General features: G+C 44.1%; 50 protein-coding genes (2 of these 50 running past the window's edge). 11 read left to right on the top strand and 39 right to left on the bottom strand.

The genetic code is table 11. The features are described 5' to 3' along the window. The 7 genes from BMW86_RS12030 to BMW86_RS12000 form a co-directional block, all read right to left on the bottom strand. Positions 1-1,885 carry the 5' portion of an SLBB domain-containing protein gene (locus tag BMW86_RS12030; RefSeq protein ID WP_089782009.1) on the bottom strand. Its footprint begins 626 nt before the window's first position, so the window shows 1,885 of its 2,511 coding nt (coding positions 1-1,885); the start codon lies at positions 1,883-1,885; its stop codon lies off the left edge, out of view. A 240-nt stretch (positions 1,886-2,125) separates the two neighbouring features. After that, entirely contained in the window at positions 2,126-3,328 is a 1,203-nt protein-coding gene (locus tag BMW86_RS12025) for a sterol desaturase family protein (RefSeq protein WP_177189233.1), read from the bottom strand. Positions 3,329-3,494: 166 nt separating this feature from the next. After that, positions 3,495-4,562 carry an AAA family ATPase gene (locus BMW86_RS12020; protein WP_089782008.1) on the bottom strand — a complete coding sequence of 356 codons (1,068 nt, stop codon included), beginning with the start codon at positions 4,560-4,562 and terminating at the stop codon, positions 3,495-3,497. A 677-nt stretch (positions 4,563-5,239) separates the two neighbouring features. Then, entirely contained in the window at positions 5,240-5,839 is a 600-nt protein-coding gene (locus BMW86_RS12015; RefSeq protein ID WP_089782007.1) for a DinB family protein, read from the bottom strand. A 544-nt stretch (positions 5,840-6,383) separates the two neighbouring features. Beyond that, positions 6,384-7,466 (bottom strand): PA0069 family radical SAM protein, encoded by a 1,083-nt coding sequence (locus tag BMW86_RS12010; RefSeq protein ID WP_089782006.1) that lies wholly within the window; start codon positions 7,464-7,466, stop codon positions 6,384-6,386. Positions 7,467-7,514: 48 nt separating this feature from the next. Next, positions 7,515-9,296 carry a MutS-related protein gene (locus tag BMW86_RS12005; protein ID WP_089782005.1) on the bottom strand — a complete coding sequence of 594 codons (1,782 nt, stop codon included), beginning with the start codon at positions 9,294-9,296 and terminating at the stop codon, positions 7,515-7,517. A gap of 55 nt (positions 9,297-9,351) precedes the next feature. Further along, on the bottom strand, positions 9,352-10,782 hold the full coding sequence (locus tag BMW86_RS12000; RefSeq protein ID WP_089782004.1) for a glycoside hydrolase family 125 protein: 1,431 nt from the start codon (positions 10,780-10,782) through the stop codon (positions 9,352-9,354). Between the two features lie 140 nt (positions 10,783-10,922). On the opposite strand from BMW86_RS12000, the gene BMW86_RS11995 reads away from it, so the two are divergent. From BMW86_RS11995 to BMW86_RS11985, 3 genes are all read left to right on the top strand, one after another. Then, positions 10,923-14,225, top strand: coding sequence for a methylmalonyl-CoA mutase family protein (locus BMW86_RS11995; protein ID WP_089782003.1), 3,303 nt, complete (start codon positions 10,923-10,925; stop codon positions 14,223-14,225). A gap of 583 nt (positions 14,226-14,808) precedes the next feature. After that, on the top strand, positions 14,809-16,914 hold the full coding sequence (gene ligA / locus BMW86_RS11990; protein ID WP_089782002.1) for an NAD-dependent DNA ligase LigA: 2,106 nt from the start codon (positions 14,809-14,811) through the stop codon (positions 16,912-16,914). Between the two features lie 5 nt (positions 16,915-16,919). After that, a complete protein-coding gene (locus BMW86_RS11985; RefSeq protein ID WP_089782001.1) occupies positions 16,920-17,360 on the top strand; it encodes a nucleoside deaminase in 441 nt (146 codons plus the stop codon). Positions 17,361-17,477: 117 nt separating this feature from the next. On the opposite strand, the gene BMW86_RS11980 is transcribed toward BMW86_RS11985, so the two are convergent. The 3 genes from BMW86_RS11980 to BMW86_RS11970 all read right to left on the bottom strand — a co-directional run bounded on the left by BMW86_RS11980 (position 17,478) and on the right by BMW86_RS11970 (position 19,621). After that, positions 17,478-18,407, bottom strand: a complete 930-nt coding sequence (locus tag BMW86_RS11980) for an SPFH domain-containing protein (protein ID WP_089782000.1) — start codon at positions 18,405-18,407, stop codon at positions 17,478-17,480. A 141-nt stretch (positions 18,408-18,548) separates the two neighbouring features. Continuing rightward, complete coding sequence (locus BMW86_RS11975) at positions 18,549-18,758, bottom strand: hypothetical protein (RefSeq protein ID WP_089781999.1); 210 nt, start codon at positions 18,756-18,758, stop codon at positions 18,549-18,551. Positions 18,759-18,916: 158 nt separating this feature from the next. Beyond that, positions 18,917-19,621 carry a helix-turn-helix transcriptional regulator gene (locus BMW86_RS11970; RefSeq protein WP_089781998.1) on the bottom strand — a complete coding sequence of 235 codons (705 nt, stop codon included), beginning with the start codon at positions 19,619-19,621 and terminating at the stop codon, positions 18,917-18,919. A gap of 265 nt (positions 19,622-19,886) precedes the next feature. Here BMW86_RS11970 and BMW86_RS11965 point away from each other — a divergent pair, with 265 nt between their 5' ends. Continuing rightward, positions 19,887-20,492, top strand: coding sequence for a superoxide dismutase (locus tag BMW86_RS11965; protein ID WP_089781997.1), 606 nt, complete (start codon positions 19,887-19,889; stop codon positions 20,490-20,492). A 70-nt stretch (positions 20,493-20,562) separates the two neighbouring features. On the opposite strand, the gene BMW86_RS11960 is transcribed toward BMW86_RS11965, so the two are convergent. The 23 genes from BMW86_RS11960 to BMW86_RS11850 all read right to left on the bottom strand — a co-directional run bounded on the left by BMW86_RS11960 (position 20,563) and on the right by BMW86_RS11850 (position 41,961). Then, positions 20,563-21,360: a 3-keto-disaccharide hydrolase gene (locus tag BMW86_RS11960; protein WP_255372906.1), complete on the bottom strand. Its 798-nt coding sequence runs from the start codon at positions 21,358-21,360 to the stop codon at positions 20,563-20,565. 11 nt (positions 21,361-21,371) lie between these two features. Continuing rightward, on the bottom strand, positions 21,372-22,754 hold the full coding sequence (locus BMW86_RS11955) for a Gfo/Idh/MocA family protein (protein WP_089781996.1): 1,383 nt from the start codon (positions 22,752-22,754) through the stop codon (positions 21,372-21,374). 138 nt (positions 22,755-22,892) lie between these two features. Then, the gene (locus tag BMW86_RS11950; RefSeq protein WP_089781995.1) at positions 22,893-24,560 is read right to left on the bottom strand and encodes a S41 family peptidase; all 1,668 of its coding nucleotides are present in this window, start codon (positions 24,558-24,560) and stop codon (positions 22,893-22,895) included. Between the two features lie 64 nt (positions 24,561-24,624). Then, positions 24,625-24,843: a membrane protein insertion efficiency factor YidD gene (yidD, locus tag BMW86_RS11945; RefSeq protein ID WP_157302902.1), complete on the bottom strand. Its 219-nt coding sequence runs from the start codon at positions 24,841-24,843 to the stop codon at positions 24,625-24,627. Then, positions 24,840-25,256 (bottom strand): ribonuclease P protein component, encoded by a 417-nt coding sequence (locus BMW86_RS11940; RefSeq protein ID WP_089781993.1) that lies wholly within the window; start codon positions 25,254-25,256, stop codon positions 24,840-24,842. The genes yidD and BMW86_RS11940 overlap by 4 nt, the downstream gene beginning before the upstream one ends. A gap of 102 nt (positions 25,257-25,358) precedes the next feature. Next, positions 25,359-25,514: a 50S ribosomal protein L34 gene (gene rpmH, locus BMW86_RS11935; RefSeq protein ID WP_012788729.1), complete on the bottom strand. Its 156-nt coding sequence runs from the start codon at positions 25,512-25,514 to the stop codon at positions 25,359-25,361. A 178-nt stretch (positions 25,515-25,692) separates the two neighbouring features. After that, positions 25,693-26,202: an OmpH/Skp family outer membrane protein gene (locus tag BMW86_RS11930; protein ID WP_089781992.1), complete on the bottom strand. Its 510-nt coding sequence runs from the start codon at positions 26,200-26,202 to the stop codon at positions 25,693-25,695. A gap of 61 nt (positions 26,203-26,263) precedes the next feature. Continuing rightward, positions 26,264-26,779 (bottom strand): OmpH/Skp family outer membrane protein, encoded by a 516-nt coding sequence (locus BMW86_RS11925; RefSeq protein ID WP_089781991.1) that lies wholly within the window; start codon positions 26,777-26,779, stop codon positions 26,264-26,266. Between the two features lie 64 nt (positions 26,780-26,843). Next, positions 26,844-29,570, bottom strand: a complete 2,727-nt coding sequence (locus tag BMW86_RS11920) for a BamA/OMP85 family outer membrane protein (RefSeq protein WP_089781990.1) — start codon at positions 29,568-29,570, stop codon at positions 26,844-26,846. Then, the gene (locus BMW86_RS11915; RefSeq protein ID WP_177189232.1) at positions 29,551-30,312 is read right to left on the bottom strand and encodes an isoprenyl transferase; all 762 of its coding nucleotides are present in this window, start codon (positions 30,310-30,312) and stop codon (positions 29,551-29,553) included. Before BMW86_RS11915 ends, BMW86_RS11920 begins: the two co-directional genes overlap by 20 nt. Before the next feature lie 231 nt (positions 30,313-30,543). After that, positions 30,544-31,395: a type IX secretion system protein PorG gene (locus BMW86_RS11910; protein ID WP_089781989.1), complete on the bottom strand. Its 852-nt coding sequence runs from the start codon at positions 31,393-31,395 to the stop codon at positions 30,544-30,546. A gap of 189 nt (positions 31,396-31,584) precedes the next feature. Then, positions 31,585-32,472 (bottom strand): NAD kinase, encoded by an 888-nt coding sequence (locus BMW86_RS11905; RefSeq protein ID WP_089781988.1) that lies wholly within the window; start codon positions 32,470-32,472, stop codon positions 31,585-31,587. Between the two features lie 18 nt (positions 32,473-32,490). Then, positions 32,491-33,903 carry a BamA/TamA family outer membrane protein gene (locus BMW86_RS11900; RefSeq protein WP_089781987.1) on the bottom strand — a complete coding sequence of 471 codons (1,413 nt, stop codon included), beginning with the start codon at positions 33,901-33,903 and terminating at the stop codon, positions 32,491-32,493. An 85-nt stretch (positions 33,904-33,988) separates the two neighbouring features. Further along, positions 33,989-34,651, bottom strand: coding sequence for a CBS domain-containing protein (locus tag BMW86_RS11895; protein WP_089781986.1), 663 nt, complete (start codon positions 34,649-34,651; stop codon positions 33,989-33,991). 192 nt (positions 34,652-34,843) lie between these two features. Further along, positions 34,844-35,608: an alpha/beta fold hydrolase gene (locus tag BMW86_RS11890; protein WP_089781985.1), complete on the bottom strand. Its 765-nt coding sequence runs from the start codon at positions 35,606-35,608 to the stop codon at positions 34,844-34,846. 71 nt (positions 35,609-35,679) lie between these two features. Next, on the bottom strand, positions 35,680-36,222 hold the full coding sequence (locus tag BMW86_RS11885; protein ID WP_089781984.1) for a CvpA family protein: 543 nt from the start codon (positions 36,220-36,222) through the stop codon (positions 35,680-35,682). 40 nt (positions 36,223-36,262) lie between these two features. Further along, positions 36,263-36,715, bottom strand: coding sequence for a GatB/YqeY domain-containing protein (locus BMW86_RS11880; RefSeq protein WP_089781983.1), 453 nt, complete (start codon positions 36,713-36,715; stop codon positions 36,263-36,265). Positions 36,716-36,749: 34 nt separating this feature from the next. Continuing rightward, positions 36,750-37,100, bottom strand: a complete 351-nt coding sequence (gldC, locus tag BMW86_RS11875; protein WP_089781982.1) for a gliding motility protein GldC — start codon at positions 37,098-37,100, stop codon at positions 36,750-36,752. A gap of 86 nt (positions 37,101-37,186) precedes the next feature. Next, complete coding sequence (locus BMW86_RS11870) at positions 37,187-38,281, bottom strand: glycosyltransferase (RefSeq protein WP_089781981.1); 1,095 nt, start codon at positions 38,279-38,281, stop codon at positions 37,187-37,189. A gap of 174 nt (positions 38,282-38,455) precedes the next feature. Continuing rightward, positions 38,456-38,884 (bottom strand): hypothetical protein, encoded by a 429-nt coding sequence (locus BMW86_RS11865; RefSeq protein WP_089781980.1) that lies wholly within the window; start codon positions 38,882-38,884, stop codon positions 38,456-38,458. Positions 38,885-38,940: 56 nt separating this feature from the next. Then, entirely contained in the window at positions 38,941-40,005 is a 1,065-nt protein-coding gene (locus BMW86_RS11860) for an ABC transporter permease (protein WP_089781979.1), read from the bottom strand. Positions 40,006-40,008: 3 nt separating this feature from the next. Then, positions 40,009-41,151, bottom strand: a complete 1,143-nt coding sequence (locus tag BMW86_RS11855; protein ID WP_089781978.1) for a glycosyltransferase — start codon at positions 41,149-41,151, stop codon at positions 40,009-40,011. Between the two features lie 6 nt (positions 41,152-41,157). Further along, positions 41,158-41,961: an alpha/beta fold hydrolase gene (locus tag BMW86_RS11850; RefSeq protein WP_089781977.1), complete on the bottom strand. Its 804-nt coding sequence runs from the start codon at positions 41,959-41,961 to the stop codon at positions 41,158-41,160. Positions 41,962-42,032: 71 nt separating this feature from the next. Here BMW86_RS11850 and BMW86_RS11845 point away from each other — a divergent pair, with 71 nt between their 5' ends. From BMW86_RS11845 to BMW86_RS11825, 5 genes are all read left to right on the top strand, one after another. Further along, on the top strand, positions 42,033-43,826 hold the full coding sequence (locus BMW86_RS11845) for an acyl-CoA dehydrogenase family protein (RefSeq protein WP_089781976.1): 1,794 nt from the start codon (positions 42,033-42,035) through the stop codon (positions 43,824-43,826). An 82-nt stretch (positions 43,827-43,908) separates the two neighbouring features. Beyond that, complete coding sequence (locus BMW86_RS11840; RefSeq protein WP_089781975.1) at positions 43,909-45,642, top strand: N-acetylmuramoyl-L-alanine amidase; 1,734 nt, start codon at positions 43,909-43,911, stop codon at positions 45,640-45,642. Positions 45,643-45,727: 85 nt separating this feature from the next. Continuing rightward, positions 45,728-48,160, top strand: a complete 2,433-nt coding sequence (locus BMW86_RS11835) for a TonB-dependent receptor (protein ID WP_218149135.1) — start codon at positions 45,728-45,730, stop codon at positions 48,158-48,160. A gap of 245 nt (positions 48,161-48,405) precedes the next feature. Further along, complete coding sequence (locus tag BMW86_RS11830) at positions 48,406-48,753, top strand: carboxymuconolactone decarboxylase family protein (protein ID WP_089781974.1); 348 nt, start codon at positions 48,406-48,408, stop codon at positions 48,751-48,753. Between the two features lie 85 nt (positions 48,754-48,838). Then, entirely contained in the window at positions 48,839-49,873 is a 1,035-nt protein-coding gene (locus tag BMW86_RS11825; RefSeq protein ID WP_089781973.1) for a 2-oxoacid:ferredoxin oxidoreductase subunit beta, read from the top strand. A gap of 76 nt (positions 49,874-49,949) precedes the next feature. Here BMW86_RS11825 and BMW86_RS11820 read toward each other — a convergent pair whose 3' ends face one another. Both BMW86_RS11820 and BMW86_RS11815 read right to left on the bottom strand, forming a co-directional pair. Beyond that, complete coding sequence (locus BMW86_RS11820; protein ID WP_089781972.1) at positions 49,950-50,588, bottom strand: LysE family translocator; 639 nt, start codon at positions 50,586-50,588, stop codon at positions 49,950-49,952. A gap of 99 nt (positions 50,589-50,687) precedes the next feature. Further along, the gene (locus BMW86_RS11815) at positions 50,688-52,220 is read right to left on the bottom strand and encodes a GH3 family acyl-acid amido synthetase (RefSeq protein WP_089781971.1); all 1,533 of its coding nucleotides are present in this window, start codon (positions 52,218-52,220) and stop codon (positions 50,688-50,690) included. 163 nt (positions 52,221-52,383) lie between these two features. Here BMW86_RS11815 and BMW86_RS11810 point away from each other — a divergent pair, with 163 nt between their 5' ends. Both BMW86_RS11810 and thiL read left to right on the top strand, forming a co-directional pair. Then, a complete protein-coding gene (locus tag BMW86_RS11810) occupies positions 52,384-53,157 on the top strand; it encodes an inositol monophosphatase family protein (RefSeq protein WP_177189231.1) in 774 nt (257 codons plus the stop codon). Between the two features lie 5 nt (positions 53,158-53,162). Then, complete coding sequence (gene thiL / locus BMW86_RS11805; RefSeq protein WP_089781969.1) at positions 53,163-54,197, top strand: thiamine-phosphate kinase; 1,035 nt, start codon at positions 53,163-53,165, stop codon at positions 54,195-54,197. Between the two features lie 54 nt (positions 54,198-54,251). Here thiL and BMW86_RS11800 read toward each other — a convergent pair whose 3' ends face one another. The 4 genes from BMW86_RS11800 to BMW86_RS11785 all read right to left on the bottom strand — a co-directional run. Beyond that, entirely contained in the window at positions 54,252-55,925 is a 1,674-nt protein-coding gene (locus tag BMW86_RS11800) for an ArnT family glycosyltransferase (RefSeq protein WP_089781968.1), read from the bottom strand. A gap of 63 nt (positions 55,926-55,988) precedes the next feature. Further along, positions 55,989-57,089, bottom strand: a complete 1,101-nt coding sequence (gene nagA, locus BMW86_RS11795; protein WP_089781967.1) for an N-acetylglucosamine-6-phosphate deacetylase — start codon at positions 57,087-57,089, stop codon at positions 55,989-55,991. 24 nt (positions 57,090-57,113) lie between these two features. Beyond that, positions 57,114-57,497 carry an SMU1112c/YaeR family gloxylase I-like metalloprotein gene (locus tag BMW86_RS11790; RefSeq protein WP_089781966.1) on the bottom strand — a complete coding sequence of 128 codons (384 nt, stop codon included), beginning with the start codon at positions 57,495-57,497 and terminating at the stop codon, positions 57,114-57,116. After that, positions 57,497-57,671: the 3' portion of an amidohydrolase gene (locus BMW86_RS11785; protein WP_089781965.1), read on the bottom strand. Its footprint extends 620 nt past the window's final position; only the last 175 of its 795 coding nucleotides appear in the window; the start codon falls outside the window, past its right edge; its stop codon occupies positions 57,497-57,499. The genes BMW86_RS11790 and BMW86_RS11785 overlap by 1 nt, the downstream gene beginning before the upstream one ends.

The raw sequence follows: 57,671 nt of genomic DNA, 5'->3' as shown, positions 1-57,671 counted from the left end.
TCTTCTCCTTCTTTGTATTAATTGCATATGAACCGGGATATACTACTTCTCCGTCAATCTGAATATTTGCCTGTTCATTGTAAGCCGGAGATTTACGGATCATTACTTCATCAAATGGTTGTAATGAATATGCCCCGGCTGCAGTACCGGACAAATCAGCATTGATATCAAACTGCTGCGTAATAGCCATACGTACATCTGTAGAATCATAAACACCGCCCGTACGGATACGGCGGGATATTTCTACATGTTTCAGACTGGCCGCATCTTTTAATCCACCCGCCAGTAATATCAGGTCTTCCAGCTGCATGCTGTCTCCGTAAATAAAATACCCCGGCATATTCACCTCTCCCACAATCTTCACCTGGTATTCCTCACGCAGATTGAGCTTGGAAAATATCATCACACTATCCTCACGTTGTAAAAGGATCTGCTGCTTGCCACTCAATATATCCTGTACATTGAAACTGATAATAGAAGGCGTGTAATCTGCCTGCAAACGACGGATCATACCACGGGATAATGCAGCAACTTCCTGTACTCCATCCGCTTTTTTTATCAGGTCACCTACCGTCATTCCCTCTTCCAACGCATATTCTCCCGGGTGAAATACAGCACCCGAAACAGTAACACGGTTGGTATAACGGGCAAGTATAGAATCTACATAAAATTTGTCTCCTGATTTTAACTGGAAAGATGCCACCTTATCTGCCGGCACATCCACCACTTCCCTCGACTTATTATTTACACGTAATGCCCTGATGATATCTTTAAAGGAATTATCGGTATATCCTCCTGCAAAATCAATGATGTTCTGTAATGTCTCATTTTCTTTCGCTTCAAATATAGCCGGACGTTTTACCTCTCCCGAAAGCTCTACCCTCATTTTATAAGGATTCACCTTCACGATATCCTGATCCTGTAATACCACATTATTGCTCAGATCGCCGCGGATCAGGAAATCGTATAAATCGAAAGTTGCTACCGGCTGACCATTCCTGATTACCTGTATATTACGGAATGAGCCATTTTCGTTAGGGCCACCAGACACATACAGTGCATTTGCCACCGTTGCAAGAGATGGTACTGTGTAAGTACCCGGCTTCATGATCTCTCCAATCAGCAATACACGGATGCTACGAATGTTTCCCAGCGATATCTGTACAGATGTATTGCCCGTTTTTATACTGGAGTAAATAGTACTTAACTGTTTGGTAATACGGATACGGGCATCTTCGATAGTCAGTCCGTTCACATATACCGGTCCCAGGTTAGGGATACGCACATATCCATCCGGGCTCACCTTTAAACGGTGCTGTACCTCTGAATATCCATAAACATCTATCTGTAATTCGTCGTTGGCGGCAAGATGGTAGTTAGCCGGAGTGGCCATACGCAGGTTAGGCTCAAATGTAAGGTTCTTGTTACTGAACAGTTCTGTACCAAAAATCCGCTGCCGCTTCAGTTCCTTTTCAAACGCCTCCCTGTCCTTGAATCTCCTGTACCTTTCCTCATAACGATGTATTGAATCCTGTTCATTATCAGCATCATCTGAATTATATTGTCTGCCAACAGAATCCGGGTCCTCAGAACCGTTATTATCTCCTCCCAGTGTCTTATCCAGGTTCAATAGCTTTATCCTTTCCTTCAGTTTGGCCACTTCTGTACTGGAAATACCTTTCTGCGCAGCGTACTGATCAATCTGAGAATAAGAAACATTATTCTTTTTCATTTGCGCAACCAGCTGGCGAATCTGATCGTCAGTCAGATTGTCAATTTTAACTTGACTCATCTGATCCTTAGACATAGAAGAAGGAATCTGTGCCTTTAGACTAAAGCAAACGGCCAACAATAACAACTGCAACAGTAATATTTTCTTCAACATGAATTATCGGATAATAAACTATTCGGATTAAAAAAACATTCTTCAATACCTTATTCAACTATTGATTAGCCCGATTTAGAGTAAATCAGCTGCAAATCTATTAAAAATAACATATAAATATTAACTTGATGGAAATCAGTGTAATAATTCCACACAGCATTTTATTGTCTCCCGGCAAGTCCGGGAGACAATAAGAACAGTTAAATCTCGAAAAGTTTAAATATACAGAGAAAGAAAGCACTAATTAGCCCTGCCATACAGCAGACGCAGGTAACCCCTCTCCAGGTTAGACCTGTAAAGGAAGAAGGGCAGTTGAACAACAGCAAATGCCAGTAACAGAACAGAATACGGCCAGCAGTAAAACAACGCAATAAAAGCAATCAGCAACCGGGCATACTCCAGGTGAAATACCCAACGTCTTTGCTCCAGTATGGCCCCACTGTTCACAAGTGTCAGTAATATCACCAGCGTTATACATATTTGTGCAAAAATTGGAATATAATTCTCAAACAACAGGAAAAAGAAGAGTACCATAATAATCACCCCCACCTGCCATGCTACATAATGCTGCAGCCTGTCCGTGTTACCGGCTTTCCTGCGGTTCTTTGATAAGAAACGTTCCTCCAGTTTCGGACGGATAGCAGGGTCTACATAATCCGGCCTGCCAAATATTACCTTCAGCTTAGCCCTGAAACCTTTAGTTTGTTTTACAGTATATAATATTTCAAGGATAAAATGAAAGTGCTGCCATAAAAAGCTATGACTGTCCAGCGGTTTGGTCAGCCCATACTCCGGCTCCTCATCCTCCACTGTAAAAGTCCCAAACAGCTTGTCCCATATGATAAGCACATCCCCATAGTTCTGGTCCAGGTACTTCTCATTCGATGCGTGATGCACCCTGTGATGAGAAGGTGTTACGAAAATATATTCCAGGAAACCCAGTTTCCCTATAGTACGCGTATGTATGAAAAACGGGTACAACCCATGTACCAGCTGTACACTCACGATCATAGCCGCCGGAAAACCGATCACCGGTAATACCGACCAGAAAGCCATCCGGAAAAATGCCTGGAAAACCGTGATCCTGGCAGACACCGTATAGTTGAAGTCCTCACTCTGGTGATGCACCACATGCGCCGCCCACAAAAGGTTCACCTCATGTGCCAGCCGGTGGTACCAGTACCAGATAAAATCTGTTAAAATCAGGAGAGCAATCCACAGCAGCACACTCGATTTGATATCAAAAATGGCAAAATGCTGGTGGATATAGTCGTAAATAAAATAGAAGAGACCTATTGTAAAAGTATCCAGCAGACGTTCCGCAATACCAATATTGATATTGCTCACAGAATTACTGAAGCCGAAATAATTCTTTCCGGTTTTACGCGCAACCAGGTATTCTATGCCCATCAACCCCAGAAACAGTGGAATGGCCCATGCCATGTGATTTAAATGCACAATTGTAAGTTTCGAATTACGGGTAATAGCTTTATAGCCCTGTACAGCCACAAAGCAATAATCGAAACAATATTACACAATTAAATTAAATAGTCCACTATTTGAGTAGACTATTTAATTTCCCTGTAAAAAGGTCATTGATAATGAGATACTATGATCGCAGGCCAGCCCTGAAACCGATGGGGATTTCTACCTTTTCAAAGGAAGGTTCATGCTGATTCATAATTTCTGCGATGGTCATCGGCTGATGGATCAGGGTACTGAAACCTTGTTTTCCGGACAATGACTGTGCCTTGGATACAGATAACTTGCCAAACTCGTACTTGGCAATCAGCCTTCCCTTACGCATTAATGCACTGTCTACCTGAGACAAATCACTGTTAAATGTACATACTACCTGTACGTTCATACAGTCTGCCAGCAACCCGTCCGATAAATTCAGCAGGTTGGACACAGAAGAGTTACCCGTAGTTTTCCTGTCCATAATGATGTTCTCCGCATCTTCAATCACCAGGATGGTATTGGGATTATCTATTAACAGGTCTATAAAGTCCGGTTGCATGATATTACCCGCTACTGCAGGCGACAGGAACAATACACGTTTCTTCAGCCTTCCTATCAGATAGCGCAGGTAAGTCGTTTTGCCAGATCCGGGAATCCCGTGCAGCAGCACAATCCCTTTATCATCATTGGTATTCAGTCGCTTAAAGATCAACTGATCAATCGCCATGAAATCATCTTCATAATAAAGGCTCAGATCAAGCTTTGTCTTTTTGAACTCCATGCTTTTCAGTACCAACCCCTTATCTCCCATTGTAATGAGATTGATCTCGTACTGTTTACGTTTCTCCCTTTGCCGGTACTTACGCACCAGTGTAGTCACATCTTTAATAAAGGCATCTGCTTTCCCATTGTGCAGGATCTCGCAGTAATCTTCTCCAAACTCGGCCATGCAGCCGTTGTTCAATACTATCAGCGCAATGTCATGTTTGTATTCCTTGTCTTTACTACCGATTTCCTCACGCTGGTAAACACCCACTATACTGTCTGCATAGGCGGTTTTAAAGGCCACCATGGATTTCTCACCATTAATAGTATATATGAAGCTGATATTAGGTACCGCATTAAAGTAATACAGGTAAAAAGCTTTGCTGTCCAGCAATCCGTTCCCGAAAATATGTTCCCCTGATATCTCCTTTTGCTGTAAAATATTATCCATTTCAGTTTTAAATAAATGATCAATGTTGTTTGATGGGTAATCATATACCGGTACGCCTCAGGCGCCCGGTAATGATTACGGGGTTAATTGCAAACTAAGACAAAAACAATATCATCTTAAAATAAATTCGGCAGGGTAAGATTACCCCGCCGGGTAAATACAGATTCTACTTACTACTCAATATTTTTATAAAAAAACCCGGTCTGCTTTTAAACGGACCGGGTTATATAACGCTAACGAATATATTATGTTAGTGCATATCCTGTCCTTTTAGCATTGAAAATTTCAATACTATCACAGCCATTACGGTATATGTTTCCTGGTATTCCTGTCATTCAGTACTAAATGAAAAAAGCCCCGGAAACTGGTTCCGGGGCTCGTTATATATAAAGTTAATTATCTCATATAAAACTATAACATGCCCGGAACCTACGACCGCAACCCTTTGCAAAGGATGCCGGCGCTGTGTTCATATGTGTGTTTGACATTAGCATGTTATAAATTGATTTGTTAAGGCCACAAAGATAAATTGATTATTACAATTTTAACAAATATTTCGCATATTTATTTTTACGCGGCTATAAAAACAATATGCCGGTAACATACAGTTACCGGCATCACAATTACATTATACCACAGAGGCATTAACAACAAAGGATATAAAATGGTCGACCCGCTTATATAAGTAACATGCTTTCTGCATCTGATTCGGCTCTCTCTGCCTCTGCACCTGCGTACTCGTTTGCCAGTCTTTGCATCTGACGGATATGCCTTTCAATATGCTTTGTAAGAAAATAGATATACTGATAGATATCCAGTTTACCCAAATGGTTTACAGACATATTGGTTTGCACCAGGAAGCCTTCTCCGTTTTTAAGTAAACTAAGATTATACATAGATTGAGCAAACTGTTGTTTCAGTAAAACTCTGATATCACGCATATCCTGTAACCCGCTGGGCTCAAGATGTTCAGGCCTGATCCATCCAAAGGAACGGCTTCCTATCACATCAATTTTACTGAATGTTTCCTGGTAATTACCGGGAATAATAATCGAGTTACTGGTACTCTTACGGTCCAGCGCACGACGTGTACTTTTGTTTACTATCAGCAACAGGAAATAGTTTGTCAGGCTGATATGTTCCAGCACTTCACGGATATTCCATTGTCCGGCATCCGGTTTAAAATGCAACAGATCAGGTTCTTTTTCAAACCAGGTGTCCAACTCCCTGAAGTTGGTTAGCAAAGCCTCTCTTACAACATTAATTACGTTTCTCATGGTCTGTCTGTTTGGGGTTATGTCCCTACCTGATCCACTTTCTGTACGGGCAGCGCATAACGTATTATAGAATTATTATTGCCATTTTCATCATCCGGATCTTTCAAATAAAAAACCCGGCTCCTTGTAACGGACCGGGTTTGTATCACATAAGTTAATTATGATTTTACATACCATGTCCATTAGGCTTCTTAAAGGTGAAGCCATCCTTTCGCATCATCACCGCCGATAGTTTCCGGCAGTGTATACACATTACAGTTATCAAATTCGTTTCTTGCTCAATCATCATTTCGGCGCTTACAAAGCAAAAGGTCCCGCAATTCCTGCGGGACCTTTGTTTTATCATTTGGTAACTTTTATCGTTAGCATTTGGTGCAACATACCCGCAATTCACCACTGACCTGCTTTTGTGTACAGGACATCGCTGAAATTGTATTTTTTGGATTGCGTTTCATTCTTTTTATTGCTACACAAAGATATTTTTTATTTTTTTTATTTACACATATTTCTTAATAAATTTTTTCTATTTGCGTATAGTCCGCAATCAGAACAACCGCAGTTGAATCTGTGGACGCTGGAATAACTCAGTATTGAATTCAAAACGCTCCTGATTAAGACCATACTTCTTCGTATGAATCTTAAACTGCTGCTTTATCAGGTCCGCAATATTCCCTTCCCCTCTCATTCTTCTCCCTGCAACACTGTCATTGACCTGTCCTCCATGCATACTCTCAATCAGGTGCCATACCTTATCAGCCCTGTCCGGGAAATTCTTATACAGCCAGTCATTAAAGATGATCTTCACCGCATCGTTCAGCCGTACCACAGTATACCCTGCAAACTTAGCCCCGTTCGCCGCCGCCGTTTCCAGTAACCCCGGCATCTCATGATCATTCAGCCCCGGTATCATAGGCGCTGTCATAACCCCCACCGGTATACCCAGTTCACTCAACTCCTTCACGATCTTAAACCGTTGCTGCGCAGTAGTCGTACGTGGCTCCATCTTCAAACGCAGGTCCTCCTGCTGTGTAGTAACAGATACATACACACAAACCAGGTTTTGCGCTGCCAGTTGCTGCAGAATGTACTTATCCCGCAATACCAGTGAATTCTTTGTAATGATACCTATAGGCTGTTTGTATTCCAGCGCTATTTCCAGCAGTTGTCGGGTAATGAACATTTTCCGCTCCAGCGGCTGATAACAATCCGTATTACCGGACAATGATATAGGCTTGGGTACCCAGTTCTTATTATCAAGGAATTTACGCAACAACTCAGGAGCATTCTTCTTTACAACGATCTTACGCTCAAAATCCAGTCCGGCACTCATTCCCCAGAACTGGTGGGCATTCCGCGCATAACAGTAAATACAGCCATGCTCGCAGCCCTGGTAAGGATTCATAGAATACCACATGCCCACATCCGCACTATCCACTTTATTGACCAGGGTCTTCGCATGCTCCTCTATCACCTGCGTTGGCACATCCGCCTGCCACCACTCATCAATCCCCTCTACATGTTCCTGTGCATACTCCTCTTTCAGGTATCTGTTCTTAGGATTCAACTGGGCTCCACGCCCCTTGTAATAAGGGTTCTCCGGAACCCCTTCCTGAAAAGGCAAGGTCATAGCTAATATTTTTAGTAAAAATACTAAATATATTAGCTAATTACCAAATTAGATAATCTGCATTTTCTGCATCAGGAAAGTAGCATTCTTATTCCTGGCCACCCCTTCCCTGATCCGGTAATCAAAAAACAGCTGATCTTCCCGTATTGTGCTTTCAAAACAATAGTTGCTGATCTTCTGCGGATGCGTCTCTTCCAGATGACCCAGCTCCAGGTCATGTGTAGCGATCATCCCCAGACAATGATATTGTAAAAAGTGTTCTATCAGTTTGCGGGAACCCGATAACTTATCCTCAGAATTAGTCCCTTTTAAGATCTCATCCAGCAGAATAAATACCCTCTCCCCCGTTTTCAGCACTTCCACTATCTGTTGTAACCGTAATAACTCTGCCTGGAAATAAGACGTATGCTTTGCAATGGAATCTTTAATACGCATTGATGTCATAATCCTCATAGGACTACATGCAAACGATTCTGCACACACCGGCATACCACTCAGCGCCAGTAACAGGTTACTGCCCACACTACGCAGGAAAGTACTCTTACCGCTCATATTAGACCCCGTAATGATCAGGAAATGCTGCGGATCACCTATACGGATATCATTCCGCACACAATCCTCTGCGGGAATCAACGGATGCCCTACTCCCTTTGCTACCAGTTGCCCTGTATGCTCATTTACCTGCGGGTAAATATATTCCGGATGATTAAACGCAAAAGTGGCCATACTGTTCAGCGCTTCCATTCTCGCTATTACATCCATCCAGCCCGGCACTTCATTCTGGTAACGGGCCTTCCAGCGTTCTATGGCAAAAACACAATGCAGATCATATAATATAAAAGAGTTCAGGAACACCCCCACTATCAGGTTCATACGCTGGTCCAGCGCATTACAGATACGGGCCAGCCGCTGTAACGCTACACTGGCAGAAGCTGCCTTTTCTTTATGTTCAGTGAGCAGATACGCGCCCTCAATTTCTTCTTCATTTATGAGCTTCAGCAATAAAGCAAACTTGCTGAAAATCTTCTCCTTATTGGAGATAAGCTGATGCTGCGCATTCACCTTTTTCACATTACTTCCCAGTATCACCCAGTTAATACAAAGGAAAATACTGATAGGGTAATATTCATTCGAGATGAAATAATATACTACAGAAACTATCAGCAAAGCCGGACTTACCCAGCGTACAATATTCAGCCATTTTTTCCCCAGGAATTCCAGTGGTAACTGCAACCACTTATACAAAGAAGATATATCCCCCGGCTTCTCCTTTGCCAGCATGGATTGTGCTGTCAGCAACTGCCGGAACTTAATCCTTGGTACCAGCTTGTGAATAGCTTCCTGTGTACGTACAATATCATTCACTTCCTTTAACGGTTCCTGCAGACAGTCTGCCAGTTTACGGCTCCCCATCAGCGTTCCCGTACGATTCATATGAGAATAAAGGGAGGACTGCCCGAATACATCCAGGTCCCCTGTATATGAATGCTGCTCATTTGAATATGCTTCCCCGTCCTGGAAACCAGACTGCCCCGTAGTAGCCAGCCTCCACTCCTTTTCATTCAGCTCCTGTAATGTCTTTGATAAAGTAAGATGGTCCTGCATGGCCTGGTATCTCCCCAGGATATACATAAATGCTACGGCCAGTAATACGATCGGTAATAACCAGATCGTTTCAAAATCATCCCGGAAATAAAGATATCCGCACAGCAAAGCGGCGAGAAAACAGAAGAGCCTTACCCATCCAAGCCCACTCAGACGTTGTTGTAACTGTGATATTTCAGCTTTATAATCGTTAACCTGCTGTTCGTAAATAGTGATAGGGGTCATGGGTTATTTTGTTGAAAAAGGAAGATCAGTTACGTAACTGATCTTCCGGCTATATTTAAGCATATTGTCTCTTCAGCAATTCCGGGTACTCAAGACTCACCTTCATGATCAGTTCTCCGAATAAAGTATTTACCCATGCAAACCATGGACGGGTAAATTTAGTAGGATCATTCTTGTGGAACGATTCATGCACAAAACCAGTATCCCCATCTGTATTACGTATAGTACGCAAACACTCCGCTATTTCTTCTTTATCACTGCTCGTCAGCGCCTTCATAATAATACTCATTGGCCAGATGTAATCCGGACCGGTATGCGGACTACCTACACCATCTCCGTATTTACCTTTGTAGAACCAGCAATGGAAGCTGCTCCATACAAAATGACGGGAAGCCTGGTATAAAGGATCATCTGCTGTCGTATATCCCAGGTATGGAATAGATAACAAACTAGGTACATTGGTATCATCCAGGAATAAACGGTTACCATAACCATCCACTTCAAAACCAAACATATTACCTAACTGCGGATGAGGAACGATCGCATACGCTTTGATAGCCCTGTCCACTTCATCTGCCAGCTCTGTACATTCCTTTGTAAATGCAGCATCCTTAAATACCACATCACTCATCTCTGCCAGCTGACGCAGTGATACTACTGCAAACATATTGGAAGGGATCAGGAAAGGGAAAACAGTCGCATCATCCGAAGGACGGAAAATAGATACGATCAGTCCTACCGGCTGCATAGGCGCTCCCCAGCCTTTATTAGGGGCTGTATCCGACTGGATAGGCGTATTACGCTGGAACTTGTAAGGCCCGCGGTTTTCTTTACGCTGCTGCTCCTTAAATGTTTTAACGATCAGCTTTGCGGCCTTCTGATAAGTATCATTCAGCACACTGGTATCACCACTTTCTTTCCAGTAATGGTAAGCCAGGCGCACAGTATAACAAAGGGAATCTATCTCCCATTTACGCTCATGCAGTTCAGGCTTCATTTCTGTAAGGTCCGTATCCCACTCACTGCCCGTTGGCCCTTCATTAAAGGCATTGGCATAAGGGTCTATCAGTATACATTTAGTCTGCCTGTTTACCACACCGGCAATCAGCTGTTTCAGCTTTTCATCTTCTTTTATTAATGGCAGATAAGGCCACACCTGCGCACTGGAATCCCTCAGCCACATCGCATTGATATCACCTGTAATTACAAATGTATCCGGACGGCCATTCTCCATCTTAAAACTTACTGTCGTATCCAGCGTATTCGGAAAGCAGTTCTCAAACATCCAGCCCAGTTTCGGATCGGATATCTCTTTCTTAATATTGCTGATCGCCTTCTCTACACCCACACTGCTAAACTTACGTTGCGCAGGCAGCGGACGCTTTGATACATATACTCCCTGGCTGAATACAGCCTTAGGAAACCCCAATGCTACAGCGCCTGCCAGCAGACCGCCATTCCTGATAAAATCTCTTCTAGCCACCATTTCTGTAAATTGTTTTCTATAAACGTGAACAATAAGGGTGTAAAATAAAAAAATGTACGAATATTCCACTGTCACTTTTAGTAAATTACAACTTCTGCAGCTCCTCACTGCTGCACAACACGTTAAACACCAAAAACAATATGACTGATACACCGGTTCACAAGATTCGTATCGTAACAGCAGCTTCTCTTTTCGATGGCCACGACGCCGCCATTAATATTATGCGTCGCATCATGCAGTCCAAAGGTGCCGAAGTAATCCACCTGGGCCATAACCGCTCCGCAGCAGAAATTGTAGAATGTGCCATCCAGGAAGATGCCCAGGGCATCGCCGTTACTTCCTACCAGGGAGGTCACGTAGAGTTCTTTAAATACATGTACGACCTTTTACAGGAAAACAACTGCGGACATATCAAGATCTTCGGCGGCGGAGGCGGTACCATCCTCCCCACAGAAATCCAGGAATTGCACCAGTATGGTATCACCCGCCTCTATTCCCCGGATGATGGCAGGACCATGGGACTGGAAGGCATGATCGGAGATGTCATCGACCGTTGCGACTTTCCCACTGTCAAAACGCTCAACAAACAACCGGAAGCGCTCACCCAACAGGATTATAAACATATTGCGCAAACTATTACCATAGCCGAAAATGATCAGCTTCCCGATGTACAATCCACCAAAGGCATTGTACTCGGTATCACCGGTACCGGAGGGGCAGGTAAAAGCAGTGTTACAGACGAAATAGTAAGACGCTTCTTACACCACTTCAGCAATAAAACAATTGCAGTCATCTCTGTAGACCCCTCCAAGAAAAAGACCGGCGGGGCACTACTCGGCGACCGCATCCGCATGAACGCCATCCATCATCCCCGTGCCTATATGCGCTCCCTGGCTACACGCGAAAGCGATAAAGCCATCAGTACACATATCGGGGAGATTACAGATATCTGCCGCATCGCCGGTTTCGACCTCATCATCCTGGAAACTTCCGGTATCGGCCAAAGCGATACCGCCATCACCGACTACTGCGACGTATCCCTGTATGTAATGACACCGGAATACGGTGCTGCTTCCCAGCTGGAAAAGATTAATATGCTGGACTATGCAGACGTAATTGCTATCAATAAATTTGATAAAGCAGGCGCCCTCGATGCTCTCCACGATGTACGCAAGCAATACAAACGTAACCACGGACTATGGAGCGCTAAAGATGAAGAACTGCCGGTATTAGGCACTATCGCCTCCCAGTTCAATGATCATGGTATCAACCAGCTGTTTGAAAAACTGCTGGCCATCATGAAAGAAAAGAAGGGCATCTCTTTTGGCAATGTCAAACACGAAACCAGTCAGGATACAGTCACCAAATCGATGATCATCCCGCCTTCCCGTACCCGCTACCTGGCAGAAATCACAGCTGCTATTAATGAGTATGGGCAATGGGTGGAGGAACAGGCTGCCATTGCCACTAAACTCTATCAGCTAAACGGCGCAAAAGCCCTCGTACCAGACCATGAAAGCCTGGACAACGCCATCAACGCATTGAGCAAACAACTTGATCCCGAATGTGATAAACTGGTAAAAAACTGGCCAGCCATAAAAGAAAAATATACAGCAGAATACTACGAGTTCCAGGTAAGGGATAAGATCATCAAACTCCCTCTCTACTCAGAAAGTCTGTCCCAGTCACGCATACCTAAAATAAGCCTGCCTCAGTACAACGACTGGGGAGACCTGCTCCGCTGGCAGCTTACGGAAAACCTGCCGGGAGAATTCCCGTATGCAGCAGGGGTATTCCCCCTAAAAAGAGAAGGCGAAGACCCTACCCGCATGTTTGCCGGAGAAGGTGGGCCGGAAAGGACCAACAAACGCTTTCACTATGTATCAATAGATCAACCGGCCATCCGCCTCAGCACGGCTTTCGATAGTGTAACACTCTATGGTGAAGACCCTGCTCCCCGCCCGGATATCTATGGTAAAGTGGGTAACTCAGGCGTAAGCATCGCTACAGTGGACGATGCCAAAAAGCTGTACAGTGGCTTCGATCTCTGCGATCCGAAAACATCGGTATCCATGACCATCAATGGTCCGGCCCCTATCCTCCTGGCATTTTTTATGAATGCAGCCATAGATCAGCAATGTGAAAAATACATCGCACAGCATGGATTAACAGATCAGGTAAATGCTATCATCAAAGAGAAATTCAAAGATTTGCCTAAATACAGCGGAGAACTGCCTAAAGGCAACAACGGACTGGGATTACAGCTGTTAGGGATTTCGGGAGATGAAGTACTGGACAAAAATATCTATGAAAAGATAAAAGCTCAGGCCCTCAGCACCGCCAGGGGTACCGTGCAGGCAGATATATTAAAAGAAGACCAGGCACAAAACACCTGTATCTTCTCTACAGAATTTGCCCTCAAACTAATGGGCGATGTACAGGAATACTTCATCACACAGAAAGTCCGCAACTTCTACTCTGTAAGTATCTCCGGTTATCACATAGCAGAAGCAGGTGCCAATCCCATCACACAGCTGGCATTCACACTCGCTAACGGTTTCACCTACGTAGAGTATTATCTCAGCCGGGGAATGAATATTGATGATTTTGCGCCTAATCTCTCCTTCTTTTTCAGCAATGGTATGGACCCGGAATATGCAGTCATTGGCCGTGTGGCCAGACGTATCTGGGCCAAGGCTATCAAATATAAATACAAGGGGAACGACCGCTCCCAGAAGCTGAAATACCATATTCAAACATCCGGCAGAAGCCTGCACGCACAGGAAATCGACTTCAACGATATCCGCACTACCTTACAGGCGCTCTATGCCATTTACGATAACTGCAACTCCCTTCATACAAACGCATACGATGAAGCCATCACCACACCCACAGAAGAAAGTGTGCGCAGGGCCATGGCCATACAGCTCATCATCAACCGTGAACTTGGGACCGCAAAAAATGAAAACCCTATCCAGGGTGCTTTCTTCATCGAAGACCTTACAGACCTCGTAGAAGAAGCCGTACTGGCAGAATTTAACCGCCTTACAGAAAGAGGGGGAGTACTGGGAGCGATGGAAAGGATGTACCAGCGCAATAAAATCCAGGAAGAAAGTCTGCATTATGAATCCCTGAAACATAACGGTGAATACCCCATTGTAGGAGTAAACACTTTCTTAAATAAAAACGGTTCTCCTACTATCATTCCTTCAGAAGTAATCCGTTCTACCACAGAAGAAAAAGAATTCCAGATCAATACCCTGGCGGCTTTCCACCAGCGTCATCATGATAAAAGCGCTGCTGCATTAAAAAAATTACAACACGTTGCTGTTAAGAATGGCAACCTCTTTGATGCATTAATGGAAACAGTGAAGCATTGTTCCCTGGGCCAGATTACCCATGCATTATATGAAGTAGGTGGTCAGTACAGAAGAAACATGTAGATAAAAAATTCCCCTGCATAAATACTTTATGCAGGGGAAAAAGACCGGCATTACACACGGCCGGATTTCATTGACGTGGAATTATAAAATAACTTACGTGGAATTTAATTAACGTGGAATCGATAACGTGGAATTATATAAAAGCAAAAACTTAACATGGAATCTATAAAGACATATGGAATCTATAAAGCAATTCGGAATTTATAACGGCAAAAAGTGGAATCTATAAAGACATACGGAATCTATAAAGGCAAAATGGAATTTATAAAGACAAAAAATATTTTGGTTACTACTACACTACCTTGTTCGTCGTTTTCTTAGTTTTCAAGGAAATAATCAGTCGTCGATCATTGGCATTTGCTTCCTTGTCACTTAGATTTAAATTTTGGCTTTCAGTTACTTTCGTTTCGTTACACAATCTTAATTAATATTTTGTTAATAAAAAACTTTTCAAACATCTTTTTTCAAAAATAGATACGATTAAATTTTGATATTGTCCATTTTATAATGATTATCAATACTTTAACATAAGCCATAATAAACCTCAAACAATTTGTATTTTACGCTCAGTTAGCACTTTTATATGTATACGAAAGAAATAGAAATCAGTTTATCACAATTAGCAAAGGAACTGTTAGGGCAATTGCAGGAAAAAGAAAGCAAAATTGCCATAGAGAAAACAATGGACGACCTGAGTCGTGTAATTATTTACAACGACTGGCGCTATTATGTGCAGAGCGAGCCTGTGCTTAGTGATTACGAATACGACCAGCTATATGCCTGGCTTAAAAAGCTGGAAGCTGAACATCCGGACCTGGTAAACCCCGATTCCCCCACCCAGCGTGTGGCACAGGGCCTTACCAAAACATTCCCCACCGTGCAGCACCTGGTGCCTATGCTCAGCCTGGAGAACTCTTATAATGCAGATGACCTGAACGACTGGGACCGTAAAGCCCGTGAAATCAGTGGTCTTGCAGATATTGAATACTGTATAGAACCTAAGTTCGACGGTGCCAGTATCTCTCTTATATATGAAAACGACCGCCTTACAAGAGGTGCTACCCGGGGTGATGGCGTATCAGGAGACGATATCACTACCAATATCAAACAGATCCGCTCTATCCCTCTTAACGCTAAATTCTCTGCCCATGGCATTCATTCTATAGAAATCCGTGGCGAAGTATTAATTAATAAAAACACTTTCAAGGCTTTCAATGAGCAACGCGCTACTGAAAACCTGCCACCCATGGCCAATCCGCGCAATGCAGCTTCCGGTTCTCTCCGCATGGTAGATCCCCGGGAAGTAGCTAAACGTGGTTTAGAAGCTTTCCTGTATCACATGAGTTATCACACTATGGAACAGGATGAAACCGAACCGAAAGAAATACAAACACATAGTAATACCCTCGATCTCCTTTCATCACTCGGATTCCGTACTCCTTCCAAAGAAAAGAAGGTGGTAAAGGGCATCCAGGCCGTAATAGACTACGTACTGGAATTTGAACAACTGAGAGATACCCTTCCTTACGAAATAGATGGAATGGTGATCAAAGTGAATGATTATGCCCTGCAGGACCAGCTGGGTATGACTACCCACCATCCGCGCTGGGCCATGGCTTACAAGTTCAAAGCAAGGCAGGCTACCAGTAAACTGCGTAATGTGGAGTTCCAGGTAGGCCGTACCGGTTCCGTTACACCCGTAGCCAAAATTGACCCTGTGCCCATCGGAGGGGTTACAGTTGCTTCCATTTCACTTTTTAATGAAGATGTAATAAAGGAAAAGGATTTGAAAATAGGAGATACTGTACTGGTAGAACGTGCCGGCGATGTAATCCCCTACATTGTAAAATCCGTGGCAGACCTGCGGGATGGTACTGAAGAGGATATTAAATTCCCTACGGAATGCCCTGTTTGTCACGATCCTCTCTTTAAGCCGGAAGGTGAAAGCGTATGGCGCTGTATTAATATTAACTGCGAAGCACAGGTAGTAGAACGTATGATCCACTTTGTGAGTAAAGATGCGATGGACATCCGCAGCCTGGGCGAAAGTAACATCCGTAAGTTCTACGATCTTAAACTGATCAAACACATCCCGGATATCTATACCATCGACTTTTCAAAAATAGAACAGCTGGGAGGCTTCGGACAAAAATCCCTGACCAACCTGCAAACTGCTATTGAACAGTCTAAAACCCAGCCCCTGCACCGTCTTATCTTTGGCCTGGGCATCCGTTATGTAGGAGAAACAACCGCTAAAACACTGGCCAATGCAGCCCATCACCTGCTGGATTTCCGGGAATGGACGGAAGAGCAGCTCCTGGTGCTGGAAGATATAGGACCTAAGGTAGTAGGCAGTATCCGTCACTTCTTCAGCAATGAGGACAACGTCAAAATGCTGCAGGAGCTGGAAGCATTAGGGCTGAATTTTAAAAGCACCAAATCAGACCATCATACCAGCGGTAACCTCGAAGGTCAGACCTTCCTGTTCACCGGTACCCTCAACAAACTGAAACGCAGTGATGCGGAAGAGATGGTGGAAAAGCAGGGTGGAAAAATACTCAGTGGGGTAAGCAGCAAGCTGAATTACCTGGTAGTAGGAGATGATGCCGGCAGTAAACTGGAAAAAGCAAAGAAGATTAATACGGTCAGGATTTTAAGTGAGGACGACTTCATTAACCTGATCCAATAAATACTATGGACGATAAATACTACATGCAGCAGGCTCTTCGTGAGGCCCGGAATGCATTCGATGATGGAGAGGTACCAGTCGGTGCTATAGTAGTGCTAAATGATAAAATAATAGGCCGTGGCAGCAATCAGGTAGAGAAGCTGAATGATTGTACCGCCCATGCAGAAATGCTGGCTTTAACGGCCGCATTTAACTACCTGGGAAGCAAATACCTGATGGAAGCCACCCTCTATGTAACACTGGAACCCTGCCTCATGTGTGCAGGTGCCCTCTACTGGAGTAAAATTGGCCGTATTGTATATGCAGCCCGCGACGATAAGCACAGTTACAGGAAGTCTACCGGGGATACAAACCCCTTCCATCCCAAAACAAAACTGGAACAGGGACCTGGCGAAGCGGAAAGCCTGCAGTTGGTAAAAACATTCTTTGAACAAAGAAGAGGCTGATTTATTTTGATCAAAGAGCAATTTTTTTGCAGGGCTTCGCCCTGCACCCAAAAATCTACTAAAAAAGGGTTTGAGGATACTCTCCTCAAACCCTTTTAAAAAGCTCTTCATTAATAATTATTTCTTATTCTCCATCAGTTTATTCATACCCATCATCTGGTGCATGGAATGTTCCATTCCCTCTGAAGAACCGTCCAGGAATATCACATTCCCTTTGGAATTCTCTGCAAAGTGCTTAATCGCCTCTGTCCACATAGAGAAAAGGATCACTGAGGTATCCAGGTTGGCCTGCTGCATTTCTTTAGCTGCCATAGACATACCCTTGGCCACCTCTTCACGGAACAGTGCCACTCCCATACCACGCAGCTGCGCAGCCTGACGCTCCGCTTCTGCCGCGATCTTGATAGCATTACCATCAGCTTCCGCTGCCTTGGTCTTGGTGATCAGCAATGCCTGACCCTCATTCTCAGCAGCAGCCTTCAGATTATTAGATGCCACTACCTGTGCCATCGACTTCATGATCACCTCATCAAAAGTGATATCATTCATCTGAAGATCAAGTAAATGGAAACCCCAGTCTTCCAGGGTCTTGTCAATCTGTTCTTTTACGTGTTCAGTAATGTCTTTACGCAAACCCAGCACTTCTGCCTGACGTTTGGTAGCCACAAAACCACGGATAGAGCCCTCAATGGTACGTACCAGTGCCTGCATGAAACTGCGTTCGTCCATGAACTTGAAAGCCACATTCTTAATGGTTTCTTCATCCTGGTTCCACACAGCATACAATAACATGGCCTTGAAATACACATTGGCCTGATCCACCGTAATAGCCTGAAATTCAAGCTCTACAGAACGGTTTTGGATAGAAATACGTTTGAATACTTTTTCAACCAGCGGAATTTTGAAATTAAGACCGGGGAACAACACTCGGTTATATTTCCCGAAAACGGTAGTAACTCCAATAATACCCTGCTGTATTGTCACAAAGCTGGATAACACCACCAGCGCTGCGAATACCAACAGTATATAAAGTAATACAGTACCCATAAGGAAGGATTTTATGAGTAAATATATAGTAAAGTGTGGTAATATGGAAATTACGAAAGGTGAGTGGGTTAATGGGATAGGAAGACAAACAATGAAAGAAAGCCGAGCTAAAAACACAACGAATGAAAAATAATAGCTTAGTTATATCCTTTGTTTTCTTCTGAAATAAATATAAACATCGTCCAGCTCTATCTGCTTAAGCTGATACTCCAAATGGGTCTTTAAATCTCCTGTCTCATCTTTAATTCTCTTGTACTGGCCTTTTAAGATCTCATACTGCGCAACAATCTCTTCTGCCGTAGCAGAATCACTCAGTTGCAGGATGCTATAGGCGCTTTCCTCATTTATCATAGCTAGTAGGGTTATTTCATCGAATCTTTCTCCTGAAAATGTCTTTCTAACGTTCGGTTATTCTTTCACTAAATTAGTGGAGTTTAGTTTTTGCTCAAATACCCAAGCTTGGGTATTTTTCTGAAAACCGGGGCTTAAAATCATTAAACTATGTTAAATTATTGATACCCCACCTTCCTCGCCAGCGCGATCAGCTCAGTGGTATTTCTCACTTTTAACTTCAGCCGTATATTTTTCCTGTGGGTCTCTACCGTATAGCGGCTCAGGTTAAGTACACCTGCTATTTCTTTGTTATTCAGTCCCTGTACTGTCAGCTTCAGTATTTCCAGTTCCCGCGGCGTCAGTTTGTTCTTCAGGTCATCATTATGACGGCGCAATACATCCCGCATTGCTTCCGCCAGCTGGTCATTGGTATCCATCGCCAGGGTCAGGTCCAGGAAAGCACAGATCACTTCTTTTACCTTCCCTTCTTCATCACGGGTAAACGGAATAGCCATCCCTACCAGCCAACACCAGTCATCGGTGCCCCGTCTGCGGATACGTAATACTCCGCCGAAAAGGCTCTTATTTTCTTTAAAGGATTGCTGGGCTATCACTGCAAGATCAAAATCATCCGGATGCATCACCCGTTGAAAAAAACCCAGGCCGAGCGCCGTAATTTCAGCCAGCTTATAACCTGTGGTATCCTCCATCCGCTTATTACACCAGTTCACGGTCTTAACGCTGTTCTCGTGGGTGTAAAGCATGGCAGGCACGTTATCCAGTATATTTTCAAGCCACTGGATGCGTGTCTTCAATAGTTCGTTTTCCTTCTGCAAGGAATTGAGGGAATAGTTCTGGCCCATGTCAGAGTCTGTCAACATACATTAAGTTTTATACAAACAATAGTTGAAATTGAATGGCGGGAGGTCTAAAAGCTAAGTAACTTTTACGTGTATACGAACCACAATGCGATGCTAAAGTTGTTATAACACTTAACGTAAATATAAAATAAAAAAGCATATATCCAAGGCTTTTGGTACGTGAATTGGGCAGAAGTACCTATATGTGTTTTGATATTTACCTTATTAGGCAGTAAATTTGAACACTCTTTAAACACAATATTTAAAAACAATAAAACATTAGGTTATGGCATTTACACTTCCGAGCTTACCGTATGCACACGATGCACTGGAGCCTCATATCGATAAACTGACAATGGAGATTCATCACGGTAAGCATCACCAGGCTTATGTAGACAACCTGAACAAGGCTGTTGCCGGTACAGAGAACGAAAGCAAATCTCTGGAAGAACTGGTAGCTGCTGCTGGTAAAATAAGCCCTGCTGTAAGGAATAATGGTGGCGGTCACTGGAATCACAGTTTCTTCTGGGCTATCCTCGCTCCTAACGCAGGTGGCGAACCTAAAGGCAAACTGGCAGATGCAATCAAGAGCACCTTCGGTTCTTTCGACGAATTCAAAGAAAAACTGAACGCAGCAGGTACTACCCGCTTCGGTTCAGGCTGGGCATGGCTGATCGTAAAAGATGGCAAACTGGAAGTTACTTCCACTCCTAACCAGGACAATCCTCTGATGGATGTTGCTGAAGTAAAAGGTACTCCTATCTTAGGTGTAGACGTATGGGAACATGCTTACTACCTGAAATATCAGAACCGCCGTCCGGAATACCTGAAAGCATTCTGGAGCGTTGTTAACTGGGATGCAGTTAGCAAACACTACGAAGCAGCAGTATAATTACTGATGATAAAAAAGGAAAGGGTGTATCATGAATCATGATACACCCTTTCCTTTTTTATCAATACTATTAAAGCTGCCTGATCTTCACATTCTTAAACCACGCCTCACTGCCATGGTCCTGTAAATCGATATGCCCTTTCTTCGTTGCGCCATAACCTTTAGCATCCTTCCATTTCCCGGTTTCCTTTGCTTTCTTCCACTCTGCAGAGCCCATCTCATACTCAGCAGTTTTCTGCCCGTTCAGCCAGTGTTCCACATGCCCTTTGTTCACAATGATCTTTGCATGATTCCACTCTCCTATAGGTTTGGAAGCGGCTACCAGTGGAGCGCTCATCGCATAGTTGGCGCCAGTCTTCTGCCATCCTTCCAGCTTCTCAGGAAAATTCTCATCATCTATCAGCTGGTACTCAGGACCACTCAGATAAGCGGCATCAAACTCTTCAGATGCCAGGTATATAATACCGCTGTTCCCCTTCGGAGACAGCTTCCAGTCCAGTTCTAACTCAAAATTATCAAACGTATCATTGCTGGTAAGGTCCGCACGTTTATCACTCTTATCTTTCTCACTACCCAGGCAATGTAAAATACCATCTTCTGCTACCCATCCACTGGAAGTCTTGCCTTTGTAGATATGCCATCCATCCAGGTTCTGTCCATTGAATAACAATTTCCATCCTTCGGATTTCTCAGCATCTGTTAACGTATTGGCGGTAGTGTCAGCAACAATTTCTGCTGCCTCAGCAGAATCTTCTTTTTTAATGGTAGTCGTGGTATCTTCTGTAGAAACTGTACTCTTACCACTATTGCAGGACATAACAGCCATAGCCATTACAGACAACGCAGGAACAAATAATTTCTTCATCATGATTATCGTTTTTATTTATTGATCGTTTTCAGATTCTTTGGGTCCCATTGCATGATCTTATTCTGGAAATAACTATCGTTACACAACAGCGCCGGCGCTGCTGCACGATAACCGAACAAGGCGTCTTCATGCACTTTACCTCCTGTTCTCATGGCAGTAAAGAGATTATAAAAGTGATCAAAGTGTGCGCCCTTGTATCCCTCTTCTGCGGCATATTCCATCTTCTCCGGTGGCAACATATCTTTTCTCTCATACACATACTGCTTACCACTATCCACATCTTTTTTACTTTGCAGCAAAGGATCATCTGTAGCCGCATACTCCTTGTTCCGGTACAGCGTTACTTTATCCCATTCTACCGTCATAGATCCCTCACTACCTACCATACGCAGGTAGTTGGTACCACCGGTGCCATCTACAAAATTCACACGCAAAGAAAGATTGAAAGCAGGGTGTACTTCATTCTCCGGATAATCAAACATGCCCAGCATAATATCCGGTACTTCACGCCCGTCTTTCCAGTAACGCAATCCACCGGTAGCCATGATTTTCTCCGGACCAATAGACCCTGTTACAAAATGCAGACTTGAAAACAGGTGTACGAACAAATCGCCGGACACACCAGTACCATAATCTTTATAATTACGCCAGCGGAAAAAACGCAACGGATCAAATTCACGCTTGGGAGCATGCGTCAGGTAAGCATCCCAGTCAACCGTTTTCACAGAAGCATCCGCCGGAATGGGATACTGCCATGCCCCAAACGGAGACATACGCGCCCAGAAACCTTCGGCATAATTCAGCTTACCAATAGCGCCGTCTTTCAGCAATTGTTTTGCCTTTTCATTTCCCAGGGAACTCATGCCCTGACTTCCCACCTGGTATACTACTTTCCCGTTTCGTTGCTGTGCGTCCACTACAGCAGGACCTTCCGTAATATCATGTACCATAGGCTTCTCGCAATACACAGATTTGCCTTTGTTCATAGCTGCTACGGAAATGTCTTTATGCCAGAAGTCGGGTGTGGCAATGATCACCGCATCCACATCTTTCCGTTCAAGAATTTCCCGGTAATCGCGGGTGGTATAAATGTCACTACCCCATTTCTTCTTTGCATCTGCCAATCGCCCATCATACAGGTCGCAGGCTGCTATCAGCTTTACGCCCGGCACGGTGATGGCTGTATTGGTATCAGATGTTCCCATCCCTCCTGCCCCGATCACCGCTATCTGGATCTGGTCATTCGCACTATACTTTTCTTTTACACGGGTTAATAGGCTACGCTGTTTATCTGCAGCGGTAAGAATGTTGGGTAATAAAGAAGCACCTACTACTCCCTTGGCTAATTTGGTAATAAATCCCCTGCGGGAATTTCGGTTAGAATTTTCAGGCATGCTACTTAGTTTAGTTTACAATAACGTGATGGTGGGTCATGAACTTTAATTTATAATTAAAATGCGGGATATCATAATTATAGCCATAAAAAAGCCCATCAACGATGTTGACGGGCCTGATATTTTTAAGCAGATAATCTACTGTAATAATTTCTGATAACGTTCAGGCTGATGTAATACAGCCACTGCTTCATTCACTTCATTATCCGTAGTCAGCGACTTTTCTATACGTCCTCTCTGCAGATAATAACGGTTCACTATTTCCTCTTCCAGCAAGTGTTTGATCTCTGTCTTATTCTTCAGTAAATCCTGTTTCTTATCGTGTTTCATTTTTTGTTGCAGTGCATCAAACTCCTTTGCTACTGCATCATAATACTTCTCTTTGCGGGCAGTATTCTGGAAGCTTTCCAGGGCTTCTTCACTACGGGTTTTATAACTGTAATTACGTCCGTCCAGGTAATGCATGAAATCAGAGAAATCATCCTCACTCAGAGAGAACTTACCGGCAGCTGCAATATTCGGATGCTGATAGTAATACTGTGTAGCATAATCAAATATGTACAGCTTACGGATGAGGGTTACAGCTACCTGGCTCAGCAAAGTTGGATCAACTGCATCATCAGGTTCTATACCACCACCATCTTTTACTTTACGGCCTGCGACAGTAGTAAAGGAACGGCGCATAGAATCAGGCACTATTTCAGCTTCTCCCTCTTCACTTCTGTGAGAGTAGTCAATCGCCTGTATGCAACGGCCACTTGGCGTATAATATTTGGCAGTCGTTACTTTCAGTTTAGCATTGTAAGGGAGAGGGCGGGTAGTTTGTACCAGTCCTTTACCAAAAGAACGCTGACCTACAATCACGCCACGGTCCAGGTCCTGTACCGCGCCTGCCACAATTTCTGATGCAGAAGCAGAAGAACGGTTGGTCAGTACTACCAGCGGAATTTTGGCATCTACTGCCGCCTCTTCCGTTTTATAATCCCGGTCCCAGTTCTTTACTTTCCCCTTGGTGCTTACGATCAGCTTATTCTTATCTACAAAGATGTTGGCCACCAGTACGGCCTCATCCAGCAATCCCCCCGGGTTTCCTCTAAGGTCCAGGATCATGCCTTTCATGCCGGGATGCTCCTTTTTCAGGTCTTCGAAAGACTTCTGCACCGCTTCTCCGCTGTTTTCAGTGAACTGGGTCATACGGATATAACCGATGTCGTTCCCGGTCATACCGGCATAACTCACGGGCCGCACATTAATTTCTTCGCGTAATATCTTCTTGGTAGTCTCTTCTCCTGTTACCGGGTTCTTTAACACCATGTCCAGGGAAGTACCCGGCACACCTTTCAGCAGGTGGCTGATTTCGTCCTGGTCCATTCCCAGTGTCTTTTTCCCATCCAGGGACACGATAATATCTCCTGGTCTGGCCCCTGCCTTATGCATAGGGCTTCCTTCATAAATATCGGTGATCACGGTACGCCCACTGTCTGTATTCACAGAAACCCCTACGCCTCCATATTTACCGGTAGCCATGAACTTCAGTTCGTCCAGGTTCTCTTCCGGGATAAAGTCGGTATACGGGTCCGTTTCTTCCAGCATGGCATCTATTCCCTTATGCATGAGTCTTTCCGGCGGCAGATCATCTACATAATAGGTATTCAGCTCCCTGTAAAAGGCCGCAAAAATGTCGAGGTTCTTGGCGATCTCAAAGTATTTGTCCTTGTCACTGTAGGCTTTGATACTGGTCCCGGCAACTACAATCAGTAGCACGACCAACACTACCCTTCCTTTTCTTTGAAAAAATGAACGCATAGGTAAAAGTTAAATTAATAAGCTACTGTAAGCTACAAGTTAATTGAGAATCAGAAAAGTTAAATTAAGGCACAGGATCATGCCCATGTCCGCCCCAGGGATGGCAGGAAAGGAAGCGTTTGAGGGTCAGGTAGCCTCCTTTGAATATTCCATGCTTTTTAAGGGCTTCTATGCCATATTGGGAGCATGTGGGGGTGTACCGGCATTTGTTACCCAGCAAAGGTGAAATAAACCATTGGTAGATCCTGATAAGGAAGATGAACGGGTAACTGAAGATCTTCATAATGCCGGATTATCTGGCATAGCCAGTTTAAGCACTTCTTTCTCGAGCTTCTTTAAAATTACGGAAACTTTCTCCTGTAAGAGGGAGTATGGAGCTATTTTCTTATCTGTATAGATGAAGAAAACGGCCAGCTGGCAGGAGTGTTCAGCCAGGTAGTCATAAAAAGGCTGTTTTTGCAGACGCCAGCATTCGCGTGTAAGCCGCTTTACGCGGTTACGGTCTACTGCATGGGGGAAGCGTTTGGTAGAAACAGTGAAGCCAGCCTGAGCGGGATACTTACTGCCAGGGTGATCTACCCGCATAAAAAGTACACGGTAGGGAAAAACAGAAAACGCTTTTCCTTCCCGAAAAAGCGTTTCAATGAGTTTTCTGCTTTTTAACCTTTCTTCTGTGTTAAAAGAATAAGTTTTTATGGCAAGTCTGATTTATCAACCCAATAGCGATACAATTCCTTCTATCAAGATCCAGCCTCAAAGCCTGCCAGCACTATATGCTATGCAGTGACGGGGCTGATCTTATTTCAGCTTCCGCTCGTCAGAAACTGTTAATTTCTTACGTCCTTTAGCTCTGCGGGAAGCTAATACTTTACGGCCGTTAGCAGTTTCCATTCTCTTTCTAAAACCATGAACGCTCTTTCTGCGTCTGTTGTGCGGTTGAAAAGTACGTTTCATTTTAATATTTTATTTTTACCTGTACTATACTAAACACTTTCCCGTTTTGCGGAAGCCTGTTTTTAAAACGGAAGGCAAAGGTAGGGAAAAATCTGAAAAAGCAAAGGGGAATTTAAAAAAATTGCCCCGGCTTTAATACCGGGGCATATTTTATACAATTATTTACGGGATTACCGGATTACTTGATACCCAGCTTGATTTTCACAGCAGGAGCCAGATCATCGCTTGGAGGAGAAACCAGCAGTACACCTGCAGAGCTGTCCAGTACATAAGCATAACCCTTTTCCTTAGCTACATCTTCGATCGCTTTACGGGCTTTATCGTAGATTGGTTTCAGGATTTCCTGACGTTTAGCTTCGATCTTCTGCTGAGCAGACTCCTGGTAGTCCTGGATGTTCTTCTGTGCAGTCTGAATCTCTTTACCCTTAATTTCTTTCATATTGTCGGTCATGCTGGCCGCACTTGCGTCAAATTCTTTCAGTTTCTTCTGGTACTCATCAATCAACCCTTTACCATCTTTATCCAGTTCTTCTGCGTACGTCTGCAGAGATTTCTGCGCTGTCTGCGCTTCAGGCATTGTTTCTATCAGTGCCTGTGCATTAATGTGTCCTACTTTGGACTGTGCCATTGCATTTACGCTGAACAATCCTGAAACTGTCACAAAAGCGATAATTACATACTTCTTCATGATGTTGTCTGTGTTTAAAAAATTTTGATACTAAAACTAAGGTTTAAATTGGTATAAAGGTCTATTTCTTAACGCCTAACGAACGTAATATATCATCGCTCTTATCCAGCTTAGGATCTGCAAAGATAACTGTTACTCCCCCCGACTTATCAAGTACGAAATCGTACATACGCGCTGCTGCCAGTTTCTGTACCGCATTGTATACTTTATCCTGTATTGGCTTGATCAGCTCCTCACGCTTCTTGAAAAGATCCCCTTCATACCCGAAACGCTTCTTCTGCAGATCCTTGGCTTCTTTCTCTTTAGCCACGATCTCGTCTTCACGTTTGTGCTTCAACTCATCTGTTAACATTACCTGCTCTGCCTGGTAAGATTTATACATCTTATCGATTTCCAGGAACTTAGCATCTATTTCCTTCTGCCATTGTTCTGCTATAGCATCCAGTTTTCCTTGTGCTTCCTTATAATCCGGAACGTTATCCAGGATATACTTGGTATCTATTACACAATAACGCTGCGCACTGGCACCAAAGGCCGAACAAAGAACAACAGCTAATATGAGGCATATTTTTTTCATAATTCCGGGTTTAAATTATACTGCAAATCGGATTTGCAATATATAATTTAAAATTAATTCTACCCTATTCTGGTTCAAAGCCCAGCATAAAGGTAAATTTAGCTGCATCCTTCAGACCATTTCCTGATTGTAAACGGTCGAATCCGATACCATAGTCAAACCCAAGCAATCCAAACATCGGCAGGTAAAAACGCATACCCAAACCTGCTGAACGACGCAATCTGAACGGATTGTAATCCTGTACATCCCTGTAACCATTCGCTGCTTCCAGGAAAGCCAGACCAAAGATCGTAGAACTTGGGTTCAGACTGAACGGATAACGCAACTCCATGATGTACTTGTTGAAGATCGTGAAACCTTCATAGCCTCTCGGCTGACTGTTTTCCACGTTGCTCTTCGGATCAGAGGTATAATATACAGGATAACCTCTCTGGGAGATGATATCACGGTCGTAGATCGCAAAGTTGCTCAAACCGTCACCACCCAGCTCAAAGCGGCCGAACGGAGACAAGGTGGTACGATTGTCATAACGGCCAATGTAACCAAATTTAGCAGCCACCTTCAGTACAAACGTTTTGTTGTCTGTTCCGTGAGGACGGCTCAATGGTACATACCATTCTGCATTAAAGCGGTATTTCTGGTACTCGATGAAATTAAACTGACTTGCTACTGACTCCAGTTTGTAATCCTTGCTCGGATTAAATACGGAATAAGGAGGAGTGAACTGGCCGGATAACAGGAAGTTAGAACCATTCCTCGGGAAGATCTGCTGATCCACTGAAGAACGTGACAATGTCAGTTTTATGTTCACGTTATTGGAAGTACCGTTAGCGAACCCGATGTTAAAGTAATCGTAGTTCTTCAGTTTGTACTGCTGATAGTTCACAGAGTAAATCAGGGTGAAATAGTCATCAGGCCATTTCAGCTGTTTACCCAGCGATACGGAAGCACCCAATACTTTAAAGTAGGCATTGGAAGAACTGGCCGTACCATATAACGCTGCATAAGCGTATGGGTTCTGATAACTGTTATAGAAACTTACAGAAAACTGGTTTCTCTTTTTACCACCTAACCATGGTTCAGTGAAAGAGAAGTTATAAGAACGGTACGCTTTACCATTAGAAGATACACGTACAGATAATTTCTGTCCGTCTCCACTTGGTAATGGGTCCCATGTCTGTTTGTTAAATATATTACGGAGAGAGAAGTTGTTGAACGTTACACCCAGGGTACCGGTTAAACCGATATAACCACCCCAGCCCGCAGACAGTTCCAACTGGTCATTTGCTTTTTCTTCAACAGTATAATCAATATCCACTGTACCGTCCTGGATATTAGGTACCGGCACCATACCAATCTTTTCAGGGTTAAAGAAACCCAGGTTGGCAATTTCACGGTTAGAACGGATCAGATCCGTACGACTGAATTTTTCACCTGGTAATGTACGCAGCTCACGACGGATTACGTGTTCGTTGGTTTTTTCATTACCTGCGATACGTACTTCTTTAATAGTAGCCTGAGGTCCTTCAGAAATTCTCACCTCATAATCTATGGTATCTCCACGGATCCCGATTTCAACAGGGTCTGCACGGAAGAACAGGTAACCATAGTCCATGTATAAACCACCTACGTCACCACCTTCTGATGACAGTAAACGTTTCTGTAAAATCTCCTGGTTGTAAACATCCCCTGGTTTGATACCCAGTACTTTACCCAGCAAAGAATCCGTGTAGCGGCTGTTCCCTTTCCAGGTAATGTTACCGAAGTAATATTTCTTACCCTCACTCACCTGTAAGCTCACATTCACACCACCATTGCGGGATTTGTAAGTTGTATCTCTTACCAGTACCGCATCGCGGAAACCCTGGGTATTATAATAAGCGATTACCTTTTCCTTATCTTCTGTATACTTACCCTCATTGAATTTGGCAGAGGAGAACAGTTTAAAACGGAAGTAAGGGTCCAGCGCTTCCATTGTACGGGAAGGATACAGGAACCCGAAAGTAGACCAGTAATTCTGCGGCTGCTCCAGCGAATCTACCCATACAGGCTCAGAATCAGGGTGAATGGTAAACCGGGAATGCTCCTTGGTTCCCTTCATCTTCTTCTTGATCCTGGAGTCGGAAATGTCCTCATTACCTACAATGTAGATATCGTTCACTTTCACTTTCCCCCCCTTGATAACGGTAAACACCACATTGGTTGCGTTTACCTGTGCGGTATCGGCTCTTTCCGTCACAGTTACTGTGGCGTTACCGAATCCCTTATCTGCATAATGCTTGGTGATGATCCCGATCGCATTCTGCTTCATGGCTTCAGTTACTACTGAACCTTTACGCAGACCGGCCTTTTTGGACAGCTCTTCCGCATCAGACTTTTTAACGCCTCTGAAAATGAAGTTATTAAGACGGGGGCGTTCCACCAGCTCAATTTCGAGCCAGATCTTACCGTCTTCTATCTTTAATACGTAAATGGCTACGTTTGCAAACAGATGCTGACCCCAGAGAGCCTGTATCGCTTTCGCAAACTGATCACCACCGGGGTAAACTACCTTATCGCCTACATTCAGGCCAGATAAAGAGATAAGCAATGATTTATCGAGGTACTGTGTACCTGACACCGTGATGTCAGCTATTTCATACTGCTGCGGCTGTGCATTTCCCACTGGTAAATTCAGTCCCACTGGTTGGTCTGCTGCAGGGATCGTATCCCGTACCTGGGCGGATACACGAGTGGCGGCACTGCAACATAATACTATAGCCAGGAGGCTCTTAGGAAATAATTTCTTCATTCTGCTGTATTTGATCGCTTGTTTTACCAAAGCGCCGTTCTCTGGTCTGGTAGTTTAATATTGCTTCGTAAAGGTGTTCTTTGCGGAAATCCGGCCAGCGGGTATCTGTGAAATACAGCTCCGCATAAGCCAGTTGGTATAGTAAAAAGTTACTGATTCTGCATTCTCCGCTGGTTCTGATCATTAATTCAGGATCAGGTATTTTAGCGGTACATAGGTATTGCTCCCACATCTCAGGCGTTACCGCCTCCGGTGTCAGCTTCCCGTCCTTCACATCCTGCGCAATGTTTCTCGCAGCATTCACAATCTCCCACCTGGCACTATAGCTCAGAGCCATTACCAGGTTTAAGCCGGTGTTCTGACTGGTTAAGGCCATTGCCTCTTCCATTTCAGTTTTACACTGGCCGGGTAACATGTTCATGTCTCCGATTACATGCAATCTGATGTTATTTTTTGATAACGTGGCAACTTCATTGCGGATAGTGTTCACCAGCAACTCCATAATTCCGTTAACCTCGTAAACAGGACGATCCCAGTTTTCTGTTGAAAAGGCATAAAGAGTGAGATACCCAATACCCAGTTCTGCACAAGCTTCCGTAATATTCCGGACACTCTCCACCCCCTCATGATGACCGAAAAGCCGGTCCTGGCCTCGTTCTTTAGCCCAACGGCCATTACCATCCATTATGATGGCGATATGTCGTGGTAACCGTTGTAAGTCTAATTTATCCTTCAAACTCATGTGTATCTGCGGCGGATTATATATATCGAACCGATTTAAGTAAAAGTGTGCAAAGATACAAAAATAGATATATGGCTTTCCCTGCAAAGGGTGAAGGGGGGTTTTAACGTAGTTTTAACAGCGAAATCCTTTACCGTAGGCAGTTTCCCCTTAGAAGAAGTTTGAATTTGAGGCTAATAATAGGCCAATTGCCAATAATAAACTGCAAACAGGCATCTAATACCTGCGAAATTAGAATTTACATCTGTAAGTAGTAAATAAAACGCTGATTGTGAACTCTACGGTGACATACTGGTCCTTGTCCCGGCTATTTCCCCGCTGACGTCCGGCAACTCCGATACGATCTCCGGTTGCATATGAACGGTCCTGCAGTAAATAAGCGGTACTGTTAGCCGGAAATACGGCTGATCCGGCATAAGTAGTACTTACATCATCCAGGTAATCTGTGTTGGTGAAGCGGTATAATACTTCCAGTCCGGCATTCACCTTCTTGGAGAGATTATATTTAAAACCGCCTCCCACCATAAAAGCAGAAGATACCAGACTGTAAGGCTTACGGTCGGGATACATGGCTGTACCCTGTCCTTCTGTGCCCAATGGCTGTAAATGATACTTTTTGCCACCCAGGTATGCGTAGGGATTAAAATAGAAGAGAGAGGCTCCTCCTGTAAAATATGGGGTAAACCGGTAAACCTGACTGCCAGGTTCAAACCGGAAGAAGTTAAAATCACCCTGCAGCCCCAGTTCCCATAAATTGGTATTGAAGCTCAGGTTACGGCGGTTCTGGAAATCATTCTTGTTATAAACATCAGAATAACCCAGTTGCATAAAACGGCCATGCACCCTTACACCTACATAATCATTCATGTATTTGCGGTAAAAGATACCAACTGATGGCTTGGGAGCATTGATAGCCCCACGGGTATTTAAATCCCCGAAGTAATGTGCGGCGCCAACCGAAATACCTAATTCACCGGTATAGGATAGCTCGTTCTGAGCAAAAGCAGGCATCACGAACAGAGAACCCATTGCAATGAGACTGATTTTGATTAAACGTTTGGAGTAAAAGAAAGGTATGCCCATAAATCCGTTCTGCTTAAACGCGATGATTCCTTTAAACGCTATAATACCTGCTTTTGGTATTAAGAAAAGTAATCAAATGTAATAATTTTTTCTAATATGCTAATTCTCAAATGTGCAGAAGGTGTCCCCGGCAACGTAATTCTTTTGGTCAATTGGTCGTATCCCCTGAAAAGGAGAGTACGTACACGCCTATTTAAGCGTATTTCTTGCATCTATCCCCCACAATAACTTGTTCCGCAAGGTATGCAGAAAATTGCTATCGTCAAGACGCAACAGGCTAAGACTAAAGCTTTCTTTTTTAATCGCCAGCTGCACTGTATTATCAATAGTCTCCATCCTGGAGTCCAGTGTGCATAAAAACTGGTCGCTACGGCCCTCTACTTCAAACGAAATCACATTATTATCAGGGACTATGATAGGGCGTACATTCAGATTATGAGGGGCTACCGGCGTAATCACAAAACTACCGGCTTCGGGGAATACCACCGGTCCCCCGCAACTAAGGGAGTACCCCGTAGATCCGGTAGGCGTGGCTACAATCAGTCCATCAGCCCAGTAAGTATTCAGAAATTCCCCGTTCAGGTAAGTATGGATCTTTACCATCGCAGAGGTATCTTTCTTGTGAATGGTAAAGTCGTTCAGCGCATAAGGCACATCGCCAAACAGTCCCACATTGGAATCCAGGTGCAGCAATGCACGCTTGTCCACGATGTAGGTCCGTTGCTTTAATGCCTGTACCGCTGCATATATCGCCCCCTTACCTATACTGGCAAGGAAGCCTAAACGACCAAAATTGATCCCCAGCACCGGGATATTCTTATCCCTCACATAACACACAGTATCCAGCAGGGTACCATCTCCTCCCAGGCTCACCAGGATATCCGCCTTACCGTAAAGGTCCTCTGCCTGTGCAAAAGTAACCGGGTCCTTCCCGAACTTAATATGCGGTTCCAGTGCCCGGCAAAACGGGTCATAAATGATAGTGTCAATCTCCTCCCGTTGCAGTTCATCCAGCAACAATTGGATAATCGGTAAATCCTCTTTAACAAAACCCCGGCTATATATGGCAATTTGCATAATCTGTCATTAACTCTCCTACATGTCTAATTTAGTGTGCAAAAATAACCCTTTTTGCCCTAACTGGTTTATACTATACTCTACCCTCAGACAGGAATCATAAAAGGAAACGATGTCTACACCTACACCACCTGTATATAAAAACCGGTTATTCAGCATCCCGTAACCATAGCGCTTACTATATGCATAACCTGCATCTCCGTAAATCTTCAGCATCAACCGGAAAGGGACTGCGCTAAACTTCCTGGGCACTACCGGCAGGTTCACTTTAAAATTCATCAGCTCCTGCCGCAAAGTAGATTTCGCGATGAAAAAACTGGTGCCATCTACCACAAAATATTCCAGCCCCCGCAGATAATCCTCCTGATAACCAATCGCTTTCTGATCTGCATAAGGCGCATTGCCGGTAAACTTTACCTGCGATCTTAACCCCAGCGCTCCATATGTTTTGCGCGCCAGCTGCCAGTACCCGGCTATTCTTAACCGTAATCTTACATGGTCTATATCATCCAGTGTCCCTATCCCCATCTTCTCAGCCTCTGCCTGTAACATCATCCCCTTTAAAGGATACGTCCAGCTATCCGCCCTGGTATAACTGATACGGTACATCAGGTTCAGGTACCTGGCTACTGTATGCCCGTCTCCTAAATAGTTAGGATTGTAAATAGCCACAGAATCACTGACCTTCTCATAATTATATGTCAGAAATACCTGGTGACGGGTATTGATGGCTTTGCGGTAACTATAACTCAGCCCTATTGTATATAACTGGCGGATAAATTCATCCTGCTTAAAGAAGTGCTGCTTATTCTCAAATGTACTGTCGTTTATTTCCCGGTTACGGCTATAGGAGAAGATGAAACCCACCCCATGCCGGAACGATTTATCTACATAAGGCAAATCATAAGAGAGGGCAACCCGTTGAGTATAACCCATTTGCAACTCTGCTCTTACTTCATCATTACGCCCGGTAAGATTATCCTGGAAAAGCCGTACGCCCAGGTTCACCCGCTTCAGGCTGCGCCCCTGCTCTACCCACCACTGGTTAAAGTTACGGTCGGCCAGTTTGAAGATAGGTATCGGAAAAGTGTACCATCGTTCCCATACTTCAAACACCACATCTACATTGTTATCTTGCCAGTTCTTTACGTTTACCGTAACATTCAGAAAGAGAGAGAGATTTAATAACTGCTTGCGTTTCTGGTCCAGCGTACTGCCCAGGTCCCGCAGCCACAAGGTATCCCCGGGGAAAAGACCCAGTTCCCTCAATATCACATTGGTCCTTGTTTTCTTATTGCCAAGCACTATCACATTCCTTACTACAATGTAACTGGTATCTCTGCCGGCCGGAGTTATCTGGCGGGAAAAACCCTTGCAAATGAACAGGGTAGAAAATACAAAGGAAAGGAGAAGTGCTTTTTTGAAAGCCATATGGGGTAGTAAAATAACGAAAAAAGCTTAATGCAAAACGCGTGCTGCGTACTACATTAAGCTTCTTTCATGAATACTTTTATCATTACATACTGATGTAATTCATCAGCAGATCATAATTCTTTTTAACAAGGTCTTCTTCCTGCTCTTCCGTAACAGTGTATTTAACAGCGTAGTTAAAACGTTCAAAAGTAGCCAGTAATCCCTGTAACTCCTGACGGTTTGTTTTCAGCAATACTTCCAGTCTGCCGGAAGCAGGATTGGTGATCGTATTTACACTCAGCAGTGTTACATCATTTGATTCTGCTATACGGGCAATTTCACTCAGACTATAATCACGTGGATCCATATCCAGCGCCAGTATCCCACCATGTTCCTTTACCCCGTTGTATTGACCCAGTACACTCAGCAGATTATCTTTTGTAAGCACGCCCAGATACTCATTCTCATGACTGATAACAGGAAGTGTAGATAATTTGAGATCATTGAAGAGTTTCAGTGCCTCATAAAAATGTGCATTCTCCATAATGGCTGGTTTAGAACCATTATATTCCATATTCTCAAGGTGAATCTCAGCGTCTTCCAGGTCCATAATATCATCTTCCTCTACCAGCGCCAGGTACTTGTTTTCCAGCACCATGGGCAGTTGTGTAAGATGATATTCATTCATCAGGCGCAAAGCTCTTGACCCCGAATCCAGTGGATGCAGAACAGGAACTACTGTTGATATGAGATCACGTGCAAGCATTATTTTTTTGCGCTATTGTAATACAATAATATGAAAAGAATCGCGAACGGTCAATTGAGAATTATGAATGGACATGCCGCTGTACTTATATACGTAACGATGGGAATTGGTGGTTTGTTACATATAGGTACAGATAAACGTATATAAAAATACCAGGCTGATCGTTGAATGTTCCCTACCCCGGGCGATATGCTACTTCTTAAGTTTCTCCATGAAAGGATGCAGGATCTTATTAAACTCTTCCGGTTGTTCCATCATAGGAGCATGTCCGCACTTATCAATAAAATGCAGTTCAGAATTAGGGATCAGTTTCTGAAATTCTTCACCCACCATAGGAGGCGTAACAGTATCATTCAGTCCCCATATCAACAGGGTCGGTATCTTCAGTTCTCTCAGCTCTTCACCCAGGTTATGCCTGATAGCGGATTTTGCCAGGGTGATGATCTTTATAACTTTTAAACGGTTCGTAGTAATCTCAAACACCTCATCCACCAGTTCTTTGGTAGCCATAGCCGGATCGTAAAAAGTAAGTTCTGTCTTTTTACGGATGTAGTCATAGTCTCCCCTTTTAGGATAGGTTTCACCCATACCATTCTCAAACAAACCGGAACTACCTGTTAATGTCAATGACTTTACCGGTGCTTCCGGATGTTTTAACAGATACACCAGCCCCACATGACCACCCAGTGAGTTACCCAGTATATGTATGTTTGTATACCCCTGAGACTCAATGAACTTATGTACATATTTTGCAAGGCCGGACACAGAAGTATCCAGGATATTCAGGTCAAACAAAGGCAACATAGGTACCACTACCTTATTAAATTGACGGAAGTACTCTATTAATCCTCCAAAATTACTTAGTGCACCAAATAGCCCATGCAGTAATACTAACGGCTCCCCCTCTCCTTCCTCTACGTACTTAAACTTTCCCTGTGTTTTAATTTCGTAAACCATTGCCAAAGCTTGAAAGTCAATTTTGCGCTAAAATAATTCTTTTTATTAATTCAAATAATCTTTGAAGCGAGCTAAGTAGCCTGCATTTCCTTTGCTGCATTATCAAAAAAGGATTGCAAGCCGGCAAACATATCCTTGAAAAGTGGAATGACCTTACCTAAGGCATTCATCATTGCAGGGCCCAGGTGCTCAATGTAGGGATAAACTACGGATTGCATCTTGGTTTCAGGACTTAGCCAATATAGCTGATTGGCAATCCATAATAGGACACTATATGCAATGATAAATATAGCACTATATAATATAATTCCGCCTAATTTGTTTAACCACCCCATCATCGCCAGCTCTACCAGCGTTTGCATAAGTGTGGCTCCCAGCCTTACCAGCAGCACAACCCCTACAAAAAGACTAATGAAACATAAAACAGGCAGCCAACGGGTGTGGACCTGCCAATGCTGCTGCGCATACAGTACAGCTACAGTTGTAAGTTTAAGCGCTGCAGCCATCCCTATAGTCACCGCTACAAAAGAAAATACGGCTACAATAAGACCACGGCTATACCCCTTATAGATGGCAAAGACCAGGATAATGGCAAAAACAATGTCGATTCCCATAGATTGATTAAAATAGTCCTGCTTTACCTGCTCCTGTTGATTATTTAGCCAACAGCTCCTTCACCAGTGCTGAAATAGCTTTACCATCTGCCTTACCAGCCAGTTGTTTGGAAGCTACGCCCATCACCTTACCCATATCCGCCGGAGAACTTGCACCCATAGAAGCAATAATCGCTGTAATTTCTGCTCTCAGTTCATCTTCACTCATCTGCTTAGGCAGATATCTTTCTATTACTTCCAGCTCTTCTTCTTCTTTCTTTGCCAGGTCTTCCCTGTTCTGCTGACGGAAAATCTCCAGAGAATCTTTACGCTGTTTAGCCAGCTTTTGCAGCAACTTGCTTTCATCCGCTTCGGTAAGATCTGCTCCGGCACCTTCAGATGTTTTTACAATCAGTATCGCTGCCTTAATAGCACGCAATGCACGCAAATCAGCTTCTGCTTTTGCAAGCATAGCTGTTTTGATAGCCGCATTAATATTTAGTTCTAATGACATAAAGTGGTTGTTTTTGATTGAATGTACAAACAGACTATTTCTGTTCTTCCTTCTGCTTCTCCTCAAACTTCTTATAGAAATCCTTTGCAAAAACACGCAGGTCATCTGCCATGTCTTTGTATGGAGTTGCACGCTGGTAAGTATCTGCCATCGTCATCATCGTCTGGAAAAAGAAATCCGCCATTTCATCCACCATCATCTGCTTAGTCCACAGATCAATACGTAATGCGGTTTTATCTGCGCCATCCCAGAAAGAGATCAGCATCGCCTTCGCCTGCTGGTAACGATCAGCTTCCGAACTGTCTGTTGCACGCCATTCAATCTTCTCCGGTACCCGGTCGTTGTCCAGTCCTACCTGGATCTGTATGGTAGATAATTTTGCCATAAAGCTTGTTCCGATATTTTTGAAAACGCAAAGTTAGTATTAATTGATCAATCTTAGTCTACTATAACTATAGGATATTCCACATATTATCGGATAAACCCCTCTACACTCAACACTGGTAAAGGCCTGGCAGCTATCCTGCCCAGTTGCCGGCTACGCAGTTCTTCATCTTTATATAACAGACACATCTTATCAGCCAGGTCTTCCAGGCTCTCCGGATCAGTATACAGTACCGCATCCCCCCCGGCCTCTCTGGCTGCCTGTCCTTCCAGTGCAATTACCGGCACCTGGCATTGTAATGCGGCATATACCGGCATAGCCATCCCTTCAAAACGGGAAGTATATATCAACGCATAAGCACCTGCTACCGCTCTGGATAATGTTACCTGATCGGCATCCTTCAGTAATACCACGTCATCGCGGTACTTATAACTGGATAAAGACCCTGTTATCTCCTCACCTCCAGGGATACCGGCACCTGCCAGTACCAGTTTCATATTGGAATGTAATCTTCTTTTTAATGCAGAAAACGCTTTTAACAAAGGCAGGATATTATTCCGGGGATGTAAACTCCCCACGGCTATAAAATACTCCACCCCCCAGGCAAATTCCCTTTTCACATCTTCCCGCTCCTGCCATTCCAAAGGTTGATAGCTCTCCGGAATCCCCGGAGACACCAATTGTACCCTGGCCGCAACATCCGGCGCGTATTGCAGCACATCCTCTTTGGCTGTCTGGGACAATACCAGCACCCGTTGTGCCTTTTGAATATATTTAACCGTATTCTTCTGAAGGAAACGCTGCACAGAAGGGCGCATACCCGCTACTCCATGCATAAAGCCCATATCCGGGATAAATAATTCAGCAGGGATCTTACTGCGCAAAGGCAAAAAACCATCCATCCCCAGGTAAAGGTCTATTCCCTGTGCTTTTAATGCACGGGGCAATGTCCACTCCTGCCACAGGGACAATCTCCAGCCACTGTTGCTTTTTAAAGGCAGTACCACCACAACCGCATCAGGCGGTAATTGTAAAGAGGAAGAAGGCGTTTTATCAAAAAAGAAGATAAAAGTATGTTCCGGATGTAACCGGCATAGACCTGTTAAAAGGGTTGTAACGATATTGCCCGTATCCGCTGCGGTATCCAGGGACATAGGGCTGGCATTTACTCCTATACGCATAATTAACCTGCTTGTTCTGCTGCCGCAAAGCTAATGAGAATTCGGTAGAGATTCAGTGATCCTACGTTCATCTTACGTTCGGAACGTAGGATGAACGTAGGATCACTGAATCTCTACCGAATATCAGCAGGTATACAATTATTTACCAGTACAGTAAATATAACAAATAACTGTTTATTGATCAGACTTATTGGTGATCCAGAATGTTTTGGTCACTGTATTATTAGACTTTCCTACAGAAGTGATCACTACAGTCACCTTTACCGTGCGGATAGGCTCCAGACCGGTAAGGTTTACATCTATAGTACCATCTTTGGAAGGTGCAATAAGATTCTGGGGGATAAGGATACCACCCGGATCAGTGATAGCGGTTACAACTACAGTCACACCCTGTGAAGGTATGGCAGAATTGATTTTAACCTGGAACGTGTAAGTAGAGCCCGGAGCTGCAGTATACTGACCCTCAGTGACATTCACTAAAGTTACAGAAAGCCCTTCTTCCTGCGGAGCAGGATCACCGGTATTGGAACTCTTTTTTTTGCAGGCCGTAAATGATATAGCTAACAGGGCCAGGATAGGTAAAAGATATGATTTCAGAGGCATAGTCAATAAATTCTGGATAAAGTAAAATTAAGAGTTTTTTTAATAAGAAGCAACCTTTACTGCCTTACATCCATAGCATCCCTCAATCCGTTACCTAACAGATTAAAGGCCAGTACCATGAGCATAATAGCAACTCCGGGGGCTAATGCCAGCAGGGGGTTATGGGTTATAATAAAGTTGTAATTCTCTTTGATCATCAGCCCCCAGGAAGGCTGCGGAGGCTGTACCCCCACTCCCAGAAAGCTCAGGCCGGCTTCTACTACTATCGCCGTGGCAAAATTACCTGCTGCTACTACCATCACAGGCCCCATAATATTGGGTAAGATATGTTTTACAATCGTTCTCATATGGCCGAATCCCAGTGCCCTGGTGGCTTCTATAAAGGGTAACTCCCGCAGTGCCATCACCTGCCCCCTGATAATACGGGCCACATTCACCCACATGGTAAGTCCCACCGCTATAAATACCTGCCAGAAACCCTTACCCAGCGCCAGCGTAATAGCAAATACCAGCAATAAGGTAGGCACCGACCATATTACATTTACCAGCCACATCACCACATCATCCACACGACCCCGGAAATAACCGGCTATCGCCCCCAGAAAAACACCTATACTTAACGAAATGATAACAGCTATACAGCCTACACTCAGGCTTACCCGGGTACCTACCAGCAACCTGCTGAGGATATCCCGTCCAAATTTATCTGTACCCAGCCAGCAGGTATGGTGAATGATCTTATACTTACTGCTGTAACGTTCTTCTATGGCTGTCTCCTCATCTATATATCTTTCTATCACCATCGTATCCCCCGCAATACGCCAGCTATGCAAAGGAATGTAAGTCACATTATCTTCCTGCCCGTTCAGCAGACGCTGAAACAAATCCACTTTGGCAACAGGCTGCTCTTTAGGTACTGCCAGTAAATCAATACTAAACCCGGGACGTTGTCCTCCTATCTCCAGCATCATCCTGTTGGCATAGGGCGTGCCATCCGGAGATATCAGGTAAGCCACTATACTCAACACAATTGCAATCCCTATCAGCAGCATGCCCCCCACAGCGCCTTTATTACGCCGCAGCCTTGTCCATGCCTGACGGCCAAATGAAGATCTGATCATGCGTTACTTTACTTTTCTGCCTTTCCACTGGTAAGAACCAAACTTACCCAGCCAGCCAGCTACTACAATGTAAGGAATATGGAATAGTTGTCCGGGAATAAACCAGAATAACAGGTCCGTTTTACGGAAAAAACGGGCCACAGGGATCAGGAAATAATATTCTACCGTAATCTTGTACAACAGGAAAATTCCCAGCCAGGGACGCCATTCCGGTAATATCACCGCTACTATTGTCATGAACAATAACGCCACATTCCAGAAGTATACCAGCGCCAGTACCCAGGTCAGTCGCCTGTCTTCATACTTATCCGCTTTAGACGACCAGCGTATCCGCTGATGCATAAATCCGTTAAAAGTATCTACCGGCAGGGTACGCACAATTGCATCATCATTCTTCAGGTACAACACCCCATGCGGATACTGTTTATAAATCTTAAACATCAGCAGCATATCATCTCCCGATGCAATATCATCTATCCCGTTAAACCCTCCTACTTCATAAAACACATCCCGCTCATAAGCCAGGTTAGCACCGTTACACATTGTTCCGGATTTCAACGCAGCCAATGCTCCGGTGATTCCCTGCATCGTCATAAAATCCAGCGACTGTAACTTCTTAAAGAAATTATTCTCCTTGTAAAAACTTACCGGGGCAGCAATAAATTTCGGTCTGTACGTTTCATAATACTGCACCATTGTACTGATCCACAAAGGCCCCATAATACAGTCTGCGTCCGTAGTCATGATCAGGTCTCCCCTGGCCTGTTCCACAGCCATTTCAATCGCCTTTTTCTTGTAGGAATTCAGACGTTGTTCTGCACTCAGATAACGGCTTAATTGTAATAAGCGAACATTGGAAGCAGGAAATTCCGCTACTACAGCTGCTGTATTATCAGTAGAGAAATCATCAATCACAATCACCTCAAACAAGTGCATGGGATAGTTCTGGTCTTTCAATGCCTGCAGCAAAACCGGCAGGTTATCTTCTTCATCCCGCGCAGGAATAATGACTGTCACTTTTGTAGTACCACTGGTGGGTATCAATGGCGTAAACGGAGCCAGCCCGGTCCACCCGGAACCATAGCGCAGCATCAGTAATCCGTAAATAACACCGGGAACAAAAAGTATAGCTAAAATAAAATACATAGTTTATCATTCGTAATTATCCAGGATAGCTTCCCCCAGTTCTTCAGACAACAACTGATGCCCTTTTTCCAGCACCAGCATTTTGCAGGGGAAAGTACTGTCCATAAAACGTACACCCAGCACAGGTGGTATCACACGATCATATTTACCAAATATCAGCAGCGTTTGTATCTTATATCGTGACAATAATTTTTTGCATCGTCTTTTATCAGGCATCATCTTCCGCATGCAGGTCCACACCGTATACACCTTCTCTCTTTTCTCCAGTTTATTCATACTGTTTAACGCGAACTTATACACGCTTTCATTCAGCAGCTTTAACCGGTGCCATAATTTCAATAATCCGAAAAATAACTGCGGATGATAAGTCACATGTTTAAATAACCGGTTCCCTATAGCTGTCTGCGTTACAAACATATGCCAGGGATTATTTTTCAGGCCGTCCGGGGCCAGCAGATACAAGCGCCGGATCTGTGGTGCCATATCCTGCAACACGCACAATGATACCCTTCCCCCCATACTATATCCCATCAGCGAAAAAGTCGATTGCTGCTGCCTTTCCAGCACCAGCCGTATTACCGCCTGCATATCCTCCCCGGTAAACGCCCTCCCTTCATTCCAGGTAGTTTGCCCATGCAGTGGCAGGTCCAGCGATACCAACGTGAATACCGTACCCATTGTGCGGGCAAGCCTGCTAAAACCTTCAGCCTGCTCCCCGAAGCCATGCAGACAAATCAATAATTCTTCCCCCTCACCTTCACAGGTGCCATGAAAAAGACTGTTTCCATATGTCAGAAAGAACGAAGACATCCCTGCAAAAGTATCAACTTTTGCCGTTTGACCTAAACTAAGTAAATTACGGTAAGACTAAAAATTTCACGATGGACGCAACCATAGAGAATAAACCCACTTTAAAAGGCGCAGAATTTCTTGTCAAAGAAAGCGCTGTAAATGAAGTATTTACACCCGAAGATTTTAATGAAGAGCAGCGGATGATCAAGGAGATGGCTGAGCAGTTCATATCCAAAGAAGTGACCCCCATACTTGAACGTATAGATAAGCTGGAAGAAGGTCTGATGCCTTCCTTACTGGAAAAAGCAGGCGAACAGGGATTACTGGGTGCTGCATTTCCGGAAGAATACGGCGGACTCGGTAAAGATTTCGTTACCGCTACTCTCATCAATGAAGCCCTGGGCGCAGGCCATTCCTTCTCCGTAGCCATGGCTGCGCATACAGGTATAGGCTCTCTCCCCATATTATATTTTGGTACAGAAGCTCAAAAGCAGAAATACATACCTTCCCTGGGCAGCGGTGAAATGAAAGGTGCCTACGCCCTCACGGAACCAAACTCCGGTTCAGATGCACTAAGCGCTAAAACCACCGCCAAACTTTCTGCTGATGGGAAGACCTACTTACTGAACGGACAGAAATGCTGGATTACCAATTCCGGCTTTGCCGATGTGTTCACTGTGTTTGCTAAAATAGATGGTGATAAATTCACCGCCTTCATAGTAGAGAAAGGCACTCCCGGTTTCACCCTGGGTGCCGAAGAACACAAGATGGGCATCAAAGGCTCTTCTACCCGTCAGATTTATTTCCAGGATACACCGGTTCCTGTAGAGAACGTACTGGGAGAAATCGGTAAAGGCCACCTTATCGCCTTTAACATCCTCAATATCGGTCGTCTGAAATTATGTGCAGCAGCATTGGGTGCTTCCAAAAAAGTAAACACCATCGCTATTCAGTACGCTACCACCCGCGAACAATTCAAACAACCGATCGCCAATTTCGGCGCTATCAAACATAAACTGGCAGAAATGGCTATCCGTACATGGACATGCGAATCTGCCCTCTATCGTACAGCTCAGCTGATTGATGAAAAAGAAAAAGAACTGGTAGCTGCCGGCAAACCATTCAATGAAGCAGTATTAGGTGCTGCGGAAGAATATGCCGTAGAGTGCGCCATCCTTAAAGTAAACGGTTCTGAAGTACTGGACTATGTAGTGGATGAAGGTGTTCAGATCCATGGTGGTAACGGTTTCAGCGATGAATATGTTATCTCTAAAGCATACCGCGACAGCCGCATCAACCGCATCTTTGAAGGTACCAACGAAATCAATCGCCTGCTTACACTGGACATGACACTGAAACGTGCCATGAAAGGTAAACTGGATCTCATGACGCCTGCCATGAATGTGATGAAAGAACTCATGAGCATTCCAGACTTCGGCAGCGATGATGAAACACCTTTCAGTGCTGAAAGAAAACTCGTCAACAACTTCAAAAAAGCAATCCTGCTGGTAGCGGGTGCAGCTGTACAGAAATTCATGACCAAACTGGATTCCGAACAGGAATTGCTGATGCATATTGCAGACATGGCCATCGAAACATTTGTTGCGGAAAGCGCCTTACTGCGCCTGCTGAAGAGAATAGAAATTGAAGGTGAAAGCGCGAATGCATTACAGGCTGATATCGTTCGTACATACATCACAGATGCTGCAGACCGTATTAACAAATATGCGAAAGATGCTATCAATTCATTTGCAGAAGGCGATGAACAACGTATGATGTTACTTGGTATCAAACGCTTTACCAAAGCGGCTTCTTACAATACCAAAGAAGCACGCAGACGTATCGCTGATAAACTGATCGCTGAGAATAAATACATCTGGTAAAATATTATTTTCTATCATGCTAAAAATGCCATCCTGTACCAACAGATGGCATTTTTTCGTTTATTTGCTGTAGACAAGGATTATGAGGCGATTACTACTACTGTTACTAAGCACATTTGCCGGGACACAATTGCATGCACAGGCATTTTTAAAAATGCACCAACCGGTAAAAACAGAAATCAATACCAGCAGCGCCAGGCAATACCTGGTAGGACATACCTGTAAAGACTGTAAAGTACTGTTGAACAATGAAAGCGTATACGTATACCCAACAGGTGTATTCGCCCTGCGTCGTGATCTGCAGCCAGGCCAGACAACCATGACCATCCATGTTACTGATCCTGCAGGAAAAGTGACTATCCGGACTCTCAACTATTATTTTAATCCGCCACCTCCCATACAGGTAACAAGTGCCTTCCGCATAGACTATGCTACCATCACTCCAAAAGGTGATGTACAGCTCTCTGCAGGAGATACTCTACGCATAAAAATCAAAGGTTTTCCGGGCTGCCGGGCTACCTGGATCAACAATACACCGTTAAAAGAATTACCTCCTTCCCAAAGCGGTGGCATACCAGGTTTCTACGAAGGGTTTTATGTGATTAAACCTACAGACTCCCTTCGCTACGACAGGCTCGCTATCTTCCTGAAAGATAGCAGTGGCAATACTACTGCCTTACAAACAACCACTCACTATACCTGCCTGCTTAACCAGTTGCTCACAGGCCGTACCACCGATAACCTCACCTATCTCAATAACTCTCCTGAAGGAGACAGACTGGGACCGGAAAAATTAGGCTACCTCGATAAAGATGTACTGCTGCATATCACCGGTAAAGAGGACGACTATTACAAAGTAAGACTGAGCAGGGGAAATTATGCTTTCATTCCGGAAGCATTTGTAGATACTGCTACACTACCGGAATCTATTCCACTTAGCATAGTGAATGAAGCAAAAGTATGGAGCGATACAAAGTACGATTACGTTTCTGTGGGCCTCTCCGAAAAGCTGCCTTACCTCACTACACAAACTGTAAACCCCGGTAAAATAATTGTAGATGTACATGGCGCTTACTCAGATCAGTCGGCCTTTGTGCCTGAAATGGGCAGTACAGCGGAAATCAGTCAGGTTGACTGGCAACAGGTGCAACCAGACGTGTTCCGTATGGTCATCTCTCTCAAACATGGCCAGCCCTGGGGTTACCAGCTTTATTACGACAGCAGCCGTCTCACCATCCGGATCAAACGCCCGCCTGCCAAACTGGAATTGAAAGGTCTTACCATAGGACTGGATGCCGGCCACGGGGGCACTAATGTGGGAGCACTTGGTGCAGTAGGTATCTATGAAAAGCAGATGACCCTGGCTATCGTACTGCTGCTGAAAGATGCGCTTGAAAAAGAAGGCGTACGTGTACTCACCACCCGCACTACTGATAAATTTGTAGCAAACGAAGACCGCCTCGACTACTACCGGCAGGCAAATCCGGATTTACTACTCAGCATTCATCTGAACTCATCCGTAAATCCCATAGACGTAAAAGGCACCGCTACTTATTACAAATGGCCTTTCTGTCAGCCGCTCAACTACTACCTTCATCAACGCATGATGGAAGCCGGCCTTGGAGATTTCGGCAATAACGCCAATTTCAACTTTGTCCTCAACCAGCCTACAGAATTCCCGGATGCGCTGATAGAAACCTTGTTCCTCAGCAATCCGGAAGATGAAATGCATGTGCTGGACGAGGGTTTCCGTCATCAGATGGTTGATAAGATAGTGTTGGGACTAAAGGATTTCCTGAAGCAGGCCGGTAAATAATTCCTTATCGCGTAAATCAATTTCCCGATACGATGCAATAGCAGGGTAAGATTGTGCCAATTTTGCACACGCAAAAACACAACTTATGATACTGAGGAGTTTAAGGCCAACGATTATCCTGATATTCAGCTTATTTATTTCTTTCTTCGCTACCGCCGTAGCTAATGACCTTGAAGATAACAACGGTGTTATCAAAGGTAAAGTAGTTACTTCTGATGGCAAAGCAGCCGCAGATGTAGCCGTAATCTTACAGGGTACCAAATATGCTACTACTACAGATGGTTCCGGTACATTCTCTTTCCATAACGTTCCTGCCGGCAATTACCAGGTAGTGGTATCACTGACTGGTTACACCAACGTAACAAAAGATATCGTAGTTGAAAGTGGTAAAACGATTAACGAGAGTTTTCAACTGGCCGTTTCAAGCAAACAGTTAGGTGAAATCGTTATCACCGGTAACCAGAATAAACTGGCAAAAAAATCCAGTGAGTACGTTTCCAAACTACCTTTACGCAATCTCGAAAATCCACAGGTATACAGCACTATTACGAAAGATCTGATCACACAGCAAATGGTGTTTACCGTTGATGATGCCATGAGAAATGCACCGGGTATTACCAAAATGTGGGAAGCAACCGGCCGTAGTGGTGATGGTGGCGCTTATTATACTTCACGTGGTTTTGTGACACAGAGCCTGCTGCGCAATGGTGTAACCGGTAACGTATCTTCTAAAATAGATGCTGTTAACTTAGAAAGCATAGAAGTAATCAAAGGCCCCTCTGCAACCCTCTTTGGAAGTACTTTAACTTCTTATGGTGGTTTGATCAACAGGATCACTAAAAAACCTTACGATCATTTTGGTGGTGAAATATCCTATGCTGGTGGCACTTATTCATACAACCGTTTTTTTGCAGATATCAATACTCCTCTCGATTCTGCAAAAACACTGTTATTCCGACTGAACACTGCTTATACAGATGAAGGCAGCTTCACAGACAATGGCTTTAACAAAGCGCTGGCTGTTGCACCAAGCATCACTTATAAAGCAAGTGACAAATTAACATTCCAGTTTGATGCTGAATACTTTTATAACTATGGTACCGGAAATCCTTTCTTCTTCTTCCCTTACTCAGGAGTTGTGAGCCAGATACTGGGCACAGACAGGGCAGATAAACTGAACCTTGATTATAACCGCTTATTTGCCAGCAAAGACCTCACACAGGTATCAAGGAACATGAACTTCTTTGCTACCATGAATTACAAAATTTCTGATCAGTGGACCTCTCAGACAGTATTCTCTAATACGAATAGTTTTTCTAATGGTGCAGGACCTTACTTCTATTTAATGGCTGGGGATTCAATATCGCGTAATGATCAGTCTACCAATAACAGTCGTGTAAGTACTACCGAACTCCAGCAGAATTTCATTGGTGACTTTAAAATCGGTCGCTTTAGAAACCGCTTTGTAGGTGGCCTGGATGTGTTCTATCTGAATTCAGATCAGATATTTGCTGCTACATATTTTGATGCCATCCCTTCTCATGGTAACATTCCAACATATAATGATTTTAACCGTGCGAATTTAGATAAGACATACCAGTCTCTTACATACAATTACCAATACCCTTACGTATACCAAAGGTATACCTACAGTGCCTACGCTTCAGATGTATTTAATATCACAGACAACTTAATGGTACAGGCAGCTCTTCGTGTTGATTATTATAACAACAAGGGAGACTACAACAAAACTACCGGTACTCATACAGGTGCTTATGACCAGACAGCACTCTCTCCTAAGTTTGGTATCGTTTACCAGGTCCTGAAAGATAAATTATCCCTGTTCGGTAACTACCAGAACGGATTCCAGAATAAAGATGGTAAAAACTACAAGAATGAAACCTTAAAGCCGGAACAGGCTAACCAGCTGGAAGGTGGTGTTAAAATGGATCTGTTTGGTGGAAGACTGACAAGTACTTTAAGTTACTATAACATCAAAGTAAAAAACGTCGTTCGTTCTTATACAGGAGCTGATCAGAACCCGATTACTGCCTATAATGTAGTTCAGGATGGAACACAGGCAAGCACAGGCTTCGAAGCAGAAGTAATTGCTAATCCTTTCCAGGGCTTTAGCGTTGTTGCAGGTTTTGCTTACAATGACTCTAAACTGGAGAAAGCAACTACGGATGAAGGTCGTCGCCCGGCTACAGCAAACGCACCAATGTCTGCTAACCTGTGGTTAAACTATCGCGTATCACAGGGTGCGGTAAAAGGTCTTTCATTCGGATTTGGTGGTAACTACGCCAGTGATAACAAGATTGTGAACAGTGATGCACAGGGCGTATTCATACTGCCGGCATTTACAGTCCTGAATGCAAGCGTATCTTATGATACCCCTAAATTCAGAATTGGTGCTAAGCTTGATAACCTCACTAACCAGAAATACTGGATAGGATGGTCTTCAATGAATCCTCAGAAACCAAGAAACCTCGTTGGTAGCATTGCATTCAAATTCTAACCAGTTGATAGCACTAAAAGAAGCCCCTTACGCTCGTCGTAAGGGGTTTTCCTTTTTATAGCCCTGGCCATCACTTCTGGTTATGAACAATAACCTCAGGTTATCAGCTCCTTTACAATCATCTATTAATCAACTATTTAATATTCCCCATTCTATCTAACACTAATGTATAGTCTACCTGACCAGTAGATTGATTTATATTTGCGAATGGTTTCATAGCTTTAGTGGGCGAAAACATTATAAAAATGGCAGATGAGATAAAAGCATTTAATGATTACCGGGCTAAAATGAATGAGGTAATTCTGGGTCAGCAGAATAAGGTAATCAACCGCCTGTTTAACCTGGATACCAATACTTATGCAGAAGGTGCATTAAGTACCAAAGTAAAGGAAATGCTGGGACTGGTGTCCTCAATGGTATTACGTTGCGACGATTGTATCAAATATCACCTGGGGAAATGTCATGAACAGGGGATTACTACCGAAGAAATGTACGAAATCTTTGCAGTAGCGAACATTGTAGGCGGGACTATCGTTATTCCTCACACCAGAAGAGCAGCTGAATATTGGGAGGCATTACAACAACAGGCATAAGTATTCCTGATTGCGTAACCTTCAAACAGCAGACAATTCGTAACTTTGCAATCCGATAACAACTTATTTATTATAAAATATACAAATGTCAACAGCAACTATAGCTCCGCAGGCGTTAACAGCGAAGGATTTTGCAACGGACCAGGAAGTGCGCTGGTGTCCGGGGTGCGGAGATTATTCTATATTAAAGCAGGTACAGACTATCATGCCTGGACTGGGCATTCCTAAGGAAAATATTGTGATCGTATCCGGAATCGGTTGTTCTTCACGTTTCCCTTATTATATGAATACATATGGCATGCACTCAATTCATGGTCGTGCCACCGCAATAGCTTCCGGCTTAAAAGCTACCCGCCCCGAACTGAGTGTATGGGTAGTAACCGGTGATGGCGACGGGCTGTCTATCGGTGGTAACCATACCATCCACCTGCTGCGCCGTAACTTTGATCTTAATATCATGCTGTTCAATAACCAGATCTATGGTTTAACAAAAGGACAGTACTCTCCTACTTCGGAAGAGAATAAAGTGACCAAGTCCACTCCATTCGGCAGTATAGACCATCCGTTTAATCCGCTGGCCCTGGCCCTCGGTGCTGATGCTACTTTCATTGCCCGTAGTATGGATCGCGATCCTAAACACCTGCAGGAACTGCTGAAACGCAGTCATGCACATAAAGGCGCTTCCTTCCTGGAAATATACCAGAACTGTAACATCTTTAATGATGGTGCTTTTGAAATATTCACAGAAAAAGGCAGCAAACCTGAGGAAGCCATCTTTGTTGAACAGGGTCAGCCATTGATCTTTGGTGCTCAGAAGAACAAAGGTATCCGTTTAGATGGTTTAAGACCAGTTGTAGTAGAGTTGGGTGGAGAATACAGTGCCGATGATCTCTGGATTCATGACGAGAACGACTTCTACAAAGCACAGCTGCTTACCCGCCTGTTCGATGATCCGCGTATCGAAGGTCACTTACCACGTCCGTTCGGCGTATTCTACCAGGCTTTCCGTCCTACCTACGAAGATCAGCTGAACTTCCAGGTACAGGAAGCAACCGCTCAGAAGGGACCAGGCAACCTGGACAAACTGCTGGCTGGCCGCGAAACCTGGACGATCAAATAAGCATACCAAACCACCAATAATAAAAAAGCGGAGCAGGGTTAACCTGCTCCGCTTTTATTTATATAATATCTTGTTGTTAATGCCCTATATGTCCCACATCAAACAGCACCTTGTATAACAATACCACTCCGAATATAATCATACTCACCCCTGCAATTTTATTCAGCCATACCACATTATTCAACGTTAGTTTATGACGGATCTTATCCGCTACAAACACCTTCAATACATCCGTAGAAAGCACCCAGCCCAGGCAAACCGTATACATAATCAACCGGTGACTAACCGGAGTAGCACTGTTCGCTACACATACTCCCAGCCAGAAAATAATAACCCCCGGGTTTAAGGTATTCATCAGAAAACCCGCCAGCCATATCTTCAGATAATCATGCGTACGGAACATCTCCGGCTTCTCATCACCTGTACTGATCTTTACCTTCTTAAACAACAGGCCGTAAATGCCCATGCCTATCAGCAATCCTCCACCACCAATCCCTATATACTGTTTATACTCTTCCAGACGTGATATAAATGAAGTAGCCAGGTTACCCGTCAACACAAACATAATATCACTGCAGGATACTCCAAATGCGAAACTGATACCAGCCTTAAAACCGTTATTGATACTATACTTAATAATGGCGAAGATTACAGGGCCTACCGATATGGAGAGGAATAATCCTAACACGAGTCCCGCTACAATTGCTGCTGTCATGCGTTACAAAATTCCAGGTATTGACAACCATCCAAAAATAAAGGGTAACTTAATTGCTGAAGTTACCCCTCTTTTTATATTAAAATCGTTAATGAATGCTTAAACTGACTTAACGCCTAAAAACTTCTCCCAGTCTTTCAGCTTCTCACCCTTCATCACCCTTGGGAATTTATTCATCGCGCCCTCTTTACCTTTACCACGCAGGTATTCGATAAATGAATCGTGCGGCAGTATTTCAACAAACACTTCCTTTAGTGCAGCAGTCCTTTCAACAGCATAATCATCATTCACTTCACACAACGCCTGATCTATGATCTCACGCACACGGTTACCGTCTACATTCACATCATTTGTACCAATGTACCAGCGATGTGCAAACAGGTTCTCATAAGAGAAACCAGCTACAGTAAACTCAGTAACAGTAATGCCCAGTTTCTTCTGCACCATATCAATCGCCGTGTTCATGTTATCGATACTCATATGCTCCCCGCATAAGCTCAGGAACTGTTTGGTACGACCCACTATCACGATCTCATGTTCTTTCACGGAAGTAAACTTCACCACGTCACCAATCAGGTAACGCCATGCACCTGCACAGGTAGACAGCATCACTGCATACTCCACATCTTCTACCACCTCATGAATCATGTATGACTTCGGATTAGGCTTCACCTCTCCTTCTGTATCAAAATTCTCCTCATTAAAAGGAATGAATTCAAAGAAGATACCAGCGTTCAGTACCAGTTTGATACCTCTCACACCCGGTCTTGCCTGGAACCCGAAAGACCCTTCAGATGCCATGTAAGTTTCAATGAAGTTGATAGGTTTACCCAGCAGCTTCTTAAAACTATCCCGGTAAGGCTCAAAAGAAACCCCGCCATGAATATATACAGCCAGGTTCGGCCATATCTCATGAATATCCTTTACCCCATGGTATTTAATGATCTCCGCCAGCACGATCTGCACCCAGGCAGGTACACCACAAACGGTGCCCACATCCCATTGTGGCGCCTTACGCACAATCAGCTTGATACGCTGTTCCCAATCCGGTTTCCTGGAAATGTTACCTCCGGGCTTGTAAAAGCGACGGAACCAACGGGGAATGTTCTTGGCCTGTATGCCACTCATGTCTCCCTCATAGTAGTCGCCCTTCTCATACAAAGCAGTGGTACCACCCAGCATGAGGATACCCTTTGTAAAAGATTTAGGCGGCACGTCAAAGTTCGCCATGGAATATAACTGCTTGATACCCACCTTCTTTACCGTCTTCAACATATCCCGGGTAACCGGTATATGTTTACTGGCCGATTCTGAAGTACCCGAGCTTAATGCAAAGTATTTGATCTTTTCCGGCCAGCTGACATTGGCCTGGCCTTCCAGGGCCTTGTACCACCATTCTCCGTGCATCTTATTATAATTATGCACAGGAACTGTAGCTTTATATTGCGCTATAACGCTGGGGCTGTCAAGTATTTCCTGAAAGTTGTAGTGTTGACCAAACTGCGTATCTTTTGCCTTCGCAAGCAGACGATGCAATACCTGAAGCTGGTATTGACGAGGCGTACCTAACTTGAATGTGAATTTCTTCCTGATGCGTAGCGACCTCGATATAAGATTACCTAAAATGGCCATTAATTTACCTTCTCATTTATGATATGAATTGCAAAAATACGCCGAATTTTGGATTGCGGCGGCCAGAATATAAAGGTTTCCTTTGTCCCTCCGGAAACCTCTCTGCAAACATATTACTAAAAACGATATGGGCAGAAAAAAAATTCCCGCGTACCTTTGCCAAATGTTAAAGGCAACCCTACTCAAGGCGACATATGCCGGTGGTAAAATATTACAGCAATACTTTAATGGTGCTTTTGAGATCAGCAGCAAAAGTACAATCAATGACCTGGTAACGGAAGCAGACAAAGGGGCTGAGACTGCCATTTTCAGTGTGATAAGGGAAACTTACCCGGACCACTTTATTCTAAGTGAGGAGTCCGGTGAGATAGCCACCACTTCCAATGTGAAATGGATCATAGATCCCCTGGATGGTACCGTCAACTTTGCACATGGCATTCCCATCTGCTGCGTATCTATAGGAGTGGAACAGGATGGAGAAATCATCATGGGAGCGGTATACAACCCTTTTATGAACGAATTCTTCTTTGCTGAAAAGGGAAAAGGGGCCACCCTCAATGACAAGCCCATCCATGTATCTAAAAAACCGTCACTGGCCAGCGCCTGTCTGGTAACAGGTTTTCCCTACCAATGGGAAGATTCTGCCAACAACCCCATACAGGTATTTGAACATTTTATAAAACAGGGCCTGCCGGTACGCCGCTTAGGCTCCGCCGCTATAGATCTCTGCTGGGTAGCCTGCGGACGTTTCGACGGCTTTTATGAACATAGCCTCAACGCCTGGGACGCTGCTGCCGGATTTATTATCGTGGAAGAAGCTGGTGGAAAAGTAACTGACTTTACCGGCACACGTTATTCACCCTACCAGAAAAAACTGATTGCAACAAACGGCAACATCCATGCTTCACTGGTGGATGCTGTAAACGGAAAATACTAATTAATATGAGCGAGGAAAGAACCGAGATCGAATCCCTGGGGGAATTTGGTCTGATAGAACTACTAACTAAAAATATAGAAATTCAGCAGGCCAGCACCGTTCTTGGTGTAGGCGACGATGCTGCCGTAATAGATCATTTCGGCCGCCAGACGGTGGTTACCACGGATATGCTGGTAGAAGGTATCCACTTTGACCTGATGTATACGCCCCTCAAACACCTGGGCTATAAATCAGTAGTAGTGAACCTCTCCGACATCTACGCTATGAACGCTACCCCTACACAGATCACCATGAGCATTGCTTTCAGCAACCGCTTTTCTGTAGAAGCTCTCAGCGAATTCTACGAAGGTGTGTATGCTGCCTGCGAGAAATACGGGGTAGACCTGATAGGTGGCGATACCACCTCTTCCAAAAAAGGTTTCGTTATCAGCGTAACCGCGCTGGGAGAAGTAGCCCCGGACAAATTCGTGAAACGCTCCACTGCCCAGAAGGGCGACCTGCTCTGCGTTTCCGGAGACCTTGGCGCTGCTTTCCTGGGCCTTACCCTGCTGGAAAGAGAAAAACAGATTTACCTGGAAGCTCCTCAGTTACAGCCAGATCTGGAAAACCAGACCTACGTAATAGGCCGTCAGTTAAAACCGGAAGCCCGCAAGGATATCATCGAATACCTGCAAAAACAGGAAATCCATCCTACCGCTATGATGGATATCAGCGATGGACTCAGCTCAGAAATACTGCACATCTGCAAACAGAGCAACCTGGGATGCGTATTATATGAAGAGAAAATCCCTATCGCAGGAGAAACAAAAGAAGCTGCATTGAAATTCAGCCTGGATCCTACTGCCTGCGCATTAAGCGGTGGCGAAGATTACGAACTGCTCTTCACCATGAAACAGGAAGACTACGATAAAATAGTACTGTCCGAACAAATCAGTGTAATAGGCTACATGGCGGATATCAGTGAGGGTGCTCATATCATCACCAAAGGCGGTAATAAATATAAACTGGTAGCTCAGGGCTGGAATGCCTTTGAACAATAAAAAAAGGAGGCTGTCATAGTATATGACAGCCTCCTTTTTAATATCGTTGTTATCCTATTCTACAATTACTTTCACCGTCGGACTATTATGCGTCGGTGTTAACATCCCGGCAAACACACAAAACTTCAACTGATAAATTCCCGGTTCATCCGGCATTACTACTTCTATCTTGTTAATTCGTCTTTCAATAGCCTTCCCAAGCGTTAAGTCGGATTTCACCGCTGGTATCTCTCCCCCATTATGCATAAATCCATAACCCAATATTCCACTATCCGCCGGAACAGGACCTCTATATCCATTCTTTAACTGAAGGACGAATGTCATATGCGCCCCTGCCTTCGTCTTCACCTCTGTCATTGCAGGTATTAACTGGATAAGGGAATAAGAGTAATAATGGTCCTGCATAAAGTAAATCCAGGGTCCCTTATCTGTCTGAATAGTCCCTGTTACAGGTAAATTGAAATGATCCCAGGGAGCAGTAACGATCATCACAGGCTTCCCCCATAACTGTTTTTCCGTATCCCAGTAATTATATTGATTACGCCTGGAAAAACGACTGTTAACACTATAAGAAATCCCGTTATCACTATAAAACATATACTTGGAAGGCAACTGGTAAGAGTTCAGAAACACCACCGGCCTACCCGCTGCTTTCTCCTGCAGGGCTAATGCCCAGTTTCTGTTGTGATGGATCTCAGGGCGTATAGTCACACCCGGTGCAAAATCCCACACCATATATACCCTCGCTACCGTTATAAGCAGTAAGGTAAAAAATGCAAAATATTTCAATGGGGTAATAGATCTCCGCCTACGGAAAATAGACTGATGCGCCAACACGAACACGGGTGTAAAAAGCATCACCGTCCAGTTAGCCTCTACCCTACCCTTATAACTACTCAGCAGGAAGAATACGAGGACACCAATAGCAGAGAATTTCAGACTACGTTCAAATGCACTTTGTATAGGACATACAAAAGCATAATATAGAATCAGCCATCCCGCTATCGGACCAAACAACAATAACTGCCCTAATATATACTCGGCGGTAAAACCAATCTCATAAGCGGCGGCATTACGCTCTACCAGGTGATATTGTAAAGAAGGGAATCCATGTGCATACTGCCAGTAAATATGCGGCAGGAATAAAATAGCTGTGACAATAACAGCGATATAAAATTTAAATACCCTTAAGAGATTAAGGTTGGAAATAACCGTGAAGGCTACCAGTAAAATACCATGGTACTTACTGTAGAACATCAGTGCCATGCTCAAAGCCAGCAGGAATGTATTCTTCCAGCTCTGTTGTTCAAGAAAGGAACGGTATATTAAAAAGTAAAGTGCTGCAAAAAAGAGAAGAGGCACATCTGGTACGGCCAGCATACCACCTATCTGCATAGCCCCCATGGAACACAAGAGGAGATAAAAAATCCGGTTATCCCGGCGTGCTATCAGTTTATCAGTAATAAGCAGTGTAAAGAAGCTCAGGATCACCATGCAAACACGTACCCCAAACTCATTATGAAACAACCCGTAACCTATTTTTATCAGTAGTGCCACCATTGGCGGGTGATCAAAATAGCCCCAGTCGAGATGACGGGAATATACCCAGTAGTACGCTTCATCGTCCATTAACTGTGTATAATATGCCTGGAGAAGCCCCAGGATTAACCAGGCCAGCAGGAAAAGACGTTTATAATGATGCTTTGTGAAATAGCGAACTACATCCATGAAATTACCGGTTGAAACTGCTAAGATAACCCAATAAACAATTATGAGAACCGATTCATGTAACTATGCAGTTATCAGCTGTTTAAGCTGCCATTGTTTATCCACCACTATCATACTGGCGCGGTAACCGGTAGCAATATACCCCAGTTCCCTGCCCAAACCGGCCAGCGTAGCAGGATAAGCAGATCCCATCCGCAACGCTTCCTCTGCATCTATCCCTACTTTATCAATACAATTTCTCACCGCCTGCAACATAGTAAGCCGGGAACCGGCTAATACTCCCTGTGCATTTACATAACGGTCCGGCTCTTTCACATAGACATAATCACCTGGTCCTTCTTCCACAGCATCGGTGATCAGGAACAGGCGGGGTCCCATGATCTTTTTACTGATCCGTACCGCATTGAAATCAACATGAATACCGTCAACCACTATACTGGAACTTACCCGTGGATGGTCATAAATGGCGCCCACGAAACCCGGTGCCCTGCTTTGCAATGGAGACATGGCATTGAACAGGTGTGTACAGGTAGTGATTCCGTTCTCAAACGACTGGTATAACTGTTCATAGGTACCATTGCTATGCCCTGCCGAGATCAGTATTCCGGCATCCTGCAATCGCTTCACCAATACAGGATCGCAGCACTCCGGAGCCAGCGTCATCATTTTTATAATCCCCTGTCCATGTTGCAGTAACAGGTCTATATCTTCTTTCGTAGGTGATTTTATGAATTTTGTTAAGTGCGCTCCTCTCTTCTCATTATTGATAAACGGGCCTTCCAGGTGTAATCCCAGTACACCTTCACCACCCTGCTTCCAATAATCCTTTACCGCCTGTATTGCCTGCAGCATCACTTCAAAAGACATGGTAGGGATCGTAGGCATAAAGTAAGCAGCCCCTCCACTCTTACAATAGGCATACATAGCTTGTAAGGTCTCCACATTCGGATGTAATGGGAACAATCCGCCATTACCCCCATAAATCTGCAGGTCAATCAAAGCAGGCGCTAATATATCTCCTTGCAGATCGATAACAGTTGCATGAGACGGCACCTCCTCAACAGGAACAACACCGGTTATCCGGCCGTTCTCTTTCAGTACAGCATGTGCATAGAATAATGTCTCTCCTGTAAAAATGGTAGCATTCAGATACGCACTCAGCATTTGGCAATGTTTTTATCGGCAGCTTTACAATTCGTACAATTCCAGCGGTAATGCATCAGGGTCTGTAAAAAAGGTGAACCGTTTACCTGTGTATGGGTCTATACGTATAGGTTCGGTTACTACCCCGTGGGCGTTCAATTCTGCTACTGACTGATCAATATTGTCAACAGCAAAAGCGAGGTGACGCAATCCGCGTGCTTCCGGACCACTGGCGCGTGGTGGTGGGTCCGGAAAAGAAAACAACTCAATGATATATTGCCCTTCCAGTGCCAGGTCAAGCTTATATGATTTCCGTTCCAGCCGGTACACTTCACGAATGATTTCCAGGCCCAGTACCTCTGTATAGAATAATTTGCTTCGTTCGTAATCAGAACAGATTACGGCAATATGATGAATATGCTTTAACATTAAAATACCTGGAATTTATCTGCATCTTTCAGGAAAGGAATGTTCTTCCTTATCTCATCCAGCTTGGTACGTTCGAGTGTAGTAGTAAAAATATCTTCATCATGTCCCTTGCGGTAAATGATCTCTCCCATTGGGTCTATCAGGCTGCTGTCACCGCTATGGTAAATCTCATTA

The organism is Chitinophaga sp. YR573 (assembly GCF_900110995.1).
GTDB lineage: Bacteria > Bacteroidota > Bacteroidia > Chitinophagales > Chitinophagaceae > Chitinophaga.
This window is presented reverse-complemented; position numbering and strand designations above follow the sequence as displayed.

What these genes read in the sequence shown, in the direction of transcription:
- BMW86_RS12025 (WP_177189233.1), bottom strand. Translation starts at nt 3,328, where the DNA reads ATGGCATGGGCCATTCCACTGTTTCTGGGGTTGATGGGCATAGAATAC.
- BMW86_RS12020 (WP_089782008.1), bottom strand. Translation starts at nt 4,562, where the DNA reads ATGGATAATATTTTACAGCAAAAGGAGATATCAGGGGAACATATTTTC.
- BMW86_RS12015 (WP_089782007.1), bottom strand. Translation starts at nt 5,839, where the DNA reads ATGAGAAACGTAATTAATGTTGTAAGAGAGGCTTTGCTAACCAACTTC.
- BMW86_RS12010 (WP_089782006.1), bottom strand. Translation starts at nt 7,466, where the DNA reads ATGACCTTGCCTTTTCAGGAAGGGGTTCCGGAGAACCCTTATTACAAG.
- BMW86_RS12005 (WP_089782005.1), bottom strand. Translation starts at nt 9,296, where the DNA reads ATGACCCCTATCACTATTTACGAACAGCAGGTTAACGATTATAAAGCT.
- BMW86_RS12000 (WP_089782004.1), bottom strand. Translation starts at nt 10,782, where the DNA reads ATGGTGGCTAGAAGAGATTTTATCAGGAATGGCGGTCTGCTGGCAGGC.
- BMW86_RS11995 (WP_089782003.1), top strand. Translation starts at nt 10,923, where the DNA reads ATGACTGATACACCGGTTCACAAGATTCGTATCGTAACAGCAGCTTCT.
- ligA (WP_089782002.1), top strand. Translation starts at nt 14,809, where the DNA reads ATGTATACGAAAGAAATAGAAATCAGTTTATCACAATTAGCAAAGGAA.
- BMW86_RS11985 (WP_089782001.1), top strand. Translation starts at nt 16,920, where the DNA reads ATGGACGATAAATACTACATGCAGCAGGCTCTTCGTGAGGCCCGGAAT.
- BMW86_RS11980 (WP_089782000.1), bottom strand. Translation starts at nt 18,407, where the DNA reads ATGGGTACTGTATTACTTTATATACTGTTGGTATTCGCAGCGCTGGTG.
- BMW86_RS11975 (WP_089781999.1), bottom strand. Translation starts at nt 18,758, where the DNA reads ATGATAAATGAGGAAAGCGCCTATAGCATCCTGCAACTGAGTGATTCT.
- BMW86_RS11970 (WP_089781998.1), bottom strand. Translation starts at nt 19,621, where the DNA reads ATGTTGACAGACTCTGACATGGGCCAGAACTATTCCCTCAATTCCTTG.
- BMW86_RS11965 (WP_089781997.1), top strand. Translation starts at nt 19,887, where the DNA reads ATGGCATTTACACTTCCGAGCTTACCGTATGCACACGATGCACTGGAG.
- BMW86_RS11960 (WP_255372906.1), bottom strand. Translation starts at nt 21,360, where the DNA reads ATGATGAAGAAATTATTTGTTCCTGCGTTGTCTGTAATGGCTATGGCT.
- BMW86_RS11955 (WP_089781996.1), bottom strand. Translation starts at nt 22,754, where the DNA reads ATGCCTGAAAATTCTAACCGAAATTCCCGCAGGGGATTTATTACCAAA.
- BMW86_RS11950 (WP_089781995.1), bottom strand. Translation starts at nt 24,560, where the DNA reads ATGCGTTCATTTTTTCAAAGAAAAGGAAGGGTAGTGTTGGTCGTGCTA.
- yidD (WP_157302902.1), bottom strand. Translation starts at nt 24,843, where the DNA reads ATGAAGATCTTCAGTTACCCGTTCATCTTCCTTATCAGGATCTACCAA.
- rpmH (WP_012788729.1), bottom strand. Translation starts at nt 25,514, where the DNA reads ATGAAACGTACTTTTCAACCGCACAACAGACGCAGAAAGAGCGTTCAT.
- BMW86_RS11930 (WP_089781992.1), bottom strand. Translation starts at nt 26,202, where the DNA reads ATGAAGAAGTATGTAATTATCGCTTTTGTGACAGTTTCAGGATTGTTC.
- BMW86_RS11925 (WP_089781991.1), bottom strand. Translation starts at nt 26,779, where the DNA reads ATGAAAAAAATATGCCTCATATTAGCTGTTGTTCTTTGTTCGGCCTTT.
- BMW86_RS11920 (WP_089781990.1), bottom strand. Translation starts at nt 29,570, where the DNA reads ATGAAGAAATTATTTCCTAAGAGCCTCCTGGCTATAGTATTATGTTGC.
- BMW86_RS11915 (WP_177189232.1), bottom strand. Translation starts at nt 30,312, where the DNA reads ATGAGTTTGAAGGATAAATTAGACTTACAACGGTTACCACGACATATC.
- BMW86_RS11910 (WP_089781989.1), bottom strand. Translation starts at nt 31,395, where the DNA reads ATGGGCATACCTTTCTTTTACTCCAAACGTTTAATCAAAATCAGTCTC.
- BMW86_RS11905 (WP_089781988.1), bottom strand. Translation starts at nt 32,472, where the DNA reads ATGCAAATTGCCATATATAGCCGGGGTTTTGTTAAAGAGGATTTACCG.
- BMW86_RS11900 (WP_089781987.1), bottom strand. Translation starts at nt 33,903, where the DNA reads ATGGCTTTCAAAAAAGCACTTCTCCTTTCCTTTGTATTTTCTACCCTG.
- BMW86_RS11895 (WP_089781986.1), bottom strand. Translation starts at nt 34,651, where the DNA reads ATGCTTGCACGTGATCTCATATCAACAGTAGTTCCTGTTCTGCATCCA.
- BMW86_RS11890 (WP_089781985.1), bottom strand. Translation starts at nt 35,608, where the DNA reads ATGGTTTACGAAATTAAAACACAGGGAAAGTTTAAGTACGTAGAGGAA.
- BMW86_RS11885 (WP_089781984.1), bottom strand. Translation starts at nt 36,222, where the DNA reads ATGGGAATCGACATTGTTTTTGCCATTATCCTGGTCTTTGCCATCTAT.
- BMW86_RS11880 (WP_089781983.1), bottom strand. Translation starts at nt 36,715, where the DNA reads ATGTCATTAGAACTAAATATTAATGCGGCTATCAAAACAGCTATGCTT.
- gldC (WP_089781982.1), bottom strand. Translation starts at nt 37,100, where the DNA reads ATGGCAAAATTATCTACCATACAGATCCAGGTAGGACTGGACAACGAC.
- BMW86_RS11870 (WP_089781981.1), bottom strand. Translation starts at nt 38,281, where the DNA reads ATGCGTATAGGAGTAAATGCCAGCCCTATGTCCCTGGATACCGCAGCG.
- BMW86_RS11865 (WP_089781980.1), bottom strand. Translation starts at nt 38,884, where the DNA reads ATGCCTCTGAAATCATATCTTTTACCTATCCTGGCCCTGTTAGCTATA.
- BMW86_RS11860 (WP_089781979.1), bottom strand. Translation starts at nt 40,005, where the DNA reads ATGATCAGATCTTCATTTGGCCGTCAGGCATGGACAAGGCTGCGGCGT.
- BMW86_RS11855 (WP_089781978.1), bottom strand. Translation starts at nt 41,151, where the DNA reads ATGTATTTTATTTTAGCTATACTTTTTGTTCCCGGTGTTATTTACGGA.
- BMW86_RS11850 (WP_089781977.1), bottom strand. Translation starts at nt 41,961, where the DNA reads ATGTCTTCGTTCTTTCTGACATATGGAAACAGTCTTTTTCATGGCACC.
- BMW86_RS11845 (WP_089781976.1), top strand. Translation starts at nt 42,033, where the DNA reads ATGGACGCAACCATAGAGAATAAACCCACTTTAAAAGGCGCAGAATTT.
- BMW86_RS11840 (WP_089781975.1), top strand. Translation starts at nt 43,909, where the DNA reads ATGAGGCGATTACTACTACTGTTACTAAGCACATTTGCCGGGACACAA.
- BMW86_RS11835 (WP_218149135.1), top strand. Translation starts at nt 45,728, where the DNA reads ATGATACTGAGGAGTTTAAGGCCAACGATTATCCTGATATTCAGCTTA.
- BMW86_RS11830 (WP_089781974.1), top strand. Translation starts at nt 48,406, where the DNA reads ATGGCAGATGAGATAAAAGCATTTAATGATTACCGGGCTAAAATGAAT.
- BMW86_RS11825 (WP_089781973.1), top strand. Translation starts at nt 48,839, where the DNA reads ATGTCAACAGCAACTATAGCTCCGCAGGCGTTAACAGCGAAGGATTTT.
- BMW86_RS11820 (WP_089781972.1), bottom strand. Translation starts at nt 50,588, where the DNA reads ATGACAGCAGCAATTGTAGCGGGACTCGTGTTAGGATTATTCCTCTCC.
- BMW86_RS11815 (WP_089781971.1), bottom strand. Translation starts at nt 52,220, where the DNA reads ATGGCCATTTTAGGTAATCTTATATCGAGGTCGCTACGCATCAGGAAG.
- BMW86_RS11810 (WP_177189231.1), top strand. Translation starts at nt 52,384, where the DNA reads ATGTTAAAGGCAACCCTACTCAAGGCGACATATGCCGGTGGTAAAATA.
- thiL (WP_089781969.1), top strand. Translation starts at nt 53,163, where the DNA reads ATGAGCGAGGAAAGAACCGAGATCGAATCCCTGGGGGAATTTGGTCTG.
- BMW86_RS11800 (WP_089781968.1), bottom strand. Translation starts at nt 55,925, where the DNA reads ATGGATGTAGTTCGCTATTTCACAAAGCATCATTATAAACGTCTTTTC.
- nagA (WP_089781967.1), bottom strand. Translation starts at nt 57,089, where the DNA reads ATGCTGAGTGCGTATCTGAATGCTACCATTTTTACAGGAGAGACATTA.
- BMW86_RS11790 (WP_089781966.1), bottom strand. Translation starts at nt 57,497, where the DNA reads ATGTTAAAGCATATTCATCATATTGCCGTAATCTGTTCTGATTACGAA.